A 45,758-nucleotide genomic window follows, 5' to 3' on the forward strand; every position below is an offset into this window, starting at 1 on the left:
TGGAAGGATTCTTCAGAAATGGTGCTTTGAATTGGCTGAACCGTAATGCCTTTACCCGGCAAGTCAGCGGCAAAAGTGCTGGTGGTAACGAGTGTGGCAAGAGCTGTCGCGAAAAGAGTCGTGTGTCGCATCGTTATTCCTGTTTTGGTGGTGGGCGTGAGGCGGCACGAATGCCGCCATCATGTTTATTTGATGAAGGGACGGGTCAAAAGACCAATTGGGCCGGTATTGAACCAGCGGCGGTTGCCACGGCTGCGCGAATCGCGGCCAATGGACTGAGTTAAGCGGTCGAGAATAATGGCCAGTATCACGATGCCGACGCCGCCGACGGTCGCAAGACCCATATCGAGGCGGCCAATACCGCGCAGAACCATCTGGCCCAGACCACCAACGGCAATCATCGAGGCGATAACCACCATCGAAAGTGCCAGCATCAGTGTCTGGTTAACGCCCGCCATAATGGTCGGCATCGCCAGCGGTAACTGAACCTTGAACAGCATCTGGCGCGGGCTTGCGCCAAACGAACGCGAGGCTTCAATTAGATCTTCCGGCACCTGCTTAATACCCAGAATCGTCAGGCGCACAATTGGCGGCAGGGCAAAGATAATCGTCACCACCACGCCAGGCACGTTACCGATACCGAACAGCATTACGATTGGCACCAGATAAACAAACGCTGGGGTGGTTTGCATCGCATCCAATAATGGGCGAATTATTTTTGCTGCCCGTTCGCTGCGTGCCAGCCAAATCCCTAGCGGCAGGCCGATTATCATGCAGAACATCAGGGCCGTCAGCACCAGCGCCAGCGTCACCATAGCTTGTGACCAGGCACCAATCGCGCCAATCGCCACCAGTGAAATCAACGTTGCGATACCCATACCCAGGCTCGACATCTGCCAGGCAATCAGCGCAAACAGGATGATGGCAACTGGTGCAGGCATCCCCAGCAAGAAATGCTGGAAGCCACTGAGGATATAATCCACCGGCACGCGAATACCCTGAAACACCGGGCGAAAGTGCGTCACCACCCAGTCGATACCGTGAGTTACCCAGCTATCGAGCGGGATAAGCGTCTTATGGAACGGATCGAGAATATTAAAATGTTCTGGCTGTGGCGCAGGGGCTGAATTCAGCCAGTCTGCACTGCCAGTTGCAGCAGGCGTGGATGCCGCCTGGCTGCCCCATGCATCTGCGGTTGCAGCGGCATGGTTGGTTGTTGTATCGGCAGCCGCACTGCCGGTATCCCACGGATTTGCTTCACTCATTGACTTACCCCTTCACGATCTAACGCCTGGAGTAGCACCCCTTTTGAGATGATACCCACGTACTGACTCTCTTCCCCAATAACCGGAACCGCGCATGGAGCCTGGCCGACATGGGTGAGCAACTCGCTCAGAGACGTATCAGCGGAAACTGCCGCTGGCGTTTCGAGGTAAGCGGTGTCCAGACCCTCGCCCGCAGCGAGTGCGGCTTTAAGAGAGTCGGTCGAGACAATACCGAGGAATTTTTGCCCGCGTTCGATGACATAACCGAATTCACGGTCTTCATCTTGCAGCAATTTCAGCGCAGAACGAGGGCCAAAACCGGAGGTTTTACGCAATAGACCAGCAGGGCTTCGGCGCGCAATATCTTTAGCGCTAAATACCTGACTAATATCCACACCGCGGAAGAAGGTGCGTACATAATCATTTGCCGGATTATTGAGAATTTCATCCGGTGTGCCGACCTGTATTACTTCACCACCTTGCATAATGGCAATTCGGTCACCAATACGCATTGCTTCATCTAAATCGTGGGAAATAAATACAATGGTACGTTGGTGTTTAGCCTGTAATTTAATTAATTCATCCTGCATTTCAGTACGAATTAATGGATCGAGTGCGGAGAAGGCTTCATCCATCAATAATATATCTGGATTAATTGCCAATGCACGGGCTAAACCAACACGTTGGCGCATACCGCCAGAAAGCTCATCAGGATAAGCGTGGGAATAATTTTCAAGCCCTACCTGACGTAATGCATCCAGTGCTTTTTCCTGACGCTCTTTCAACGGAATTCCCGCTAATTCCATGCCAAAGGCAGTGTTATTTAACACTGTCATATGAGGCATCAAAGCAAATGACTGGAATACCATGGAGATCTTACTTTTGCGAACCTCGCGGAGTTCTGATTCTGATATTTTGGCGATATCAACGCCATCAATCAGTACCTGCCCACGGGTTGGTTCAATCAGGCGATTGAGAAGGCGAACCATGGTGGATTTACCGGAACCCGATAACCCCATGATGACAAAAATCTCGCCTTCTTCAATTGCCAGACTGGCGTCTTTTACGCCAAGCGACAGCCCTGTTTTTTCCAGTAGTTCAGCTTTTGAAATACCCTTTTCAATATATTTAAATGCGCGCTGTGGGTGCTCACCAAATACCTTATATAAATTCTTCACTTCAAGTTTAATTGCCATGCAATAAAGTTATTCCTGTATTTATATTTATACACAATTCCTGATGGAAATATTCACTGCATATACCCTAACATACTCAGAGTCTGAGACAACCCTCGATTTCCGATATATCGAATATCCACGCGGCTTGAGTGGGCAGAATTTCCCATGAGTAAAGGGCTGAGAGCAAATCAGAGAAAGATGATATTTTTTGTAAGCGAAGGCGAAATTTGCCTGAATAGCGCGATATTCAGGCAAAAATGTAAACAGCAATTTTGTAGTATTTAATTAAAATATCAACGCCAGAAATGTGCGGTTTATTTGGCATAAATTACGATAAGAAACCAAAATAATTCGAGTTGAAGGAAGGCGACAAAGCCGCAAGTCCCCAGGAGCATAGATAACTATGTGACTGGGGTGCGCGGGTGCAGTCAACGCACCTGCGGCTCGAAGTATGAAGGTTTTAAAAATCCCAATCTTCATCGATTGTTTCCACCGCTTTCCCCATTACATACGATGAGCCAGAACCCGAGAAAAAGTCGTGATTCTCGTCCGCATTGGGGGAGAGTGCTGCCAGTATCGCTGGGTTCACCTCTGCCATTTCTGGCGGGAATAGCGCGTTGTAACCCAGGTTCATTAACGCCTTATTCGCGTTGTAGCAAAGAAAGGCTTTCACCTCTTCCTGCCAACCCACATCACCGTAAAGCGCATCGGTATAAGCGACTTCGTTATCGTAAAGATCCATCAGCAAATCGAGGGCAAAGTTTTGCAGCTCGGTCTGGCGCTCAATGCTTTGCTGTGCCAGCACTTTCTGGAATTTGTAACCGATATAATAACCGTGCACCGCTTCGTCACGAATAATCAGGCGAATCAGGTCAGCCGTGTTAGTTAATTTGCCACGGCTCGACCAGTACATCGGCAAATAAAATCCAGAATAGAAGAGGAAAGACTCCAGAAATACGCTGGCAATTTTCTTCTTCAATGGGTCATCGGCGTGGTAATGAGCGAGGATAATTTGCGCCTTACGTTGTAGCGGCGGGTTTTCTTCGCTCCACGCATACGCCGCGTCAACATCTTTAGTCTGGCAAAGCGTTGAGAAAATCGAGCTATAGGAGCGGGCGTGCACCGCTTCCATAAAGCTCACGTTAGACAAAACGGCTTCTTCATGCGGCGTAATCGCATCATTCATTAATACCGGCGCACCAACCGTATTCTGAATAGTGTCCAGTAACGTCAACCCGGTAAACACGCGGATAGTCAGTTGCTGTTCTTCATCGCTGAGCGATTGCCAGGCCGGAATATCGTTCGACAGTGGGATTTTCTCCGGCAACCAGAAATTGCTGGTCAGGCGATTCCACACTTCGAGATCTTTCTCATCCTCGATATTGTTCCAGTTGATGGCACTTACGCGGGTTAACTGAGTCATGTTTTCTCCTTATAAAGCGCAGGACACACAGCCCTGCACCTCCGTTCCATCCAGTGCCATCTGGCGCAAGCGAATGTAATAAAGCGTTTTGATGCCTTTTTTCCAGGCATAAATCTGCGCTTTATTAATGTCACGAGTGGTGGCGGTATCGCGGAAAAACAGCGTCAGCGATAAACCTTGATCAACGTGGCGAGTGGCTTGCGCATAGGTGTCGATAATTTTTTCCGGGCCGATATCGTAGGCATCCTGGTAAAACTCCAGCTTGTCGTTAGTCATAAACGGAGCCGGATAATAAACGCGCCCGATTTTGCCTTCTTTGCGAATCTCAATACGCGACACTATCGGGTGGATGCTTGATGTTGCGTGGTTGATATAAGAGATGGAACCCGTCGGCGGGATAGCCTGCAAATTCTGGTTATACAGGCCGTATTCCATTACGTCGTCACGCAACTGTTGCCACTGTTCGCGGGTGGGAATGGTGACCCCAGCTTTGGCAAATAACGCGCGCACCTTCTCGGTTTTTGGCTGCCATGTTTCGTGCAGATACTGGCGGAAATATTCGCCATTCGCATAACGTGATTGCCCGAAACCAGCGAAGCGCTGTTTGCGTTCTCGTGCCAGTAAATTGGATGTGCGTACTGCATGCCAGGTCACGGTATAAAAATAGAAATTGGTAAAATCCAGACCCTCTGGCGAACCGTAAGCAATGCCTTCGCGCGCCAGATAACCATGGAGATTCATCTGCCCAAGGCCGATGGCGTGTGACGCGGCGTTTCCTGCTTCAATCGACGGTACTGAGCGAATGTGGCTCATATCGGAAACCGCCGTCAGCCCGCGAATTGCGACTTCGATAGTCTGACCAAAATCCGGGGAATCCATGGTGTGGGCGATATTCAGTGAGCCGAGATTGCAGGAAATATCTTTGCCTATCTGCGCGTAATCGAGGTTTTCGTCATAAGTTGACGCGCTGTTCACCTGCAAAATTTCCGAACACAGGTTGCTCATATTAATGCGCCCGGCAATCGGGTTTGCGCGATTTACCGTGTCTTCAAACATAATGTACGGGTAACCGGACTCAAACTGGATCTCGGCCAGTGTCTGGAAGAAATCACGCGCATTAATAAAGGTCTTGCGAATACGCTCGTCTGCCAGCATTTCTTCGTAAAGTTCGCTGACGGCAATATCACCAAACGGCTTGCCGTAAATACGCTCGACATCATAAGGCGAGAACAACGCCATCGGCTGGTTATCTTTCGCCAACTGGAAAGTGATATCCGGGATCACCACGCCAAGCGAGAGCGATTTGATGCGAATTTTTTCATCAGCATTTTCGCGTTTGGTGTCGAGAAAACGCAAAATATCGGGATGATGGGCGTGAAGATAAACCGCGCCCGCGCCCTGACGCGCACCGAGCTGGTTGGCATAAGAAAACGCATCTTCCAGCATTTTCATAACCGGAATAACACCGGATGACTGGTTTTCGATGCGTTTGATCGGCGCGCCAACTTCACGCAAATTAGAGAGCAGGAAAGCTACGCCACCGCCACGCTTAGAAAGCTGCAATGCGGAATTTACCGCGCGACCAATCGACTCCATATTGTCTTCTATTCGCAGCAAGAAGCAGGACACCAGTTCGCCGCGCTGCATTTTCCCACAGTTCAGAAAAGTGGGCGTGGCAGGCTGGAATCGGCCGCTGAGCATTTCATCCATCAATTGCGTGGCGAGGTTTTCGTTACCCTGCGCCAGTGTTAACGCCACCATGCACACACGGTCCGGGAAATGTTCCAGATACTCTTTACCGTCGTAAGATTTCAGTGTGTAGCTGGTGTAATACTTCCAGGCGCCGAGAAATGTCTGGAACTGGAAACCACTGTTGAGCGCCTTCTCAAACAACGTGACGACAAAACGACTGTCATAGCGTTGTAGCACGGCATTGTCGTAATAACCTTCTGCCACCAGGTAGTCGAGGCGAGCTTGCTGGTGGGGAAACTGGCGCGAGCGGGGTAGCACATGTTGTTTATGGAATTGCTCTACCGCCAGCTTATCTTTCTCAAACTGGATATGGCCTGCGGAATCATAAAGATTCAACATGGCGTTGAGTGCGTGATAATCCGCGCTTTCCGTCGCCATTACGCTGATAGCTTCTGTCGTTGCCAAAATTCGTTGACTCCCTTACGCACGTTTTCAATATCTTGCTCGGTGCCGAGTAACTCAAAACGATAGAGATACGGCACCTGGCATTTCTGGGCTATCACGTCGCCCGCCCGGCAAAATCCTTCGCCGAAATTACGATTACCGCTGGCAATCACACCGCGCAGTAACGAGCGATTTGTCGGATTATTTAAAAATCGAATCACCTGGGCCGGTACGGCACCGGCAATACCGCCACCGCCGTAGCTTGGCACTATCAAAATATAAGGCTCTGGAACGATCAGCCGCTGTTTGAAATCCAGCGGAATGCGCAGCGCGGGTAATTCCAGGCGTTCGACAAAACGCAGAGTATTTTCCGAGGTGCTGGTGAAGTAGACGAGGTTGCTCATGCAGTGGCTCGTAAGCGCAGGCGGTTGATCATATCCGGCCGGAATCCGCTCCAGCTCTCTTGTTCAGTGACCACAACAGGCAACTGGCGAAAACCTTTTTCCCGTAATTCATCAGCGGCTTCCGGGTGTAAATCGAGGTTAATCAGCTCAAAATCAAACCCACGGCTTTCCATTGCCCGCTTGGTGGCATGGCACTGAACACAGTCATTTCGAGTGTATATGGTAATGCGCATGATTCTTATTCTCTCTGTTGTTGAGAATATGAATACTAGATGTGGGTAATAAAATAATCAACCATACAAGATATAGTATTTTTGAATAAGGATAGAAAAGGTGATGAGCGGGGCGGGTTGCGGGAAAAAAGAATTTTTAGGGTGGATTAGCGCTAGCAAATCCACCACTATGGTGCGGGCGTCGCTGCGCCAATCCGACCAGAAAAAACTACATACGCATACTGATCGCCAGGCGGTTGAACGCATTCATCAGACTTGCAGTGAAAGTAAGATCGCTAATCTCTTGTGCGGTGAAGAATTGCAGTAGTGGCTGATAAACCGCATCTTCCGCGCCTTCAGTGATAAGAGTGATGGCTTCGGCCCAGGCTAATGCCGCGCGCTCTTTTTCACTGAAGTGATTACTCACTTTCCAGCCCGCCAATGCATCTAGCTTGGTCTGGTCTACGCCATCTTTGCGCAGTGCTTTTGAGTGCATCTCGAGGCAATAGGCGCAGCCGTTAATTTGCGAGACGCGCAGGAAAACAAGTTCAATCAGGGTCGAGCCGAGTGAGCTCGACTCCAGACCTTTCAGTGCCTGAAGCATTGGCTTGAATACGGCTGGGGAAAGGTCGTAGTAAGGCTGGCGTAATTCAATCATGGTGTAATCCTCGTGTTGGTGTGCGGGCAATTTAACACTATGATGGACTACTAAAGAGAGCCATAAATTAACTAATAAAGCAGGCCATAATGGCAAAGTCGATTGAACCCGTAGTGAGTGCTCACCATTCGATTCCGCGTTACCAGCAAATCGCGAGGCAGCTTAAGCAGGCTATCAGTGATGGCGAGCTGGTTGCCGGAAGCCGCTTGCCATCAAGTCGCACCATGGCGCTGGAACTTGGGGTGGCCCGGGCAACCGTGGAAAATGCCTACGGGGAGCTGGTTGCACAAGGGTGGCTGGAAAGACGCGGCCAGGCAGGGACCTTTGTCAGCTTGTCGGTGACGAAAGGCGCAAATAACCCAGAGACGATAACCAGCCAACCGCAAGGTACACCACGTCCGTTCCAGGTGGGTTTACCCGCGCTGGATGCATTCCCACGTGCATTGTGGGCGCGAATTATGGGACGGCGCTTACGTCTGCAAACACGCTACGATCTCGTGTTACCCGAAGCGAACGGGGAATCGACATTGCGCCAGGCCATTGCCGATTATTTGCGTTTCTCACGCAGCATCGACTGCCAGCCGGAGCAGATTTTTATCACCGCAGGTTTTCAGGCTGCAATGAGGCTGGTTGTGCATACACTTGCCAAACCTGGTGACGGAGTCTGGCTCGAAGATCCCGGTTATCGCTATGTGCGCCCGGTATTTTCAGAAGCAGGCATGGCATTACATCCGGTGCCAGTCGATGGTGAAGGGATGCAGATTGATTATGGTATTAACCATTTCCCAGATGCGCGTTTTGCACTATTGACCCCGGCTCATCAAAGCCCGCTGGGCGTGGCTTTATCAATAACTCGCCGTCACCAGTTGCTTGACTGGGCTGCGACAAATCATAGCTGGATTGTTGAGGACGATTACGACAGTGAGTTCCGCTACCACGGAAAACCGCTGCCGCCTATAAAAAGCCTTGATGGTCCGCAGCGCGTTATCTATGCAGGAACGTTCAGCAAATCTTTGTTTCCCGCTTTACGCGTCGCCTGGCTGGTGGTGCCGCAACAGGAGGTTGAGGCATTTTCACAGCACACACATTTTCTGCCATGCACCGCTCCATTGTTGATTCAGCAAACCATTGCAGATTTCCTGCGCGAAGGGCATTTCTGGCGGCATCTGAAAAAGATGCGTTTGTGCTATAGCGAGCGAAGAGTATGGCTGGAGAGTGCATTGCAACAACAGGGGTTTGATGTCGTCCCACAGGCGGGAGGTATTCAACTGGTGATGCGCGTAAAGGATGATGACCGTGTACTGGTGGCTAAAGCTCGCGATGCAGGGCTTGCGGTGCAGGCTTTAAGCGACTGGCGCATCGTTTCAAAAGGGGAAGGGGGAATATTGATGAGTTTTACTAATCTCACCTCACAAACTATGGCGTTAAAAGCCGCTAAACAACTACGCGATGCGATTAGCTGAAATCAAACAGCCACAAAGATGCAGTTTGAGGTATGACGGATATAAAAAACCCCGGAAGTGGCTCCGGGGTTAGACGCATATTTATTATCACTACACTTTTCGGATTATCGACGGGAAGCTAATAAAGCCCCGATGAAAATACCTACAGCGGCGCTGATACCCACGCTCTGCCATGGTTTATCGCGCACATATGTATCTGCACAACCTACTGCATCACAAGCAGCCTGTTTTACGCGGGTGCGACCATGAAGGCGAGCTCTTGTCTCTTTAAGCAGAGACTCCGCTTTTTCGCGGGCAGCTTCCCCTTCTTCTTTAACATCGCTACCGAACGATTTAAGAACCTCTTCCAGCGTGTCAGCTAGTTGGTTCACGTCACGGTTAATATCATCAACGCCTTCGTCTACATCATTTCGATTTACGCGGTTAAACATTGGTTTCTCCCTTTTTGCGATGTACTACTCAGTGTAGACCATAATTTTTAGTAATGAGTCAGTTCACTCTCTTTCACCTTCTTTATGGACTAATCTGAAAGCGTTGCTAATGCTGGTTATTGTAAGGTTGCGCTGCAATAGAAGATGACGAGGAAAAAATATGTATTTACGACCTGATGAGGTGGCCCGCGTTCTTGAAAAAGCCGGTTTTACCATGGATATAGTGACACCGAAAACCTACGGATACCGGCGTGGGGAAAACTACGTTTATGTAAATCGTGAGGCGCGGATGGGGCGAACAGCTTTGATCATTCACCCCACGTTAAAAGAACGAAGCCAGACTCTGGCAGAGCCTGCGACAGATGTAAAAACCTGCGATCATTATCAGCAATTTCCACTCTATCTGGCTGGTGAAACTCATCAGCATTACGGTATTCCGCATGGATTTAGTTCACGCATTGCCCTGGAACGTTACTTGTCTGGCTTATTTGGCGAGCACTAATTCGAATGAGGCGTTGTTGGGTTCACGCCTCAACGCTATCACACCTCTGCTTTTGCGCTTCGATAACCGCTGATACGGAATAAGCGACGGCAATAATCAAGAAAATAGCCATACGCAGCGCCCATAAGCATTGAGACGATGATATTTGAGCTTACCGCCGCGACTATTTGATTCCAGTCAGCTCCGACCGACCACAAAATAGCAACATATACAGGTGACTGGAACGTCACGTAAGCCAGTACATCGGCGAGATTTTTCGCCCAACTGGCCTGGCTGTAGCGTTTGGTAAAACGCATAAATGCATCACGGTAAAAACCGTATGGCCAGGCAATCAGGATGTTTACGGGAATGGCGACCAGGCGCGAAGAGAGTGATTGCTCAAAACTCATGCCTGAGAGAAAGATTTCAATCATCATGTTCACAACCGAGCAATACACTACCATCGCAAAAGTATCTGCGACTGCATGGCGCAGGCGTGACTCAGGAGAAAACATTATTCCAACTCCGCATGATAATTAGCGATATACACTGCCATTTGGTGTAAATGGTAGTGCTAATAAATGATTTGTTTATGGCGGCTAGATTATATCCCTGCATGCAATTAGACAATTAGTGATAAATTTTTATTTAAAGGCATTTCGTCAATAAAATCCGCTAAATGAGACATCTCAGGCAGAGTTTCCTGATTTTGTCGTTTGGCTATTAATTTTTTATTTAAAATCAAATGGTTAATTTTTCATGCGTTGCCTCATTTTTAAGGCTATCCAGGGCCTGAAAAATCGTTATATAATTTGTTATATAGCGATGTAATCAACAGGAGCATTCAAATGGATAATCATTTTGGAAAGGGATTGATGGCAGGGCTGAAAGCCCGTGAAGCTGACAGTGTCACCAGAGTCACTCGCTTTTGCCCGGACTATAAACGCGGATTTGTGCTGGGGTTCAGCCATCGTATTTCAGAACAGACGGGCGACCGCCAACGGGCCGCATGGGAAGCAGGGGTGTTGACTCGTCGCTACAATCTCGACAAAGAATTGGTGGCTGATTTTTTCAAAGAAGTGAATGCGGATACCGCAGTGAAATGCTTTTTTGCAGGTTATGACAGAGGTTACTGAGAAACGTTGTTTGGCGGGCAAAACAAGACCCGCCTGAGATAGGCATTAGCAAACGCCAAAATCGTCATCTTCTTTATACAGCGCAACGTCTTCTGCCTTTAAGGTGACTGTTTCGCCTGTCAAAATGCTTCTGGGCGTACAGAACAGAGTATCTCCCTGAACATCCAGAACTTCATATTTTGGGCCGCCTTTTTTGGGCTGCACCAGATCGCCTGGTTTGAACATAGTTTTCCTCTTTCAACGAAGATAAATAAACAACGTCTATGGTTAACCATAGCCCAAAGCTGCAGGGTATATGTCGATTTAACCTAACGTTTGTTCCACGGCATTTTTTCGAGCAGACGCGCCATGCCACAAAAACCGCTTATACCTGCAAAGAGCAAACCTGCGCCGACAAATCCTGAGAGTAAGAAGAAACCTGGATGTACTGCGTAACCCAACACTACGCCTGCAAGCACCAACGTACCCGCAGCAATTTGTACCTGGCGCATCAAAGGTAATGGTTGTGATTTATCCGCAAGAATTTCCTGCCCGTCTTTCTTCCAGGCATCTAACCCACCAGTGAGGATCAATACTTTCGCCGGAGCCACAGCATCAGCCAGCTTTTGAGCATTTTGCGTGGTGCGCATGCCGGACTGGCAATGAAAAATCACAGTATCGAAAGGGTCGAACGGGCCAAGGCGGTCACCGTTTTCAATGGCCGAAAGAGAGAGCAAATGCGCCTCAGGGATATTCTCACGCGCATGTTCATCCCGCTCGCGGATATCAATCAACGCGGCTCCTTGGGCGACCAGAATTTTGGCCTGTGCGGGGGAAATAGTCTCGATAGTCATGTTGTTCCTATTGGCAATAGAGTGCTTTTACTGAGCTAAGGAGACGATAAATGAAAAAGGAATGCACGGTTTTTTGGAAGTTTTTGATCGGTAGATCATCGATGAAGAGGTGCAGGAATATCAAACTATAGGACCTGGCCTGGATCTGGGTACTATGAGTGCTGCATTGAAAGTGTAGTAGAGCCTTTTGAAGGGAAGTTTTAATCGCCCTAAAAATATGGCTGTACCATTATGAGTGCGAACATCAAAGATATATTCCATAAGCCAGTGTTACTAAAATTAATTGAAAAATATGTCGACCTATAAGGGGGCTACGACAAGTAAACGTATTATTACCGTTTTTACTGACATTTATTGGACGGCATTTACCATTGTAGATGACGAATAACATAATGATTATATTACTACTGCTCCTCAAGTGATGATCTATACACATTGCAGTATGCTTAATTGTTTATATCATCTTACTATTATTGGTCATATATATATCAGAGAAGTAATTGGTACGGGGTTAGCTATGAGAGCCAAACAGAGGGTCTGAAAAGGATATATAAGTTGGCAACCAAATCTTCTACCAGTTTAGGTGCCTGCTGGTTCAAGGGATGATGTAGATGAGTGATTTCGTCGTAATTAAACAACTCAGGCAAGTAATTACGCGCTATTTTATTGACGTGAGTTGCGACGACGCTTGCACAATCCACCACCTGATAACCCAGATTCACCGCCTTCGCTTTTTGCTCCGGTAATATCAGGGTAATCGTCATATCATAAGCCGAGTTTGTATCCTGCACCCCATCGATTTCTCCGTATAGTTCCGCTCCGCACCAGGAATTGCGTGTTAGTTTCAGTACTGATGTCGCTACTGTCACACACTCGGGTCACAATAATTGCTGCAGCAGTAGAAAGTAGCAGGGAAGGAATTTGCGCGATCAGACTATCAACGATGGACAGCAAAACATACTGTTTGAATGAGTGGCCAGCATCGAGGTTATGGGAAAATAGACCGATACAGATACCGCCGATAACTACTTGGCTAAAGGCGTCAATCACGTTACCGGGGGCACCTTCGCTTTCGTGACCATGCAATAACACCACACGGGTAGCACTGCTTGCTATTTTAATAGGTTATACGATAATAGTCGCCCGATTAACTGGATGTTTATCATGTTTATGAGTATTAAAAAGTGATTGATTTGTTATTTGTTTAGAATGCAATGGTTAAATCATAGACATCAAGTCTATTTAATAGTTATTGAATTATGCTGTTTCTTTGCATAACAACTAAGAATTCCTTACTCATGTTAACACTAACTTCAAAACGCGCTCTGGCAATAACAATTTCTGTTGTACTTGCGCCATTTTTTTTAATTTCTATTTATTCTTTCTTCTACATTCGAATCAATACATCAAATCATTTTGATGAAACTATGTACAGGTTTACATCAAATAGCGCCCATAACTGCATTGAAAACCCAATAAGAAAAATTAATGTCCTGTTTAGTTCCTTGTCAGGTGTTATCGATAAATATGATATAAATCAGTACATTTCTTCTAATAACGCTGAATTGAATTTACTCATTCCATCTTTAGTTAATGCAAACGAAATGCTGTCGAGTGTACTCATTTCTGATAATCAAGATAACTACAAATTTTATCCACCTTTTGAATTAGAAAATTATAAACCAAGTTCGCGCCCCTGGTATCACCGGGATGGTTTTAAAGATCAAGTGTTCTACTCTGAACCTTATACTTCGGCAAAAAAAACCAACTCTGGAAAAAAGAAAGATAAATCGATAAGCGTGAGTATGAATCTTTTTGATAAACATTCTGAATTTATCGGTAATATTGCCTTTGATCTGAGTTTTGTTGCTATGAGCAATAATATGCAGGGGCTTATCGTCCCCTATAATGGTCACTTCAAGGTCGCAGCAATGGATGGCTCTGTAATTATGTCCTCCAATGTTAAGGATATTTTTAACCGAACCGTACCAGATTCGTGGATTAGAGAAGCAAAAGACTCTACGGGCTACTTTAGAGACGAAGTAAACAACAAGATTGTTTTTTATCAGGCCTATCAAAACCCCGACTGGATTGCCTTCACCTCGGTTGATATTAAAGAGTACGATAAATTATTAAACGATTCCTATATTGTGCTGGTATATGTCATTCTGGCCTGTATATTTTGCTATTTCATTATGGCCCTGATTTGTAGAGCATACTTTAAGCAGTGGATCGATACACTTTATAAAAATATTAATGATGATGTGAATGAGTTGCCACATAATTTTGCCGGGTTATGTCAGGGGTTGGCTAAAAAAAATGAAACTCTGAAAGAGGCAGTACAGGCTGCAAGTACCGACACCCTGACGAAAATAGGTTCCCGCCGCAGGTTTGAAGAGGACGCCCTTAACCTGGTTCGTTCAAATACACCTTTCCATCTGGCGATGATTGATTTAGATAACTTTAAAAAAATTAATGATACCTATGGTCACCCGACGGGTGATTTCGTTTTACAGCATGTAAGTAAGATTGGGCTTGAACGTTTAGGTGGTACTCATTCTATTTATCGTTTTGGCGGTGAAGAGCTGGTCGCCATCTTCTGCGGAATCACATTTGCTGAATGCTATGAAATTATTGATAGCTGGCGTTATACCGTTAGTCGCAGAAAATGGCGCGAGCAAAATCTAACGGTCACATTTAGCTGTGGAATAGCCAGTTCCGGGGATGGTAAAACACTGGATGAAATTGTTGCTTCAGCAGATAAGTCGTTATATGAAGCGAAGGAATCAGGAAAGAACTGTATTTATCCACCATTAAGTTGAGAGTATTTGCCCTTAGCGATTAAGGTTGGAAAGACAAAAAAGCCCGCATAACTTTTGCTATGCGGGCTTTTTTATTCATCATTCGTACTGTTGGTCGCGCTCTTTGGCTGCTCGCTGACGGTCGTAATACTCATCTTCTGCGGTAATGATTTCATCAATCAATGAATCCATATCCACATCATGGATCTCTTCGACGAAAAGCCCGGTCAACGGTGTTTCTGGCGTTAATTTCCCGTCTTCATATAACGCCCAGATCTCTTTTGCATAGCGTGTCTTCAACAGATGCGGGGCGAACTGGCCGTAGTATTCGGTGATGTTATTCACATCGCGCTCAAACATGGACTCAGCATGGTTGTTTGCGGCGGCGTCGACGGCTTGCGGCAAGTCGATAATGACAGGCCCTTGCGCATCAAGCAGTACGTTAAACTCAGACAAGTCACCATGCACAATGCCTGCACACAACATGCGCACGATATTGCGGATCATGGTATTGAAATCAGCAATAGCGCTCTCTTCATCCAGCGTCACATCACTTAGGCGCGGAGCCACTGCACCATCGGCATCAGTCACTAGCTCCATCAACAACACGCCGTCAAGACACATGTAAGGCTGCGGCACACGTACCCCGGCATTAGCAAGACGGAACAGCGCATCGACTTCCGCAGTGTGCCAGGTTTCCTCTTGTTGCTTGCGCCCGAATTTCGAGCCTTTTTGCATAGCTCGGGTGCTGCGAGAGTTACGGACTTTTCGCCCTTCCTGGTACTGTACGGCCTGCTTAAAACTACGCTGTGATGCTTCTTTGTAAACTTTGGCGCATTGGATATTGCCACCGCATAACACAGTGTAAACGTCGGCTTCTTTGCCGCTCTTCAGCCTTTGGAGCACATCGTCAACCAGGCCATCATCAACCAGCGGTTGGATTCGATTTGGAATTTTCATGCCGCTTTATACCTTATTTCATCCGCTTTTCGTACCAATAACACAGCCGATGATACGAGAAAAAGAGGGCGTAATCTGGAGAGATAACGTAAATGCATGTATTTAATTGTTTGTCTGCATGGCTGCATTAAATTGTACATATGTCATACAGCGTACCAGGTGTTTGAAAGTTGAAACCCGCTGCATCATGCAGCCCTAGCCGATAATTGTTATTCCCAGTCGCTCCATGATTTGGATCACCTGATAATTATCCAGTTTTACTCCTTGTAAGTCGATGCCGCGTACGTCCAATTCACCCAATTCTGAGTTGGTTAAATCGCAATGGGTAAAGTTTGCTGCGCGCCAGTCGAATGAAGAAAACTCTCCCCCGGAGAGATCGGAGCCACTAAAGGTCGCGCCAAGTATCTGAGCGCCATTCCAGCGGTTTTCCCACAACTCACACTTCTCAAGCACTACCTTAGTAAAGTTGGCGTAACTCAGGTTGGTTTTGGTGATGTATGCACTGCAAAACCAGGTGCGTGTTGTGATCATATTCATGAAGCTTGCACCACGGAAGTCTGCGCCCTGGGCCCGACACTCGCGGATTTCAACACCCAATGCGTTTGCGTTTCTGAAATCAGCCATCGATAAATCACAGCTCTTGAAGGCAGCATCCCTCAGTATTGCCCGGCTAAAATTACCACCTTGCTGGCTTTCCCTGTCGTAAAACTGGCAGCCAATAAACTCTGTACCCGTCAGGTCAGCCCCTGAAAAGTCACAGTTATAGAAAGTACTGTTTTCAATTTTCGCGCCGGTAAACTGATTACGACCAATCTTTTCGCCATTTAAAGCCAGATTCATAGTAATTAACCTGTTTATTTATACAGTCATTAATTGATTGTAACCCGAATTAAGGTGGTGGGAAATCGGTTTGCAGCACGTTTTTCGTGTAGGGCGTAGTAGGCCTTTAAGAGTGAGACAGAACCCACAATTCAGTAATCGTAAGGTGGATAAACATAGGATTTGGCGCATTGCCGATTCTGAATATATGGCAGTAAGACGTTGCCTGAAATTATAGCGGAAGGGCTGTAAACTCGAGCGCCAGGCCAATGAGCGTCATATTTTGCACTGATGGCTCTGCCGTCGCTGCAATCAACGTGCCCTGGAATTTCAGTTTTTTGAAGGGCCCATTAATGATAAGCCTTGCGCGCAGACTAGGGAGCGCCTGAGAACTGACAGGATAAATAATGCGCCCTTTTATCGGGACAGGGATTTTACGTAATTCAATGCGCTGCAAGACGCCGATATCAGCGTAGAGCACCGCAACCGGGGTGACAGAAGCCAGCGGTAGCGCCGAGACACTAATAAAATCCAGTAGCAATTCAGGTTGCAGATAATGCAGCCCGCCATGCGTCACGGTAACGCCTGGGATTTCCGGCATGGGGAAAGACAGTGGAAGGAGTGATGATTCAGTCATTAATTCCTTCTCCATAAACAAGGTAGGTTCCGTATCAGCAGCTTGTGCCAGTCAGTAATCAAAACTACGCGCTATCTGATAAAGGTAGACCATCCTTCAGCAGGCATTCAATGAATGCCTGCGAAGAATAATTATTTAGAACAATATACTCGGGCTTCACGAGGTGTATAAATGCCAAGTGATACAACTCGCAGAAGTACATCCATTCCTGATTCCTGTACTTCTGTGCGGATGACTTTATCAGCCCCACCACAAACAAGAGCGGCATCTATGGTCTGAGATTGCCCAAGACCTTGAACAAAGAATGTTTGTTTAGTTTCCTGAGAAGGTTTTTCAGCAATACCGTTATTAATCTTGAAGGTTTGTTGAGCGCAACCAGATAATGCCATAGTTGTAATAGCTGCAATTAATAATTTTTTCATGGTAACCATTTTATAGTGAAGTTAAGAGTTTATATGTTCTTTCTTAAAGTACTTAAAAAATAAAAGTTCGCACACTTTATCTTCAGAATAGTAAAAGGCGTTTAATTTATATTGATTTATGTTAAATGAAATGCGTGGAATTGTTTTAGCGATGATTGAACTATGTTGAAAAGTGTTGGTATAAAGAGTTTAAAATCATTCTCATTTTCAAGAAAGTAGGTTTGATTTATTGGCTCGTAAAGGTGACTGGCCACCTTTACGATTCATTGGTTATGTCAGTAACTGGGGGCATTATCTCTTTCTGTAAGCTATATATTATTTGGATATTCGGTAGCAGTTTCTTCCATTATCCTTTGCCTCATAAAGAGCTTTGTCTGCACAATTTATAATATCATTGACATACTTTGCATCGTTACAAATAGCCGCACCTTGCGTGACTGAAATGCTCTGGTCTCCTATGGATTTCAAGCTACTTTCATTGATGGATTTTTTGATATGCTTACACAGCATCTCGATCTTTGCAGAGGTTGCATCATTGATGATAATAATAAATTCATCTCCACCATATCGAGAAACGCTTGATGCGAAAGGTTTAATACAACTTTTAATTTTATCGGCAACGGTGATAAGACAATCATCGCCAGCGACATGACCAAAGCTGTCATTTATCTTCTTAAAAAAATCAATATCAACAAGTATGATGGCAAAGGCTTTTTGTTGAATCACACATTGTGAAACCGCTTTTTTAAACTCGACCTCAAAACCACGGCGATTAAAAACACCTGTCAGATAATCTGTTTGGGCATAGTTATACGCATTAAATGCTTTTTTTTCTAAAATTAATGAAGTAGCAATCTCCTTATTTATTCTTCTTTTAATTAAAGAGTCGCTGGTTTTTATAATGAACCAAATCCCTGCCAGGATAATTGACATATACAGGGATTGAAGTAATCCATTTTTTAAAAAGGTTGCCAGTAATAATGAGCTGAAAATAGGTAGGCAATAAACAAAAATTAGCTTTAAGGGATAACCAGATACAACGCCACAAAACAATACGATCACGCAAAGAAAAACTGGCCCGAGAAGACGGTTTTCCATGATATAACAAAAAACAATGCCCCCCCATATGAGCCCATTAATAAAAATAAGCATTGATGCATTTCTCATCCAGTTTTTATCAAGATAAGAAGGATTTAATGTGCGAACAATCCACAGCGTGGATATGAATAAAATATAAATGAATGCGAGGTTTTTACTGTAAGTATTTACTGTTATATATTTATCATCGTCCAGGAAATAGGAATAAAATAAAACGAAAGCAGACAGTGTTAATGTCACAACAATAAACCATGCGCCACTGAGGGAGATCATTTTACGTCTCTCTTCATCAATAGCATCATCATAATTCATAATATCATTACTCTTTTTTTCATTTGCTGGTGTTTATTAACATATGGAATGTTTTTGTACAAAAACATTCTTATAATATCACAAGTTCCATTTAGGGTAAGGATTCTACCGGCTTAATATGGGGACTATTCTGATCACAGTCTAAATCCAACCAGAAAGTTTTCATCCCCTCTAATTACAGCGTCACCTGTGAAAGATTCAGGCAGATGACGCTAATTGCTTATTTCGGATGACGGTTGCGCATTAAACGGATGATCGGTTCGTTTGTTTGGGGATTAATGTAGCGGCTCGGCCAGATGATTTCGACGGGTACGTCAATCGCTTTGCTTATTATCAATTCACCTTTCGCCCATGGGCGTATCAGCGCATTGGCAAGAGTCGTCGAACTTAATCCTGCAGCGCGGGATTCGGCAGCCAGCGAGGTGCCTTTTTTATGCAGCGCCGCGATGATATCGGCCTTGTGCCAGTCTTGTTGAAAAGGTAGGAAAGTAGGGCTGTGTGAAAGTGTCATTTACATCTCCTTGTAGTGGTAATGATTACCACCAGAGGTGCAAATCTCTTGGTGGTAGCCCAAACAGGGTTTGCACTACCGGCCTACAAGGACACCGGCCAATCCGAAGATTGCCCTGCCTGAGCCACCATTGAAGTTGTGAGTACAGTTTTTGAACTGTTCAAACAGCGGGTGTGCAGAGACATTGACACTCAATGCATAACATTAAGTGAATCCTTGTAGTTTCTGGCGGGGTGCAAATCCCGGCTGCGGATTTTGCCGCAGCGGCGCTGACTATAACGTAAATCGGAAGTGTTAACCAACCCGCTAACAGACGGAATGCGAGCTGTTTTCCAAAGAATTTTTATGAGTTTCAGGAATTGCAGACTATTCACGTGCTCCTTCAAACCCTTGATAATTTCCTTACACCAGGGTTGTCGCTGATCAAAGCCAATTTCAATCTCAAAGGCGCAGACATATAACAAAAAGTTTAATTTTATTATGTGTGTAGGTTCATATAATCCGTTAACAAATCTACAACAGGTTAACGCAATGAAAATCTTAGCGGCTTCAATTCTCTCCTTGATCAGCTTCAGTGCACTTGCAGCACCAGAAGGCACTCTTAGTGTTCATATTCTCAATCAACAGACTGGTTTACCTTCCCAGGGCGTAGTCGTTGAATTGGACAAACAAGAAAGTTCTTCCTGGAAGCATCTCGCGACTTCAAAAACGGATACCGGCGGCAGAATCAAATCACTTTTCCCGAACAACGGTGATATGGAACCAGGCATCTATAAAGTGACCTTTAAAGTGGGGGATTATTTCAAGGCAAATAATCAGGAAACATTCTTCCCGTCAGTTCCTGTGATTTTCAACGTCACTAAGACGAATCAAAAGCTCCATATCCCTTTATTGTTGAGTCAATACGGTTACTCAACTTACCGGGGTAGTTAAGATCAATCATCGTTAATTGTTTCTGAGTTTATGGATGGCCATTGGCATTTGCCGGTGGCTTTTTGTTTTATGGGAAGGGTACACAGCACAAATCACAGACACAAAAAAGCCCGCAGGGCTTGCGCCGTGCGGGCTTTCAGGACTTCCACGGACGACTCTGGTAATCGTTGAGGGAGAATTTTGGTGGGCGGCGGGGCGTATATTCGCTCTCATGAAGCGGTACAGCACACCAGTATTTGTCATTCACTTGATGCATTTATGAAGCAAAACGGGGCAGCACTGGTCAGTATGCTGGCACCGGAATTAATGGGGATTAATCAGCTTCCGGCGGCAATCCGCGAGTTGGCCATACGGCGAGCGACGCATTACGTCGGGAAGCCCTGCGGGATTATCTGGCGACCGGTACGGAAATTCATTACACAGCGGAAAACAGTGACATTTTAACGTCCATCGGATTCAGGCCTGATAAGGCTTCGCGGGCTGATAATCAGCAGAAATATACACCGGCACAAAACCATGTTTACGCGCACCGGCTGGCAGAACTGAACCAGCAACAATCCGCATAAAATTGACCTGAAAATCCCGCCATTTAATTCAATTAAACCATGCATTACGGTGCATGGTTTTGCATGTAAAACCCCGTATTTTTCACACCTCATCACCCCAGAGCTGGCGCGGCTCCGGGGTGTTCATGCACCTGCATTAAAACCCACCCATGAAGCGGGAAGGCGTGGCGGGGATAGCATTGCGCGCACGCAATTAAACTAAACTTTTTGTGTAGGGTAAACATTCCTTATATTATTACTAAAATATGAACCGATAGAACCTGCATTCATTAAGTCTGTGTAAACATCTTCAGTAATATTATAATACTGATAGACTCCTCCATTATTAAACTCTACTTCGAGTGTAAGAGCAGTATTATCATAACCAACTGACGCTAGGTTAGATGAACTAACTGCTAATCTTTCCATTTTATTTATCCTCTTTCATTGGTTTATTTAAACGCCATGCTTCTATTAATTTTGAATAGTTTTTATCAGGGTCTCTAGGTTTACCCCATGAGTTGCTAACTTCAGGATCTTGACTATCGGGATAAAACCCATCTGGAGGTAACTTAAATTTGCATCGAGAAGGTAATTTAGCAGCTTCGCCAATGATAATTGCTTCTCCGGTTCTCAGTATAGGTAAGGAGTCAATAAGCGAGCTAAGCCCATCAGACATTGCTGCTTTTACCTTTGATCGATCATTTGCGTTTGTTAATCTTAAAGCAAAGAGAGTTCCACATTGTGAAAGTATAGTGTCGTCAATTTCAGATGGTCTCTGGCTAATTATCATTAAGCCCACACCAAATTTTCTTCCCTCTTTAGCAATTCGTTGGACTAAATCTTTTGTTAACCCATTGTCATTATTAGAAAGGTACCTGTGCGCCTCTTCAAGGACGAATAATACAGGGTTTTTCTTTAATCCTGGCTTTAGGTTTCGCCCCCAAAGAGACGCTTCAAAGACAATGCTCATAATAGAACCGAGGAGCATATCTAATTGATTTGAAGGCATACCTGATAAATCTAAAATGGAAATAGGTTTGTCATGGTTTAACCATTCGTTTAGAAGTGAATCGAGATCTTTTTCTATTACGCCATTTTCATCGGGAGTGTAATTTTCAGGGGTTAAGAAAAACGAATATTGGCTATCAATCAATCTGGCTTTCATTAAGTTTAATTGTTTGGTTAAAGAGTGATTGCCTTTTTTGAATGGAGGATTACTTGCTGTTGCGGGTGGGAGAAACTTTGGTGCTGTTAACGTGTTTGCATCACCTTGAAAATTATCTTTATAAGCAGGGTTTGTAAATTCTTTTTCTAAATAAGTTGCAGTATCATCGAAAATAAATTTATACCATAATTTATTAAGATTATAGGGTAGTGGAGTAAAGGAAGTTATCTTACTTTCATTAATATAAGTTATGTTATTGGGTTCAAGGGACTTCTTTTTCTCTTCTGTAATAAATTCAATCATTGCGTTCTTACTTAACTCATTTATATTTCCACATAGGAATTCAATGAGTTTTTCTGTAGGGAGCGCCCAATAAGGTATGTTTAATTTACTTTCACCTTCAGAAGGGTCTACTGAGAATACTTTTGAAATGTCTTTAAGTGCTTTTGAATATTCGCCATGCATATCAACTAATAATATACGTGATGAGTTATCTTTCTTATCATTTAACAAACAAATAGAGCGTAGTAAACCAGATACACTTGTTGATTTACCTGAGCCAGTAGAACCAACCACCGCAGAATGTCTCGTTACTAATTTATCAATGTCTAAATTAACATCAATGCTTTCTGAACTAGCTAGTTTACCGACGGTTATTAGATTTTGACTTTGAGAACCGTATACTATTTTTAAATCTGAGTCTAAGACCATATGAACATCATCACCTACAGATGGGTATTGGCTAATACCCCTATCGAAAAAACCGCAGGAGCTTTCACCTACCAATTCGACAATGATAGTCCTATTATCTGATGATATTTTTTCCTCATGGTCTATGGTGGAACTTTCATTACTTGAACCGACAACACCATATAAATCATTATAACCCTGAGGTATTCTTACAAAACTTCCAACCTGACCAACTTTATGTGTCCTTCCTTCTATAACCAATAATCCAGAGTTGACTTTTCGTGAAAGCCGAACAGTAACAGATGAACTCGAAATAGATGTTATGACTCCAATTGAAGTTGAGGTTAATATCGACTTACTCATCATTCTTATCCTCAGCTTTATTTTCATAAATCATCGGTGAAGAGGACACCTCTCCGCCTGCAATTGCTAAGAATCTTGCAAGTACTTTAAAGTCACCTAAAACGAATTCTTTTTTATCATTTAAATATTCTTTTCGAACATAATCCCAATTTTTACTAGGTAGTTCACCAGTTTTCCAAATGGCACTAATTGTATTTATTACTGCTCCATCCTTACAGTAAACGCTGAGGTTTGGCGTTCTTTTGGCCAGGTCTATAGCGCAGGGTTCCTCTTCTATTTTGTTATATTGAAATGCTATTACTGCGCTTGTTGGATTTGCTGAAAGACATTCGCTTATTTTTGATGATATGTGCGCATCGGCAAATGAAAAGCCAGTTGTAATAAGTAATGAATCTGGCTCCATTATGAAGTTTTTTAATCGTTCAAAAAGTGCAGAGAATGGTGCAGCCTGAGTTTGAGAATATTTAATATGAGATGGATAGACCATGTTAGAGATTTCACATTCAGGAACTCTCGTTACTTGTCCATTAGACCGCATCATCCAGCCAATCGAACCGTGTAATTTCCATAATCTTACCCATCTAGGTGGTAGATCATTTGTTGAAATGCTAGCAGGATCAAAAAAAGCGTATCTAGAACCAGTGAATCCATCAAAGAAAGGCGTTTGTGAGCGTTCTAAGGCATCTTCACAGAGTAAATCATAATTAGTTGTGAATATCTCAACGCCGTAGCTACGGTTGATACCATTTATCCATGATATTAATTCACTGTAAGGGTTTTGATATTCAGGGAGTGGTTTGCTCACAACCTCTTTAATTTTAGAGCAAATTGCTAATTCTAATTCCTTATATTTATCTGCATCACCCCCATGAACTTTATGCTTGCCGATGATATCGGCTAATGTTCTTACATCAGAAAGAATTTTTTCTAAATTATTTTTGTTTGGGGATTCTTCTAGTGCTTCGAATATGGTTAGTAATTCTGGGGAAAGCGATTGTTTAACATGTTTTGTTAAACCTTCAATATTCGGTATTAACGGCTCATATTGTTCCCCTTTACCAATATTGATGCTTACTGGCGCCCCTGCACCAATCAGAATTCCAATTTTTTTTCTTCCATTAGTTACAAGTTGGCGGAAATCAAACATGTATGTATCAGGATTGTGAACAGAAGCGCTCATTTTTATTCCATTAAATTGTAGTTTTCGAGAATGTGGAGACGTAAACACCCCACCAATCCATCAGTTCTACTCGTTGTTCAAGATAAGTAGAACGGTTGTATGCTCTTCGAACTTCATTCTTATCTGTGTGTGCTAGGGCTGATTCTATGACATCCTGATTTAACCCTGCATCATTCATCGCTGTGCTTGCTATGGAGCGAAGGCCATGCGCAACCAACTTACCACCATATCCAATCCTTTTTAAAGCAGCATTAGCCGTCTGGCTATTCATTGCTTGCTTTGGATCATTTCTGCTTGGAAATACATGCTCACGCTGACCTTTCATTCGTTCTGCTGGAATTGCCCATAATTTGGCATCGAGATCGATCTCTGCCCATCGAGCACCTGAAGCCTCTGAAGGGCGGACGAGTGTCAGGAGCTGCCATTCAATTAGGCAACGAGTCGAAACTGAAAGGTTAGACATTACTAGCGAGCGCATCAGCTTTGGCAGTTCTTCCGGTCGCAATGTTGGCATGTTTTGCTTTTTTGGCCTCTCAAAAGCCATACCCACACCGGATGCTGGGTTTGAATCAATCAAACCAGTGTTAACTGCATAAATCATTATTTCATTAACGCGCTGTACCAGGCGGCGAACGGTCTCAAGTGCTCCACGCGCTTTGATGGGTTCAAGTGCTTCAACTATTGTTCTGGCTTTGATTTCCTGAACAGGGATCTTCCCAATGGCTGGGAATACGTCTTTATCAAGAGAACGCCAAATATATTTCGCGTAATCCTCCGTGACGCTTTTGCTTTTGAGCTGGAACCAGTTTGCAGCGACAACTGAGAAAATACTGCCTGGCTCAATTTTGCGCTGTTCAGTTGTTTGTTCTTGTTGTTGCTGTGGGACGATCAGCAAGCAAAGTGAGATTTTGGTCGCGCATCTGGCGTGCGACTGCGAGAGATAGAGCAGGGTAAGAACCTAAGCTAATATTTGTACGGCTGCTAGTTCCGGGTTTCTGGTAGCGAAAACGCCATAACTTTTTACCCGAGATTTTTACGAGCAGGAACAGACCATCACCATCATGAAGGGTGAAGTCTTTCTCACGAGGTTTTGCTTTGAGTATTTCATTGTTAGTGAGAGGGCGGGTTAGTCGCGCCATGGCTGGATTCCTTCCATAATTGGCACACGTTTTTAGGCCTACAGCATGGCTGTGTACCTAAACGTATACCAATTATCACAGGATTCAGGCGGATCTTCTCGGATGGTTACGGACAAATAACGGATACAAAAAAGCCCGCAAGGCTTACGCTGTGCGGGCTTCTAGGACTTCCTCGGACGACTCTGGTAATCGTTGAGGGAGAATTTTGGTGGAGCTGGGGGGAGTTGAACCCCCGTCCGAAATTACTACGCCGTCGGTACTACATGCTTAGTCTATCTTTACATTCGCCGGGCAACTGCGGGTAGACACGCCATTACCAAACTATCCTGATTAGTTTTAGTGCTTCAACCCCAGGCAAGGTTTACACACGATCTCTTTTGGGTTTGACTTCTCTTGATCCCCGTCTTAAGAGCGGAAGCTAGGGAGAGAAGGCTCTAAGCAGGGTATTAAGCTGCTAGTGCGTAGTTTTCGTCGTTTGCGACTATTTTTTTGCGGCTTTTTACGAGGCAAACCGCCCCTCGGCATGCACCTTGGGTTTCGCGAATCCCGTCGAATCCAGAATCAGCCCCACAAGTGTTTTGTAAGTATAACAGAGTTGTAGCTTCACTGACTACCCCTCATCCCTCTTAACGCTCGCGCAGAGCTTCCCGGGCGCGGTTAAAGGGTTTAATCAGGTAATCGACGATGGTTTTTTGCCCTGTTTTGATGTCGACGGTGGCGACCATACCTGGCGAAATTGAAAAATGGTGTCCGGCTTTGTTCACCAGGTAGTCCTGTTGGGTGCGTATAAATACCCGGTAGTAGACGATTTCAGGCTTAACTTTGTCCTGAATGGTATCCGGGGAGATAGTTTCCACCTCGCCTTCTAAGCCGCCGTAAATGGCGTAATCGTAGGCGGTGACTTTTACCAGCGCGCGTTGGCCCGGGTGGATAAAAGCAATGTCGCGCGGGGAGAGACGAGCCTCAATCAGTAGATGGTCATCAATCGGGACGATTTCCATCATTTCCCCGTTGGGGGGGATTACGCCGCCAATGGTTGTCACCTGGATATTTTTTACGATACCGCGCATCGGCGAGCGCACGGTCATACGGCTAACCGAATCTTCCCGGCCTTTGATAATGGCAGATAGCATGTCGACTTCGGCGTTTGCTTTGGAAAGCGCCTCGCGCGCTTGCACATAATATTGTGAGCGCAGGTCGGTGATTTTCAGTTGCAGGTCGCTTTTTTGCCGCTGGAGGCGCAGCACTTCTACATTACTGGCGGCACCGCTTTTTGCCAGGCGCTGAGTTATCGCCAGCTCTTTGTTAACCGACACCAGCGCATCTTGTATATCCGCTGTAGAGTCATTGAGTTGTGCGCGGCGGCTTTTATACAGGCGCATTTCAGAAGCGGTGAGGTCCGGCCAGGCTTTGAGAGAATCAGGGAAGACCAGCGGGAGATCGCTCACTTCCGCATTAAGTCTCACGCTGGAGGCAAGCGATGCGCGATAACGTGCGGCACTTTCGCCAACATTTGACTCTGAACGGGTGGGGTCAAGCCGGGCAACAATTTGCCCAGCCTGAACTTTGTCGCCTTCATGTACTAACACTTCGGTGACAATACCGCCGTCGAGCGACTGGAGTATTTGTTCGCGTGAACTGGGGACGACTTTCCCTGTCCCCGTCGAAACCTCATCAAGGGTGCCAAACCATGCCCAGACGCCGAGCAATATAAACAGTAAAACGCTGAGGGTGATAATGCGGCTTGCACCGGAAAACTCACTTTCCCGCTGAATATCGGGGTCGTCGATGGCGACATCACGCTGACTGGTTTTCATTTTTCCACTCCCGTCCGTTTGCTTGCGCGGCGGCGCGGCTGTTACTCAGTGCCTGCGCCTTTGGTGCATCCATCACCAGTTGTCCTTCCTTCAGAACCAGTACACGTTCTACCAACTCCAGCATCGGCACCCGGTGTGTGGCGACTATCAATGTGCGATTACCGAGCCATTGCCCCAGGCGCTGAATAAATTCGCGTTCGGTATGGTCATCAAGGGAAGCTGTGGGCTCATCGAGCAACACAATATTGGGTGAGCGTAATAACATGCGGGCCAACAGGATTGACTGACGCTGGCCGCCCGACAGCCCGGTGCCGCCTTCCATAATGGCGTGGTCGAGCCCTTTTGGCAGGTGCTTAACAAAGTTGCCTGCGCCGCTAATTTCAAGCACCTCGAAGATGGCTTCATCGCTGGCATGAGGTGCGCCAAGGGTAAGGTTTTCACGTAGCGTGCCGTAAAACAGCCGAGCGTTCTGGCTCAGGAAACCGATATTGCGCCGCAAATCAGCCATATCAATTTGCGTCATGCTCAGATTGTCGAGGCGCACGTCTCCACTGACTAAATCGACGCCGCCAGCTAAAGCCTGCAAGAGCGTGGATTTACCCGCGCCGTTACGGCCCAATACTGCCACTCTTTCACCTTGTTGGATCTCTAAACGAGTGATGCGTAGAGGAATGCGTTGGTCGTCGCTGTGGTAGCGAAACTGCGCGTTTTCAAACAGGTAATGGCCGTGAAAGATATCCTGGTGAACGAGGCTTTCGTCGCGCTGAGTTTCCACAGGCAACTGCATAATACTGTCCAGCCCTTGTTTCGCGGCTTTGACTTGTTGCCAGCGAGCGAGCACGCCGCACAGGTTTGCCATAGGCGCGATCATGCGTGACGCGAGCATAGAGGCGGCAACCATTGCACCGGTTGTCATATCGCCTTCAATGACCAGCGGCGCGCCAAACAGAATCACCGCCGCATACACCAGGCTTTGAATGGTTATTCCCCAGCTAATCAAACCTTGTGAGAGTTGGCGAGTGCGCAGACCGGATTCCGCCGTAATGCGGATGTAGCTGTTCCACTGCTGCAAAAAGCGGTTTTCCGCCTGCATTAGTTTTATATCTTCCAACCCTTGCACACTCTCTACCAATACCGCATTGCGTAAGGTGGATTCATGCGCCGACTGGTTGGCAAGCATGGCCAATTTTTTTTGCAGCAGAATGCCTGGTAACACCATCAGAACAGCAGCGACGGGGGCTATCCACGCCAGTTGTGGCGCGATGATCGCAAGAACGATGATAAACATGAAAAAGAACGGTAAGTCGACGATCGTCGAGATCGTCGACGATGTGATCATTTCGCGGATCTGTTCTAGCTCGCGAAGCTGAGAAATAAAGCTGCCGGTGGATCGGGGAACCGCGCTGTTACGCAGGCGCAGCGCATGGCTGAAAACGCGGTCAGAAACGCGCATATCTGCACGTTTGCCGAGTACATCCATAATATGGCCACGAGCCACGCGCAGTAAAAAACCAAATACCACCGCCAGCATCACACCGGAGGCGAGCACATAAAGGGTCGGATAAGATTGCGCGGGGATCACCCGGTCGTAGACCTGCATCGAGAAGATAATGCCCGAAAGCGACAACACGTTGACGAGGAACGCCGCGAACATCACCGGGCCGTAGGGCCGCCAATCTTGCATCACCAATTGTTTTAGCCAGTCCGGACTAAAGCGCGAAATATACGCATCTACACGGCTATCTTTTAATGCCGAAAGTGGGCGCAGGGCGGCAACAAAGCGGATTTGCGGCAGGAGTTCACTGAGTGCCACCCGGTTGGTCTGGCGTTCGTTATCAATCACGCAGATATCAACGGTATCCTCACCGTCAAAATGTTCAATAACCGCCAGTTGCCCATTTTTTAAGTCCACGATAACGGGCAGTCGCCATTGCGCGATAGCGAGTTCAGGGGCGCTTAATAGATGAAAAGAGAGCCCCGCCTGGCGTGATAACTGTGTCAGGGCCGAAAGCAGGCCCTTATCTTTAAACCACGGCGCGTTAGCCTGAATAGTGCCTGGCGAACATACAACGCGATAGTGAGCAGCAACATGGCTGATGGCATGCGCCCAGTTGCTCAGTGCTTGTTCGGTAAGTCGTTCATCAACGGGTGGGGGGATGTTGCTCATGGCTGGATCTCCAGTGACTGGATGGTGCGATGTTCCAGACCAAATGCATTGCGTAACCGGCCGCTGTTATACAGGCAGTTGAGCTGCAATTGATGAAGTTGACTGAGTGTCTGCTGCTGAGCGAAACGCGCCTGGAAGACTTCCTGTTCGGCATTGAGCACATCAAGCAATGGGCGCGAGCCTAAACCGAGATATTGTTGTTGGTACAACTCGCGCGTCTGCGCACTCAACTCTTCCTGGCGTTGTAAAACCTGAATTGCCCCCATCAGGCCAAGAGCCTGGCTACGCGATTCCATAAGCTTCTGGCGAATATCAAGGCGTGTGCGCTGAACGCCAGATTGCGCCGCTTCAACCGCATGGCTTGCGGCATTGCGCCGTGCCGTGAGTCCACCACCCTGGTAAAGCGGCATTTCCACTTTGATAAACGCGGAGTATTGGGTGCGATCCAACACTTCGTGGCTGGCGTATTTATCATTCAGATAGTGCTGAACCTGCGGTTCGAGAGAAATCGTCGGTGTCATTTGCGCGTTGGCATAATCGAGATTCGCCTGCGCAACACTTGCCTGTGCCCAGGACGCCAGAACGGCAGGTACTAAGCGGTCGTCCGGTTTGGCAACATCGCAGCTTTTGCCGAGCTTATCGGGGAATTCGTTGCTGATACCGTTGAGGCTATTCCATCCCAACCAGCTCATTAATGTGGCCTGGGAGCTGTCGAGATTGGCCTGATATTGAATCAATTGTGAACGCGCGGACTCAATACGGGCATTGGTTTGCACCACGTCTGACATTGACGTGGCACCTTCATCGTTACGCTGCTGGGTTAAATGGCCTATCGCGCTCAAGGCATCTAACTGTTCTTTGGCAATATCGACCATTTGCTGCCACATCTGCACCTGAACCATGGCGACGGAGGTATCGTGGCCGACGTTATCAATGCTCACCAGCACGTTCGCCTGTTCCTGCGCAACGCCCGCGCTTTCGGCGCGCACCTGGCTTGAGACTTTGCCGAAGTCATAGAGCATCTGCGAAACCGACAGCACCAGCGACGGGCTAAATCCGCTGTCGGTGTAGCCGTTACTGTAGCCATTGTTCATGCCCGCCGTAACCTGCGGATAGTATTTTGATTTTGCGACGTTGACTTGTTCCGACTGCCCGGCGAGTTTGCCGATGGCTTCATGAATGCTTGGGTGCCAGGTCACCGCGCGATTAACCGCATCGTTGAGGGTGAGTGTGCCGGGAGCAGGGGCGTTTAGCGGCAGAGAAGAAGAGCCGTCAAGAGAGGGGAGTTCATGCTGTTGAGCAAGTCCCTCAGGCGTAATGAATTGTTGAGTATCATCGGCATACGTCTGGGCTACACACAGGCTGCATGCCAGCCATAGAGCGACAGGCTGTAATCTTCCCATAATTTATCCCTATTAAATGTATACCCTTCATACTTCAAGTTGTTGGTGCGTTGGCTGCTCGCCTTCGCCCCAGTCATATAGTTATCTATGCTCCTGGGGACTCACGCGCTTGCCGCCTGCCTACAACTCAAATTATTTTGGGTATAGCTATTGTTTTTTTGGTATGCCACGAACATTAATCCACCATTTTCCCGGGCGTCTTTGCGCCCGGGTTATTCCTGGCTATCAGGTAATAATGTGGTTCTGCTGCACCAGCTCATCGAGCGTGACGTGTGTGCTCTCCAGTGTGACCAGTTGGGTTGGGTTGTGCGTTGCACCTGTACCGTCGCGGTCGATAGAGATAACCGTGCTGGTACCGTTGTAACTGACGCTCAGATAGTTAGCGATATTGGATGTTGCCGGGTTCCAGCCGGTAAGCAGGTCGTGGATATTGATTTTGTCGCCATCCGCCATATGGAAGTCCTTCCAGGTATCAGCACCATTGCCACCCGTCGAATTTGCGCTGTTTAGCAGGTGATAAACCAGCGTGTCGCCATAGGCCGAGCCGGTTATCACATCGCTTTGCGCGGTGCTGACAAACTGCGGGTTCATGTTGATGGTTAACGTGGCGCTGTCGGAATGGCCGTTCTGGTCATTCAGGGTGTAGGTGAACGTTTCTTTGGTCGTTATCGACGCCGGGTTAATCCCGTTGTTAAGCGTGTAGGTATACGCTCCGTCGATGCCGATTTGCAGCGTGCCGTAATGCCCCTGAATCGTGGCGGTGGCGCTGCTGTTGGTCAGTGGGTTAAGCGTAGTGGTCGTGCCGTTGAAGCCAGTAATACTGAGCAACGTGTGAACGGTACCCAACTGGTCAATCGCACCGGAAGAGTCTGTGCCATCGTACAAATTGCCGTGGACGGTACTGACGCCCTGCGTTAGATAATTATCCAGATCAATGGTGGTACCGGTGACGGTTGGGGTTATGGTGACCTGGCCTGCCGCCAGTGCCCCCATACTCCCGGTGTAGTTCAGCGTATAGGTGCCAGCCTGCAGATCCAGCCCGGCCAGGTTAATGTCTGCCACGCCGCCTAATAACAGACCGCCACTGATTGTGCCGCTTCTTATCACGGTTCCTGCGCTGTTGGTGATATTCCAGTCAACATTTAAACCGCCCAGTGACAACACCGATTGCACGGTAAAGTGCAAAGCGGGGTTGTGCAGAACATCGTTGGTGCCGACGACGAAAGTCCCTGAGCCACTACCGGATGATGAAGCCAGCAGTTTTGCCTGCCACGACGCTGAACCCACCGTGGTATCGGAGTAGCTGGCGGTGGTTTGTGCGGTGTTGATGAGCATCGCCGTGCTGATATCGTCAATCGCATTAACCGGCGTCGGCGTCGCCGTGACGTTCAGCGATGCGGTGTCGGTGTCGCCATTTGGTGCGGTGACCGTGTAGACAAAACTGTCCGGTGTTTTGATGCTGTCAGCGCCGACACCCGCATTCAGTTTGTAGGTGTAGTTGCCGTTGGCATCAATGGTCAGTACTCCATATTCGCCATTGATTGTTGTCGTTCCTGTTGCGGCAATGGAAACGCCGTTCACCTGGGTGATATGGCTACCCACGGGGGAAATATCATCCTGCATGACGTTACCGTTCGTCGTGGCGCTTAGGCTTTCCACAGCATACGTATGATCTTGCAGGATATTCAGCGTATAGCCCGTCAGCACCGACACGCCACTGGCGTTATTGAGCAGGAACAGATATTCACCGCCCGGTAGCGTTAACGTTAATTGCCCCGATGTACCGCCCAGCAGCGGGGCAGTAAGCCAGGTTTTTTGTACCTGGTACTGTTCAAACTGCTGGGTGACGTCGTTGAATTTGTAGATATACAAATCGAAGGTAGACAGTAAGGCCACCCCGCCAACACTGGCCTGTAACGTCATGGTGCGCGTGGAGCCATCATCGACATCAAAGATAATCGGGTTAGCCATATTGGCCAGCACGTCCGCGTTCAGCACATTCCCCAGCCCAACAGAAACCACCGAGAAGCCACTTTGCTGCGATGCGCCGTGGTTTACCGCTTCCACATCGGTGCTGTAGGTCAGTGCCGCGGTGTTATCCGTTGCCGTTACGCTGCTGGCTGGCGCGCCATTACCGAGTGTGACCACCAACTGAGCGGTGTCGCTGATACCGTTTTGGGTGATGGTGTAGTTGAAGTTTTCGGTGTGCCCGAGTACTGCCGCCGTGGTGTTATTCAACGTGTAGGTGTAACTGCCGTTCTGGTTGATATGCAGAGTACCGTACAACCCATTGATATCAGCACCACTCGCACCAACAGCCAATACTTGCCCCTGTGCGTTAGTGACCGATGTGACAACCGTGCCTGCCGGGGCGGTATCCTGCCCACCGCTCGGGTCTATATCGGTTATGACATTCCCCTGATGCGATGTTTCACCCGTCACAACACCCGGGCCAACTTGCTCAACGGCGACGTCGAGACTGGTTAGTGAACCGGTCGCCAGCAGATTAGTGTTGTAACTCAGCACGCGATAAGTGCCTTCAGGCAGGTTATCGATTTTGAACGTAATGCCGCTGGCCCCAATGGTTAACAGGTTGGCAAATTGTGCCTGCGATGAGTCGTAAACAGTGGTCCATGTACCGGTGCCGGAATCGAACCGTTGAACGGCCACTTCCAGCGAGTTGAGCAGCGTCAGCACTATGCCGGTTGCGGCAGCTTCAATCGTGATATTCCCGGTTCCTGCGCCAACGTTAAACTGGACCTGCGCCGTGTCACTGCCGAGCACCTGTACTGAGTTGCCCAGCGCACCGACTAACAGAACGCCATAGTCGTTGTAATGGACCGGTGGCGAGACAGTCGCAGTGCTGCTCAGTGCCAAATCGATAACGTTGTCATTGGCGGCCAGTGGCAGATCCGGCGCGGTCGCCGTAATGACCGGCGATACGTTGCCTGCTGCATCCGTGGCTTTGATGGAAAGAATTTCACCGTCAATCTGGCGCGTGGTGAGCGGAGCCGTCCAGGCACCGCTGCCGTTGGTGGTCGCCGTGATGGTGGTGACGCCGTCTGCCAGAGTGACAGTGACGGTGCTGTTGGGTTCGGCGGTGCCGCTTATCGTATTGCCATCGACACTGACGGTCGCGGTTGGTGCCAGCGGTGCGATGGTGTCAACGATGACGGTGACCTGGGCGGACGGGCTACCGGTGCCGTTAACGTTGGTCGCGGTGGCCGTGAAGTTGTGTGAACCTTCGGTCAGTGCAGATGGGATATAGCTCCAGGTCCCGTTCGTCGCAACGGTGCTGCCCATCAATACGCCATTGTTATAGATGTTTACGGTTGCACCGACATCCGCCGTGCCGTTGAGCGTCGGCGTGGCATCGTTGGTACTTTGCCCGTTAGCCACGGTTCCGGTCACAGGGGCGAAGTCATCCATCACACTTGTAATGACAGGCACACCCGGTAATGCGGTATTTGGCGCAGTAAATCCTGCAGAAGTACCAACGTTACCTGCGACATCCTGAGCGAATGCAAGCAGGGCCTGTGAGTTGGTTTGCGCAGGCGTAATTGCCACGCTGAAGCTACCCGTACCGTCAGCTGTTGCTGTTCCGAGGACGATTCCGCCGCTGGTGGTAATGGTCACCGTGCTACCCGCTTCAGCAGTCCCTGTTACGGTCGTGCCTGTCGCGTTAACGGCTAATCCAGTTGGTGCACCCGGCGCTGTGGTATCAACCACAATCGATGACGACTGCGAAAGGGCGCTGGTGTTGCCCGCAAGGTCAGTTGCGGTAACGGTAAATGAGTGGCTTCCTTCGGACAGTGGCTGCGTTGGGGTATAAGCCCACGCGCCGGTGCCGCTGGCGGTGACGTTGGTAACAAATACACCTTTGTCATAAATAGCGACGGTCGATCCGGCCTCAGCCGTACCATTAAGTGTTGGCCGACTGTCATTGGTTGCCTGGTTGTTGGCGAGAGGGTTGTTAAATACCCCTCCTGCTACATCATCAACAATCGAAGTGATAACTGGTGTCGTTGGCGGGGTGGTATCGACCGTTATCGCAAACCCTGCTGATGCGGTACTGACGTTACCTGCAGCGTCCGTGGCGGTGATGGTGAACGTATGTAAGCCCGCGGCAAGCGGAGTGGTCGGCGTAAACGTCCAGTTACCGCCAGCAGGAACCGTTACAGTGCCAATCGGTGTGCCACCATCGAGGATGGTAATGGTTGTGCCCACTTCACCCGTGCCGCTGATCGTTGGGCGCGCATCGTTAGTGACTTGTCCGTTCGTGAGGTTGGCGTTAAACACGCCGCCTGCCACATCGTCATACACGGTTGACAACGCAGGCGTTACCGGTGTGCTGGTATCGATAGTCAGCGTAAAGCTGCCAGAGACTGCCCCGATGTTACCCGCTGCATCAGTGGATGTTGCCGTAAAGACATGTTCTCCATCGAGCCGGGCTGGTGGTGTATAGCTCCAGGTGCCCGTCGGGCTGGCAGTAACTGTGGCGAGAAACACGCCATTGTCGGAAATACTCACTATCGAGTTGGCTTCTGCCGTCCCGCTGAGCAACGGCGTGTTGTCGTTGGTCGACTGCCCATTGACCAGTGCGCCGGTGACCGGGCCGACATCATCAAACGCCTGAATAACAATCGGTGCCGTTGGTGCAGCCGTATCGACGACGATATTGAAAGTATTAGACAGTGAGCTGACGTTGCCCGCGCTATCTGTTGCGGTCACGGTAAATGCGTGGTTGCCGTTAGTCAGTGGTGAACCCACTGGTGGCGTAAAGTTCCATGTGCCGTCTGTGGCGCTGGCGTTAACAGTGCCGATTATGCTGCCGTTGTCGTAAATGGTAATAGTGGTACCCGCTTCCGCTGTTCCGCTGATCAGTGGCAGGGTGTCATCAGTGGATTGGTCGTTGGTTAAATCACCTTTTTCAGTACCCACATCGTCTGCAATATTGGTAATAGCAGGAGTACCCGGTGCGGCCAAATCAACCACTACGTTAAAGATGGCAGATGGCGCGCTGACGTTACCTGCCGGATCGGTGGCGGTAACGGTCAGATTATGTGAGCCGCTACTTAACGCTGTTGGTGGGGTAAAGCTCCAGGTGCCGCCAGAGCCAACAGTTGCAGTGCCAAGCGGAGTAGGGTTACTGCCATCGTAAATTTTGATGGTAGAACCCACTTCTCCCGAACCGGTGATAGCAGGGCGCGTCTCGTTGGTCGGCTGGCCACTGCTGATCGGCCCAATATTTGGCGCGGTGTTGTCGGTAACCGCAACAATTAATGGTGCGGTTGGGGCTACGGAATCTACAACGACCGTGAAGACCGAAGATGGGTTACTGATATTTCCTGCCGCGTCAGTGGCGGTGACGGTCAGGTTATGGCTGCCCTGGCCGAGTGCGTGCCCACTGTCTGGTGTGAATGACCAGTCACCGGTTGGACTTGCGGTGGTCGTGCCGAGGACGGTAGTGCCATCTTTGATCGTGATTATCGCGTTCGCTTCACTGGTGCCGCTGATGGCAGGCTGTGTATCTTTGGTGAGTTGACCGTTGGTCAGAGGGTTGTCGACACCTACTTGAGTCTGATCATCTACAACCAGAGTAATGGCAGGCACCACCGGAGATGCTGTATCAATGACGGCATTAAAGGTGGTTGCCGTGCTGACGTTGCCCGCTGCATCCGTGGTGATAATGGTCAGATTGTGGCTGCCATCAGTTAGCGCTGGGTTCGGGGTGAAGTTCCAGTTACCTGTGCTATCAACCAGGGCAGTACCGATAACCTTACCGTTTTCACTAATGGTGATAGTGGAATTCGGCTCGGCTGTTCCAGTAAAGGTTGGTGTGTTGTCATTGGTCGGTACGCCAGAAATGACTGGAGCAGGTGTTCCTACGTTGTCAGTGACACTGCTGATCACAGGCGCTGTTGTGAGCGTATCAACGTTTACCGAGAAGCCAGCAGAAGGTGCGCTGACATTACCGGCCGCATCAGTTGAAGTGATGGTTATCGGATGCAAGCCCTGGTCCAAATCGGTTGTCGGCGTGAAGGTCCATGTCCCCCCAGTGCCGACTACGGCGGTACCGATCGGCGTGCCATTATCAAGGATCGTGATAGTTGAACCAACCTCACCGGTGCCTGTGATCGTTGGGCGAGGATCGTTGGTGGCCTGGCCGCTGTTAACGGTTCCAGTAATTGGGGCTACATCGTCGGTGACGGTAGTGATAACCGGAATCGTCGGTGCGGCTGTATCTACGATGACGGTAAAGGCTGGCGACAGGTTGCTGGTCTGAGCGGCAAAGGTCTGGCTGACGGCAAAGGTATGCGAGCCTTGGGCCAGCGCTGCTGGGATCTGGTAGCTCCATGCGCCTAAAGGATCGGCGATCACGGTGGCAACTTCTGTTCCATCAACAAAGATATGAACAGTTGCGAGAGATGCAGCGTTTGAGCCACTCAGTGTCGGCGTGGTGTCATCGGTTGTTTTTCCGTTGGCGATATCTCCGCTAACGGTACCTACGTTATCCACAACATGGTCAATGGTTGGTGGTTGAAGGGCGAGTGAGAGAGTTGCATTAAAGTTTGCTGATGGGCTTTGGTTTCCTGCAACATCCTGCGCTATAGCGACCAGCGCGGTGCCTGGTAACTGGGCAGGCGACAAAGTGATAGCCCATTTTCCATCGGCATCAGCGATGCCACGGCCCAGTTCCGTTGTACTGTTCCTGATGATGACAGTACTGCCAGCTTCGGCAGTACCGCTGACAACTGTGTCACCAGGGACTAAAACAGTTGGAGCCAATGGCGCAACAGTATCAATGTGTAAAAGAATGGGGTTCGTTGATGCCACCGTATTCCCGACAGCATCGGTAGCACTAAAGGTAAACGTATGATCGCTTACGCCTGTCGGGAGTGCTGTCGTTGGCGTGATGGTCCAGGTGCCGTCTGTACCCACAATTGCGGTGCCAATTGCCGTGGTTCCACCGTTGTCGTAAATAGAAACGGTACTGCCAGCAGTGCCTGTACCTTTGAATGTCGGAGTCGTATCGTCGGTATAGCTGCCATTCACCAATGGCGTTTGAATCGTACCGACATTATCAACAACTTCTGTCACAACCGGGGCGGTGAGCGGCGTGGTGTAGACCGTCAACGTAAAGTCTGCGGAAGAAAGGCTGATGTTACCTGCAGCATCGGTTGCCGTTGCAGTAATTTTCTGCTGACCGTCCTGAAGCGTTGTTGTTGTAATCGTCCATGTTCCGCCAGATACCGTTGTGGTCCCGATAACTGTGCTGCCGCTATACAACGTAATGGTATCGCCATCTACACCAGTGCCATGGAATGTCGGCGTGTTGTCGTCTGTCACTCCTCCGGTTGACAGCGAAGCCTGGACTGGGCCGACGTTATCGTCAGCAGAGACGATGGTTGGGGCAGCGGATGCTGCGGTATCCAGGGTGAAAGCAACCGAGCCAGACGGCAGGCTTTTGTTACCCGCAGCATCAGATTCGATAACACTAATTGAATGGTTTTGCCCGGAGATAGGCGTTTGCGGCGTAAAGCTCCAGGAACCATCCGCCCTGACAGTCGTCGTGCCAATGTCTGAGCCATTATCGCGAATGGTGATGGTATCGCCCACACTCCCTGTTCCTGAGATGGTTGGTGTGGTGTCGTTGGTGCTGCCACCATTACTGATATTGCCCAGAACGGGGGCCTGGTCGTCAGTGACCACCGGGATGCCCGGAGTGGCTGGCACTGTTGAGTCAACTGTCAGTGTGAAGCCAGCTGAAGGCAGACCGACGTTGCCCGCAGGATCGGTCGCAACGGCGGTCAGGGTATGTGAGGTTTTGCTCAACGCTGGTGAAGGTGTAAATGTCCATGTGCCGCCAGCAGGAACAGTCACCGTACCAATCGGCGTGGTACCACCGTTATCATAAATATTGATTGTTGCCCCTGGTTCGCCACTACCGGTGAGCGTCGGGGTTCCGTTTTGCGTGCTGCCCCCGTTGACCAGTGGCGCTGACTGATTAGCGATTTCACCTTGAGCGCTGATAATTAATGGCGCGCCAGGCGCAGTTGTATCCACAGTCAGGTTATAAGAGGCGGCAGGGCTTGCATTGCCTGCAGCATCGGTGGCGATAGCATTAAGTGTATGTGGCCCTTCGCTCAATGGCTGCGTCGGAGTGATGCTCCATTTCCCATCGGTTCCTATCGTCGCGCTGCCGACAGGAGTCGTGCCATCGTACAGAGTGATAGTCGAACCCACATCCCCGGTGCCGCTCACTTGTGGGCGGGTGTCATCGGTTGCGTTATCTTGGGCCAGCTCCCCTTTGACCGTGCCAATATTATCCTGAACTGAATTAATGACAGGGGTAGCGGGTGGGGTAATGTCCACGTTAATGGTAAACCCGGCTGAAGGGCTCGTGACATTACCTGCAGCATCTTCAGCAACGACGGTAAATGTATGGCTACCAACAGGTAACAATGTTGGGGTGTAACTCCATGTTCCTGACGAATCGACAGTCAGCGTGATGAGCGGTTGTGTGCCATCTAAAAGAGTGAGGATTGAACCGGGTTCACCGGTACCAGTGATCGTCGGAGTTTGATCGTTTGTTGAACCATTATTCAGGACCGGGCCGGTAATTGTTCCTACATCATCGTTGACCAATGTAATAGTTGGTGCCTGCGGCGCGATAGTGTCGACAACCACGTTGAACGAGGCTGCGGGACTTGTGTTATTTCCAGCATCAGTTGCAGTAACTGTCAGGTTGTGTGAACCCTGGGAAAGTACAGTTGTGGGGATAAAACTCCACACGCCCCCGGCACCTGCGGTTGTGCTACCCAACAATAAGCCGTTGTCATAGATCTTCACGGTCGTGCCTTCTTCGGCTGTGCCCTGAAGTTCTGGTTTGCTGTCGTTGGTTGTTTGGCCGCTGGTGAGATCACCCGTGTGATTGGCAAAATCATCAATAACGTGTGTGATAACCGGTACTAATGGTGCTGTTGTGTCCGGGGCATCAACAGGTGCTTTAGGTCCGAGGTTGCCCGCGTTATCTGTTGCTGAAACGCCGAGTATTTCGCCATTGGTTTGTGGTGGGGTAATCGATACGGTAAACGTGCCATCGCCTCCCGCAGTACCAGTTCCCAATTCAACGTTGTTAGCATCGGTAACCTTAACGGTGCTGCCTGGCTCGGCACTCCCGGTGACGACTGTCCCTTCTTCATTTACATGTAAATTTGTTGGGGCATCAGGTGCAGTGTGGTCTTGTGCCACGACGGTAGCACTTGGGCTGGTGTTATGAGCGGCATCAGTTGCAGTAACCAGCAACGGTTGGCCGTTGAGTTGCGCAGGCATGAGCGGGGTAACGTCAAAGTCACCGTTGACATCAGCCGTGCCCGTACCCAATACCATGCCTTTACTGTCTTTGACGGTGACCGTGCTGCCAGGTTCAGCATTACCTGTGACATGTTCGCCATCGGCTGAAACCAATAAATTGGTTGGTGCGAGTGGAGCGGTGTGATCTTCTGCAATAACCGTAGCATTAGGACTTTGATTTCCAGCAGCGTCGGTTGCGGTAGCGCCGAGTGTTTCCCCGTTAAGCTGTGGCGGATCGATGGTAACGCTAAATTTGCCATCAGTGCCGGCTGTAGCACTACCAATAGGGTCACCGTTACTGTCAGTTATGGTGACAGTACTGCCAGTTTCTGCGCTACCGGTGACGACAGTGCCATCGGCCGAGACATCCATACCATTTGGCGCTAGTGGCGCCAGGGTATCAACGACAACGGTAAACGCAGAGGATACGCCACTGGTACCGCTGCTATTTGTCGCGGTTAAAGTAAAGACGTGTTGGCCGTCGAGTATTGCTGGTGGTGTGTAATTCCAGTGGCCAGTTCCGTCAACCGTCGCGGTTCCAGATAAAATACCGTTGTCATAGATTGTTACGGTACTTCCTATTTCCGCCAACCCGCTTAGCGTCGGGGTTTTATCATCGGTTGATTGCCCGTTGTTTAGCGTGCCGGCTATTGTTCCGGCATCGTCGGTAACGGTGTCCAGCTCAGGCACAGTTGGGAATTGAGAGTTAGAGGCAGTAAAAGGCGTATCAGGTCCGGCGTTACCTGCTGCGTCCTGAATATGGGCGCTCAGTGATTCACCGTGTGTCTGCGCAGGAGAGATATTGACAGTAAATGTACCGTCAGTGCCGACTAGTGCCGTACCCAGCAACGTATTACTTGCGTCAAAAATGGCGATTGTGCTGCCCGACTCGGCATGCCCGGTCACCGTTGTTCCGTTCTGGCTAACGCTATCGATAACCGCGGCTGTTGGTGGTGTGAGGTCAACCGTAAACGTTGGGCCGGTGACGAGTGGGCTTTTATTGCCCGAAGCATCGCTTTGCTGCACTGTCAGTGCATGCTTGCTCTCCGTCAGTGGCGTGCCTGGTGTGAAACTCCATTTACCATCATTGCCAACCGCAACCTGGCCAATTTGTACTCCTTTGTCGAAGATCGTAATGGTGTCGCCCGATTCCCCCGTACCGGTAAGCATTGGGCGGGTATCATTGGTCACGCCATTATTGGCGATAGGTCCCGTAATTGTGCCCACGTCATCCAATAGCTCGGTAATAATCGGGATGCTCGGCGCAGTGTGATCGGGTGCCGTGACGGAGCTTTGCCCACTACTGTTGCCTGCAGGGTCGGTAGCCGTCGCTTCCAGTGTTTCACCGTTGACTTGCGGTGGGGTGATGGTGACATTAAATTTGCCATCAGCGCCGGTTGTAGCACTGCCAATAGGAGCACCATTACTATCGGTTATGGTGACAGTACTGCCTGCTTCGGCACTACCAGTGACATGCGAGCCGTCGTCTGAAACAACCAGACCTGTTGGGGCTGTGGGGGCTGCTGTATCAATTGCAACGGTGAAACCAGACGAGGTTCCGCTGGTGCCACTGCTGTTGGTTGCGGTTAAAGTAAAGACGTGTTGGCCATCAGGCAACGCAGCTGGGGTGAATGCCCAGTGCCCCGTACCGTCAGCCGTCGTGCTTCCGATCGCTACACCTTTGTCATAAATGGTCACTTTTGTTCCAGCTTCAGCCGTTCCGCTTAGCGTCGGGGTTTTATCGTCTGTAGCCTGGCCGTTTGTTAGGTTGCCGGTAATTGTTCCTGCATCGTCAGCAACGGTAACCAGTACTGGCACGGTTGGAAAATGGGAGTTAGATGCATCAAAGTTGGTATCTGGCCCGACATTACCAGCGCGATCATGAATGTTTGCCGTGAGTGTTTCACCGTGCGTCTGAGCAGGGGTGAGGGTAATAGTAAAGCTGCCATTGGCACCCACTACTGAGGTTCCAAGCACAACGTTATTGGCACCTGTAATCGTAACTGTTGTTCCTGGCTCGGCAGTTCCCGTCACTTTGGTGCCATCCTCGCTCACATTCGTGATTTTGGCAGCATCAGGAGGCGTGTGGTCGACGATAAATGTCGGACTGGTCGTTGTTTTACTAACGTTACCTGCAGGATCGGTTTGAATCAGAGTGACGGTGTGATTGCCGTCGGCGAGCGGTTTAGTTGGGGTGAAGCTCCATTTTCCATCACTGCCAACCGTGATCTGAGCGATCTGAACGCCGTTATCAAAGATGGTGACTTTGTCACCTGCCTCGCCGGTGCCGTGGATTATTGGAGCTGTCTCATCGGTATATGTACCGCTAACGATAGATCCTTTGATACTACCGACATCATCTTGTAGCTGATCAACGTCGGGAGACTCGGGTGCTACGGTATCGATGGTAATCGTGTAACTTGGCGAGTGAGTACTTTCACCCTTGGCATTGGTTGCCGTAACACTAAATGAGTGAGAGCCATCAGATAGCGCGGTGGTTGGGGTGTAGCTCCAGTTGCCGCTAGCATCAACGACTGCGGTGCCAATTTCTTTGTCGCCATCATAAATATGAACGGTGGTCCAAGCCTTGCCAGTGCCCTGAAGCGTTGGGGTATTATCGTTAGTAGATTGAGTTTTCGGGACGTTGCTTAGTACTGGTGCGACGTCATCCACCACATTGGTGAGTGTAGGTGCATCCGGTAATGGAATATTAGGTGCAATGACCGTGGCATCAGGGCCTGTGTTTCCGGAAGGATCGGTAGCATGAGCCGTCAGATCTTCACCGCTGATCTGCGGGTTTTTTAGCGGGATAGTGAAAGTGCCATCGCTGCCAGCGGTGCCTTTTCCGATAATTTGACCACTGGGATCTGTAATTGTCACCGTGCTGCCGGGTTCAGCTTTGCCGGTGATCGTTTTACCGTCTGCTGAAACATTTAAATTTGTTGGTGCAGCAGGGGGCGTGGTATCAGTCGACGGCGGTGGAGGTGGATTCGGTCCCCCTGTTTCACCGTCGTTATCCGAATCACCGCCACCACCACCACCACCTGCGGCCAGAGCAATACCCCCAGCAATGGCTACACCACCTAAAACCCACGGCCAAATAGCGGCACCACCATGGTTTTCTGCACCCGTGGCAACCATGAGATCATCAATACTATTGATATGCTCGAAGTGAAAAGCCGAATCTGTATCCTGTACCCACCACAAGGCACCATGGCTGTCTTCAAGCACCAGTTGGTTGCCACCTTGATCGGCGTAAGCATAGAAATTTTTAACGGTAATGACTTCACCGTCACGAAGAGTGATAACCATATCCTGGTTAGTTCGAGCGATGCTGGCAATATCAGAGCGTTCGGCTTTAAGTTCGACAATAGAAGGAGCTGTTAGCGTAATTTCAGAGGCTTCAACATTGTTCGTTACGCCAGTAAGTTTTGAGATGATTGATATTGAACGCATTGTTATCACTCCATTCGGTGTGAACAGGGGTAGACTTTAGAAATGCTTAATCTTGCAAATGATTTCCCCGAGACAAATTGTTATAGCAATCTCACGCATTTATAAAATTTAAGGCGAACGAATCCGTACGTCAGAATATTGACGGCTAACATTATTGATATGTGGTTGCTTTCTACCGGGCTATCACTTTATTTAAATGTAAAATTCATACTTTTGTATCATTTCCATTCGGGGATAATGAAGATATAGACAGGAAAACATGAAAGCGCAAATTAAGGGACCCTGGGTAAATATTTTAGAGTTGGTTAATAAGGTTTTTTTCTAACGAGTCGTCAATGATCCATGAATTTTTGTTATAACTAAAAATAGGTTATTTCGTGGGTTATTTGGTTGATTTTAAAGTTATTTATTTATGTTTGTAAGGTGTGAATGGCCATTTGTTAATGTCCCATTATCTATAATATCATTTCCATTGTATTGGTGTGGTTATTTGTGTGCGGGTAATTAATTGTTTTTTTGTTGAAGTAAAGGATGTTCTTGGGAATCGGTTTTTTTTATAATTTATATATAAAACTGAAAGGGAAAATATGAAAAATATACTGAGGTTTTTCTGAGTAGCACATTTCTAATAAGACCGAGAAATCTATTTTTAAAAAATGATTGCTTACCGGAACTAATTTTTTCGTAGAAGATGTATTTCAGATGAATTATTAATGAAGCATTAGCAAGTGTTAACAGTACTGGCCCTGTGCTGCAAGGACCAGTAAAGATTTCTGAGAGTTAGAGACGTGATTATCGACCAGCGTGTTTCATAATGCGCGCTTTATCCACCGCCCATTCTTTGTCTTTCAGGTCATTACGCTTGTCGTGTTGTTTTTTGCCTTTTGCGACGCCGATTTTTACTTTACACCAGGCGTTTTTCCAGTACATCGACAGCGCTACAACGGTATAACCATCTCGGTTAATACGGCCGTAAAGATTATCCAGCTCACGTTGGTTAAGCAGGAGTTTACGGGTACGTGTAGGGTCACAGACCACATGGCTTGATGCCACGTTTAACGGGGTAAAGTTTGCGCCAAACAGGAATGCTTCGCCATCGACCAAAATGACGTAGCTGTCACCGATGTTGGCTTTCCCTGCACGTAGCGATTTTACTTCCCAGCCTTGTAGCACGAGGCCCGCTTCAAACTCATCTTCGATAAAGTATTCATGGCGGGCGCGTTTGTTTTGCGCAATGGTGGCTGAACCTGGTTTGAATGCTTTTTTCTTTGTCATAGTGCTGCTCAGTATAAGTAATCCAGGAGTTCAAATACACCCCGCTTCGCTGCGAGGATGAAGGCATATCTTAGCACGGCTCTAGCCTAAGAGTTTTTCTTTGCGTGATGATAAATGTTATTATTTGCCCGTTTTGTGACTCTCAGGAAATGCTATGCCTCAGATTACCCGTACTGCGCTAGTGCCTTACAGCGCGGAGCAGATGTATCAATTAGTGAACGATGTGAAATCTTACCCAGATTTTTTACCAGGTTGCACAGGCAGCCGGGTGATTGACGCGTCGCATGATCAGATGACGGCGGCGGTAGATGTTTCTAAGGCAGGTATCAGCAAGACCTTCACTACGCGCAATACGCTTACAAGCAATCAAAGCATTCTGATGCATCTTGTCGATGGTCCATTTAAGTCATTGATGGGGGGCTGGAAGTTTACGCCGCTGAGCGCTGAAGCATGCCGTATCGAGTTCCAGCTTGATTTTGAATTTACTAACAAACTGATCGAACTGGCGTTTGGCCGTATCTTCAAGGAACTTGCGGGGAATATGGTTCAGGCGTTTACCGTTCGCGCCAAAGAGGTCTACAGTGTCGCCTGAAATTAAGGTCGAAGTCGTTTACGCGCTACCGGAAAAGCAATACTTGCTCAAGGTGCGACTGGCACAAGGCAGCACTGTTGAGCAGGCAATTGCCGAGTCGGGAATTCTCGAACTGCGCACGGATATCGATTTGACAAAGAACAAAGTAGGAGTTTTTAGCCGTCCGGTAAAACTCACCGATACGGTTAATGATGGTGACAGGGTGGAAATTTATCGACCTCTGATCGCCGATCCGAAAGAACTCAGACGCCAGAGAGCTGAAAAGGCTGCCCAGAAGTAGCCAAAAAAAAGGTGCCAATCGGCTAATGCCGATCGTTTAAGGATCAGTTGACCGATCCGGTGGCTCGTGTAAAAAGGGTTCATGCTCAACATGGACCCTTTTTAAATGGAACTTTCACAAGCTCTCGGTATTATCAATCTCACTGCCCCCGATGAAGTTCAAAGCCTCGCTGACCTCCTGTCTCCTGACCTCATTCAGCAAGCTTTTTCTCTC

Annotated in this window: 33 protein-coding genes, 1 other RNA gene and 3 pseudogenes (1 of these 37 running past the window's edge); 8 read left to right on the plus strand and 29 right to left on the minus strand. The window is 48.3% G+C overall.

Features of this window, described 5'->3' with window-relative positions:
- The 8 genes from proX to LVQ77_RS19105 all read right to left on the minus strand — a co-directional run.
- On the minus strand, nucleotides 1-131 hold the 5' portion of the coding sequence (proX, locus tag LVQ77_RS19070; protein WP_151995079.1) for a glycine betaine/L-proline ABC transporter substrate-binding protein ProX. The gene continues 862 nt to the left of window position 1, outside the view; only the first 131 of its 993 coding nucleotides appear in the window; its start codon is at nucleotides 129-131; the stop codon falls past the left edge of the window.
- Between the two features lie 54 nt (nucleotides 132-185).
- On the minus strand, nucleotides 186-1,265 hold the full coding sequence (gene proW, locus LVQ77_RS19075; protein ID WP_232905237.1) for a glycine betaine/L-proline ABC transporter permease ProW: 1,080 nt from the start codon (nucleotides 1,263-1,265) through the stop codon (nucleotides 186-188).
- Complete coding sequence (gene proV / locus LVQ77_RS19080; protein WP_232905238.1) at nucleotides 1,262-2,461, minus strand: glycine betaine/L-proline ABC transporter ATP-binding protein ProV; 1,200 nt, start codon at nucleotides 2,459-2,461, stop codon at nucleotides 1,262-1,264. Before proV ends, proW begins: the two co-directional genes overlap by 4 nt.
- A gap of 442 nt (nucleotides 2,462-2,903) precedes the next feature.
- Nucleotides 2,904-3,866 carry a class 1b ribonucleoside-diphosphate reductase subunit beta gene (gene nrdF / locus LVQ77_RS19085; protein WP_232866626.1) on the minus strand — a complete coding sequence of 321 codons (963 nt, stop codon included), beginning with the start codon at nucleotides 3,864-3,866 and terminating at the stop codon, nucleotides 2,904-2,906.
- A 9-nt stretch (nucleotides 3,867-3,875) separates the two neighbouring features.
- Entirely contained in the window at nucleotides 3,876-6,023 is a 2,148-nt protein-coding gene (nrdE, locus tag LVQ77_RS19090; RefSeq protein WP_232905239.1) for a class 1b ribonucleoside-diphosphate reductase subunit alpha, read from the minus strand.
- The gene (gene nrdI, locus LVQ77_RS19095; protein ID WP_232905240.1) at nucleotides 5,996-6,406 is read right to left on the minus strand and encodes a class Ib ribonucleoside-diphosphate reductase assembly flavoprotein NrdI; all 411 of its coding nucleotides are present in this window, start codon (nucleotides 6,404-6,406) and stop codon (nucleotides 5,996-5,998) included. The genes nrdE and nrdI overlap by 28 nt, the downstream gene beginning before the upstream one ends.
- A complete protein-coding gene (gene nrdH, locus LVQ77_RS19100) occupies nucleotides 6,403-6,639 on the minus strand; it encodes a glutaredoxin-like protein NrdH (protein ID WP_232905241.1) in 237 nt (78 codons plus the stop codon). Before nrdH ends, nrdI begins: the two co-directional genes overlap by 4 nt.
- Nucleotides 6,640-6,847: 208 nt before the next feature.
- Complete coding sequence (locus tag LVQ77_RS19105; protein WP_232866635.1) at nucleotides 6,848-7,276, minus strand: carboxymuconolactone decarboxylase family protein; 429 nt, start codon at nucleotides 7,274-7,276, stop codon at nucleotides 6,848-6,850.
- 131 nt (nucleotides 7,277-7,407) lie between these two features.
- Between LVQ77_RS19105 and pdxR the strand changes: the two genes are divergently transcribed.
- Nucleotides 7,408-8,739 carry a MocR-like pyridoxine biosynthesis transcription factor PdxR gene (gene pdxR, locus LVQ77_RS19110; RefSeq protein WP_232905260.1) on the plus strand — a complete coding sequence of 444 codons (1,332 nt, stop codon included), beginning with the start codon at nucleotides 7,408-7,410 and terminating at the stop codon, nucleotides 8,737-8,739.
- 104 nt (nucleotides 8,740-8,843) lie between these two features.
- On the opposite strand, the gene LVQ77_RS19115 is transcribed toward pdxR, so the two are convergent.
- Nucleotides 8,844-9,170, minus strand: a complete 327-nt coding sequence (locus LVQ77_RS19115) for an ElaB/YgaM/YqjD family protein (protein ID WP_232905242.1) — start codon at nucleotides 9,168-9,170, stop codon at nucleotides 8,844-8,846.
- Nucleotides 9,171-9,330: 160 nt separating this feature from the next.
- On the opposite strand from LVQ77_RS19115, the gene LVQ77_RS19120 reads away from it, so the two are divergent.
- Complete coding sequence (locus LVQ77_RS19120; RefSeq protein WP_034457410.1) at nucleotides 9,331-9,672, plus strand: DUF2002 family protein; 342 nt, start codon at nucleotides 9,331-9,333, stop codon at nucleotides 9,670-9,672.
- Nucleotides 9,673-9,710: 38 nt separating this feature from the next.
- Here the strand turns inward: LVQ77_RS19120 and alaE are convergent, their stop codons facing one another.
- Nucleotides 9,711-10,166, minus strand: a complete 456-nt coding sequence (alaE, locus tag LVQ77_RS19125; protein ID WP_064513254.1) for an L-alanine exporter AlaE — start codon at nucleotides 10,164-10,166, stop codon at nucleotides 9,711-9,713.
- A gap of 333 nt (nucleotides 10,167-10,499) precedes the next feature.
- Here alaE and LVQ77_RS19130 point away from each other — a divergent pair, with 333 nt between their 5' ends.
- Nucleotides 10,500-10,787 carry a DUF2623 family protein gene (locus tag LVQ77_RS19130; protein ID WP_232866637.1) on the plus strand — a complete coding sequence of 96 codons (288 nt, stop codon included), beginning with the start codon at nucleotides 10,500-10,502 and terminating at the stop codon, nucleotides 10,785-10,787.
- 45 nt (nucleotides 10,788-10,832) lie between these two features.
- On the opposite strand, the gene LVQ77_RS19135 is transcribed toward LVQ77_RS19130, so the two are convergent.
- From LVQ77_RS19135 to LVQ77_RS19145, 3 genes and pseudogenes are all read right to left on the minus strand, one after another.
- Entirely contained in the window at nucleotides 10,833-11,012 is a 180-nt protein-coding gene (locus LVQ77_RS19135; protein ID WP_232905243.1) for a GDFGVC terminal motif YodC-like protein, read from the minus strand.
- Between the two features lie 83 nt (nucleotides 11,013-11,095).
- Nucleotides 11,096-11,620 carry a rhodanese family protein gene (locus LVQ77_RS19140; RefSeq protein ID WP_154152856.1) on the minus strand — a complete coding sequence of 175 codons (525 nt, stop codon included), beginning with the start codon at nucleotides 11,618-11,620 and terminating at the stop codon, nucleotides 11,096-11,098.
- A 551-nt stretch (nucleotides 11,621-12,171) separates the two neighbouring features.
- Nucleotides 12,172-12,646, minus strand: a pseudogene (locus tag LVQ77_RS19145) (FHIPEP family type III secretion protein); the annotation flags it as partial.
- A gap of 272 nt (nucleotides 12,647-12,918) precedes the next feature.
- On the opposite strand from LVQ77_RS19145, the gene LVQ77_RS19150 reads away from it, so the two are divergent.
- Nucleotides 12,919-14,442, plus strand: coding sequence for a sensor domain-containing diguanylate cyclase (locus LVQ77_RS19150; protein WP_232905244.1), 1,524 nt, complete (start codon nucleotides 12,919-12,921; stop codon nucleotides 14,440-14,442).
- Nucleotides 14,443-14,520: 78 nt separating this feature from the next.
- Here LVQ77_RS19150 and LVQ77_RS19155 read toward each other — a convergent pair whose 3' ends face one another.
- From LVQ77_RS19155 to LVQ77_RS19180, 6 genes are all read right to left on the minus strand, one after another.
- A complete protein-coding gene (locus LVQ77_RS19155) occupies nucleotides 14,521-15,381 on the minus strand; it encodes a PA4780 family RIO1-like protein kinase (protein ID WP_232866644.1) in 861 nt (286 codons plus the stop codon).
- A gap of 195 nt (nucleotides 15,382-15,576) precedes the next feature.
- Nucleotides 15,577-16,221, minus strand: coding sequence for a Qnr family pentapeptide repeat protein (locus tag LVQ77_RS19160; protein WP_232866646.1), 645 nt, complete (start codon nucleotides 16,219-16,221; stop codon nucleotides 15,577-15,579).
- Between the two features lie 211 nt (nucleotides 16,222-16,432).
- Complete coding sequence (locus LVQ77_RS19165) at nucleotides 16,433-16,837, minus strand: dTDP-glucose pyrophosphorylase (RefSeq protein ID WP_232866648.1); 405 nt, start codon at nucleotides 16,835-16,837, stop codon at nucleotides 16,433-16,435.
- Between the two features lie 131 nt (nucleotides 16,838-16,968).
- Nucleotides 16,969-17,259, minus strand: coding sequence for a Bor family protein (locus LVQ77_RS19170; protein WP_154152893.1), 291 nt, complete (start codon nucleotides 17,257-17,259; stop codon nucleotides 16,969-16,971).
- A gap of 315 nt (nucleotides 17,260-17,574) precedes the next feature.
- Nucleotides 17,575-18,669, minus strand: a complete 1,095-nt coding sequence (locus LVQ77_RS19175) for a GGDEF domain-containing protein (RefSeq protein WP_232905245.1) — start codon at nucleotides 18,667-18,669, stop codon at nucleotides 17,575-17,577.
- A gap of 220 nt (nucleotides 18,670-18,889) precedes the next feature.
- Nucleotides 18,890-19,180: a helix-turn-helix domain-containing protein gene (locus tag LVQ77_RS19180; RefSeq protein ID WP_232905246.1), complete on the minus strand. Its 291-nt coding sequence runs from the start codon at nucleotides 19,178-19,180 to the stop codon at nucleotides 18,890-18,892.
- A gap of 531 nt (nucleotides 19,181-19,711) precedes the next feature.
- On the opposite strand from LVQ77_RS19180, the gene uraH reads away from it, so the two are divergent.
- Together uraH and LVQ77_RS19190 are read left to right on the plus strand one after the other, a co-directional pair.
- Nucleotides 19,712-20,113, plus strand: coding sequence for a hydroxyisourate hydrolase (gene uraH, locus LVQ77_RS19185; RefSeq protein ID WP_232866656.1), 402 nt, complete (start codon nucleotides 19,712-19,714; stop codon nucleotides 20,111-20,113).
- Between the two features lie 183 nt (nucleotides 20,114-20,296).
- Nucleotides 20,297-20,679: pseudogene (locus LVQ77_RS19190) on the plus strand (phage polarity suppression protein).
- Nucleotides 20,680-20,877: 198 nt separating this feature from the next.
- On the opposite strand, the gene LVQ77_RS19195 reads toward LVQ77_RS19190, so the two are convergent.
- The 10 genes and pseudogenes from LVQ77_RS19195 to smpB all read right to left on the minus strand — a co-directional run bounded on the left by LVQ77_RS19195 (nucleotide 20,878) and on the right by smpB (nucleotide 44,673).
- On the minus strand, nucleotides 20,878-21,087 hold the full coding sequence (locus LVQ77_RS19195; RefSeq protein ID WP_232905248.1) for a KTSC domain-containing protein: 210 nt from the start codon (nucleotides 21,085-21,087) through the stop codon (nucleotides 20,878-20,880).
- Between the two features lies 1 nt (nucleotide 21,088).
- Complete coding sequence (locus LVQ77_RS19200; RefSeq protein WP_232905249.1) at nucleotides 21,089-22,879, minus strand: ATP-binding protein; 1,791 nt, start codon at nucleotides 22,877-22,879, stop codon at nucleotides 21,089-21,091.
- The gene (locus tag LVQ77_RS19205) at nucleotides 22,872-24,059 is read right to left on the minus strand and encodes an SIR2 family protein (RefSeq protein WP_232905250.1); all 1,188 of its coding nucleotides are present in this window, start codon (nucleotides 24,057-24,059) and stop codon (nucleotides 22,872-22,874) included. The genes LVQ77_RS19200 and LVQ77_RS19205 overlap by 8 nt, the downstream gene beginning before the upstream one ends.
- A 10-nt stretch (nucleotides 24,060-24,069) precedes the next feature.
- Nucleotides 24,070-25,198: pseudogene (locus LVQ77_RS19210) on the minus strand (phage integrase central domain-containing protein).
- Nucleotides 25,199-25,404: 206 nt separating this feature from the next.
- Nucleotides 25,405-25,767: a transfer-messenger RNA gene (ssrA, locus tag LVQ77_RS19215) on the minus strand.
- Nucleotides 25,768-25,824: 57 nt separating this feature from the next.
- A complete protein-coding gene (locus tag LVQ77_RS19220; RefSeq protein ID WP_232866675.1) occupies nucleotides 25,825-26,988 on the minus strand; it encodes an HlyD family type I secretion periplasmic adaptor subunit in 1,164 nt (387 codons plus the stop codon).
- A 7-nt stretch (nucleotides 26,989-26,995) separates the two neighbouring features.
- The gene (locus LVQ77_RS19225) at nucleotides 26,996-29,182 is read right to left on the minus strand and encodes a type I secretion system permease/ATPase (protein WP_232905251.1); all 2,187 of its coding nucleotides are present in this window, start codon (nucleotides 29,180-29,182) and stop codon (nucleotides 26,996-26,998) included.
- A complete protein-coding gene (locus LVQ77_RS19230) occupies nucleotides 29,179-30,585 on the minus strand; it encodes a TolC family outer membrane protein (protein WP_232905252.1) in 1,407 nt (468 codons plus the stop codon). The genes LVQ77_RS19225 and LVQ77_RS19230 overlap by 4 nt, the downstream gene beginning before the upstream one ends.
- A 225-nt stretch (nucleotides 30,586-30,810) precedes the next feature.
- Nucleotides 30,811-43,398 (minus strand): BapA/Bap/LapF family large adhesin, encoded by a 12,588-nt coding sequence (locus tag LVQ77_RS19235; RefSeq protein ID WP_232905253.1) that lies wholly within the window; start codon nucleotides 43,396-43,398, stop codon nucleotides 30,811-30,813.
- A gap of 792 nt (nucleotides 43,399-44,190) precedes the next feature.
- Nucleotides 44,191-44,673: an SsrA-binding protein SmpB gene (smpB, locus tag LVQ77_RS19240; RefSeq protein ID WP_064513222.1), complete on the minus strand. Its 483-nt coding sequence runs from the start codon at nucleotides 44,671-44,673 to the stop codon at nucleotides 44,191-44,193.
- Between the two features lie 154 nt (nucleotides 44,674-44,827).
- On the opposite strand from smpB, the gene LVQ77_RS19245 reads away from it, so the two are divergent.
- Both LVQ77_RS19245 and LVQ77_RS19250 read left to right on the plus strand, forming a co-directional pair.
- Nucleotides 44,828-45,265 carry a type II toxin-antitoxin system RatA family toxin gene (locus tag LVQ77_RS19245; protein ID WP_034457334.1) on the plus strand — a complete coding sequence of 146 codons (438 nt, stop codon included), beginning with the start codon at nucleotides 44,828-44,830 and terminating at the stop codon, nucleotides 45,263-45,265.
- Complete coding sequence (locus LVQ77_RS19250) at nucleotides 45,255-45,545, plus strand: RnfH family protein (protein ID WP_232905254.1); 291 nt, start codon at nucleotides 45,255-45,257, stop codon at nucleotides 45,543-45,545. The genes LVQ77_RS19245 and LVQ77_RS19250 overlap by 11 nt, the downstream gene beginning before the upstream one ends.
- Nucleotides 45,546-45,758 lie beyond the last annotated feature (213 nt).

Source organism: Buttiauxella cochleicola, from assembly GCF_021282435.1.
GTDB classification, from domain to species: Bacteria; Pseudomonadota; Gammaproteobacteria; order Enterobacterales; family Enterobacteriaceae; genus Buttiauxella; species Buttiauxella massiliensis.

Bases quoted from the DNA above. Each gene is read 5' to 3' on its own strand.
- LVQ77_RS19115 (WP_232905242.1), bottom strand. From the start codon at position 9,170: ATGTTTAACCGCGTAAATCGAAATGATGTAGACGAAGGCGTTGATGAT.
- LVQ77_RS19165 (WP_232866648.1), bottom strand. From the start codon at position 16,837: ATGACTGAATCATCACTCCTTCCACTGTCTTTCCCCATGCCGGAAATC.
- LVQ77_RS19130 (WP_232866637.1), top strand. From the start codon at position 10,500: ATGGATAATCATTTTGGAAAGGGATTGATGGCAGGGCTGAAAGCCCGT.
- nrdH (WP_232905241.1), bottom strand. From the start codon at position 6,639: ATGCGCATTACCATATACACTCGAAATGACTGTGTTCAGTGCCATGCC.
- nrdI (WP_232905240.1), bottom strand. From the start codon at position 6,406: ATGAGCAACCTCGTCTACTTCACCAGCACCTCGGAAAATACTCTGCGT.
- LVQ77_RS19105 (WP_232866635.1), bottom strand. From the start codon at position 7,276: ATGATTGAATTACGCCAGCCTTACTACGACCTTTCCCCAGCCGTATTC.
- proV (WP_232905238.1), bottom strand. From the start codon at position 2,461: ATGGCAATTAAACTTGAAGTGAAGAATTTATATAAGGTATTTGGTGAG.
- LVQ77_RS19225 (WP_232905251.1), bottom strand. From the start codon at position 29,182: ATGAGCAACATCCCCCCACCCGTTGATGAACGACTTACCGAACAAGCA.
- LVQ77_RS19200 (WP_232905249.1), bottom strand. From the start codon at position 22,879: ATGAGTAAGTCGATATTAACCTCAACTTCAATTGGAGTCATAACATCT.
- LVQ77_RS19140 (WP_154152856.1), bottom strand. From the start codon at position 11,620: ATGACTATCGAGACTATTTCCCCCGCACAGGCCAAAATTCTGGTCGCC.
- LVQ77_RS19120 (WP_034457410.1), top strand. From the start codon at position 9,331: ATGTATTTACGACCTGATGAGGTGGCCCGCGTTCTTGAAAAAGCCGGT.
- LVQ77_RS19180 (WP_232905246.1), bottom strand. From the start codon at position 19,180: ATGACACTTTCACACAGCCCTACTTTCCTACCTTTTCAACAAGACTGG.
- LVQ77_RS19150 (WP_232905244.1), top strand. From the start codon at position 12,919: ATGTTAACACTAACTTCAAAACGCGCTCTGGCAATAACAATTTCTGTT.
- LVQ77_RS19170 (WP_154152893.1), bottom strand. From the start codon at position 17,259: ATGAAAAAATTATTAATTGCAGCTATTACAACTATGGCATTATCTGGT.
- LVQ77_RS19135 (WP_232905243.1), bottom strand. From the start codon at position 11,012: ATGTTCAAACCAGGCGATCTGGTGCAGCCCAAAAAAGGCGGCCCAAAA.
- LVQ77_RS19235 (WP_232905253.1), bottom strand. From the start codon at position 43,398: ATGCGTTCAATATCAATCATCTCAAAACTTACTGGCGTAACGAACAAT.
- LVQ77_RS19245 (WP_034457334.1), top strand. From the start codon at position 44,828: ATGCCTCAGATTACCCGTACTGCGCTAGTGCCTTACAGCGCGGAGCAG.
- LVQ77_RS19195 (WP_232905248.1), bottom strand. From the start codon at position 21,087: ATGGAAAGATTAGCAGTTAGTTCATCTAACCTAGCGTCAGTTGGTTAT.
- alaE (WP_064513254.1), bottom strand. From the start codon at position 10,166: ATGTTTTCTCCTGAGTCACGCCTGCGCCATGCAGTCGCAGATACTTTT.
- uraH (WP_232866656.1), top strand. From the start codon at position 19,712: ATGAAAATCTTAGCGGCTTCAATTCTCTCCTTGATCAGCTTCAGTGCA.
- LVQ77_RS19160 (WP_232866646.1), bottom strand. From the start codon at position 16,221: ATGAATCTGGCTTTAAATGGCGAAAAGATTGGTCGTAATCAGTTTACC.
- LVQ77_RS19155 (WP_232866644.1), bottom strand. From the start codon at position 15,381: ATGAAAATTCCAAATCGAATCCAACCGCTGGTTGATGATGGCCTGGTT.
- LVQ77_RS19205 (WP_232905250.1), bottom strand. From the start codon at position 24,059: ATGAGCGCTTCTGTTCACAATCCTGATACATACATGTTTGATTTCCGC.
- LVQ77_RS19230 (WP_232905252.1), bottom strand. From the start codon at position 30,585: ATGGGAAGATTACAGCCTGTCGCTCTATGGCTGGCATGCAGCCTGTGT.
- nrdF (WP_232866626.1), bottom strand. From the start codon at position 3,866: ATGACTCAGTTAACCCGCGTAAGTGCCATCAACTGGAACAATATCGAG.
- LVQ77_RS19175 (WP_232905245.1), bottom strand. From the start codon at position 18,669: ATGAATTATGATGATGCTATTGATGAAGAGAGACGTAAAATGATCTCC.
- smpB (WP_064513222.1), bottom strand. From the start codon at position 44,673: ATGACAAAGAAAAAAGCATTCAAACCAGGTTCAGCCACCATTGCGCAA.
- proW (WP_232905237.1), bottom strand. From the start codon at position 1,265: ATGAGTGAAGCAAATCCGTGGGATACCGGCAGTGCGGCTGCCGATACA.